The organism is Allobosea sp. OAE752, assembly GCF_050433265.1.
Classification (GTDB): Bacteria; Pseudomonadota; Alphaproteobacteria; order Rhizobiales; family Beijerinckiaceae; genus Allobosea; species Allobosea spartocytisi.
The window spans coordinates 110,043-164,942 of sequence record NZ_JBNPXO010000004.1; the positions used below are offsets into that span (position 1 = coordinate 110,043).

General features: G+C 68.1%; 58 protein-coding genes, 1 tRNA gene and 1 other RNA gene (2 of these 60 running past the window's edge). 25 read left to right on the top strand and 35 right to left on the bottom strand.

What is annotated here, in order from left to right:
* The 5 genes from GGC47_RS12200 to trpA all read right to left on the bottom strand — a co-directional run.
* On the bottom strand, window positions 1-153 hold the 5' end (the start) of the coding sequence (locus GGC47_RS12200; RefSeq protein WP_142022399.1) for an aldo/keto reductase. The gene continues 690 nt to the left of window position 1, outside the view; only the first 153 of its 843 coding nucleotides appear in the window; its start codon is at window positions 151-153; the stop codon falls past the left edge of the window.
* 20 nt (window positions 154-173) lie between these two features.
* Window positions 174-593 carry a hypothetical protein gene (locus tag GGC47_RS12205; RefSeq protein WP_038364859.1) on the bottom strand — a complete coding sequence of 140 codons (420 nt, stop codon included), beginning with the start codon at window positions 591-593 and terminating at the stop codon, window positions 174-176.
* A gap of 48 nt (window positions 594-641) precedes the next feature.
* The gene (locus GGC47_RS12210; RefSeq protein ID WP_038364856.1) at window positions 642-1,964 is read right to left on the bottom strand and encodes a bifunctional folylpolyglutamate synthase/dihydrofolate synthase; all 1,323 of its coding nucleotides are present in this window, start codon (window positions 1,962-1,964) and stop codon (window positions 642-644) included.
* Between the two features lie 28 nt (window positions 1,965-1,992).
* Window positions 1,993-2,901: an acetyl-CoA carboxylase, carboxyltransferase subunit beta gene (gene accD / locus GGC47_RS12215; protein ID WP_113252744.1), complete on the bottom strand. Its 909-nt coding sequence runs from the start codon at window positions 2,899-2,901 to the stop codon at window positions 1,993-1,995.
* Window positions 2,902-2,995: 94 nt separating this feature from the next.
* A complete protein-coding gene (gene trpA / locus GGC47_RS12220; protein WP_112762551.1) occupies window positions 2,996-3,841 on the bottom strand; it encodes a tryptophan synthase subunit alpha in 846 nt (281 codons plus the stop codon).
* 156 nt (window positions 3,842-3,997) lie between these two features.
* On the opposite strand from trpA, the gene GGC47_RS12225 reads away from it, so the two are divergent.
* Together GGC47_RS12225 and hrpB are read left to right on the top strand one after the other, a co-directional pair.
* Window positions 3,998-4,879: an alpha/beta fold hydrolase gene (locus GGC47_RS12225; protein WP_142022398.1), complete on the top strand. Its 882-nt coding sequence runs from the start codon at window positions 3,998-4,000 to the stop codon at window positions 4,877-4,879.
* A 64-nt stretch (window positions 4,880-4,943) separates the two neighbouring features.
* Window positions 4,944-7,448, top strand: coding sequence for an ATP-dependent helicase HrpB (gene hrpB / locus GGC47_RS12230; RefSeq protein ID WP_142022397.1), 2,505 nt, complete (start codon window positions 4,944-4,946; stop codon window positions 7,446-7,448).
* Between the two features lie 9 nt (window positions 7,449-7,457).
* Here the strand turns inward: hrpB and GGC47_RS12235 are convergent, their stop codons facing one another.
* The 3 genes from GGC47_RS12235 to aroA all read right to left on the bottom strand — a co-directional run bounded on the left by GGC47_RS12235 (window position 7,458) and on the right by aroA (window position 10,376).
* On the bottom strand, window positions 7,458-8,264 hold the full coding sequence (locus tag GGC47_RS12235) for a DUF1194 domain-containing protein (RefSeq protein WP_112762552.1): 807 nt from the start codon (window positions 8,262-8,264) through the stop codon (window positions 7,458-7,460).
* A 124-nt stretch (window positions 8,265-8,388) separates the two neighbouring features.
* Complete coding sequence (gene cmk, locus GGC47_RS12240) at window positions 8,389-9,036, bottom strand: (d)CMP kinase (protein ID WP_142022396.1); 648 nt, start codon at window positions 9,034-9,036, stop codon at window positions 8,389-8,391.
* Window positions 9,033-10,376 carry a 3-phosphoshikimate 1-carboxyvinyltransferase gene (gene aroA, locus GGC47_RS12245; protein ID WP_142022395.1) on the bottom strand — a complete coding sequence of 448 codons (1,344 nt, stop codon included), beginning with the start codon at window positions 10,374-10,376 and terminating at the stop codon, window positions 9,033-9,035. The genes cmk and aroA overlap by 4 nt, the downstream gene beginning before the upstream one ends.
* 227 nt (window positions 10,377-10,603) lie before the next feature.
* Between aroA and GGC47_RS12250 the strand changes: the two genes are divergently transcribed.
* From GGC47_RS12250 to GGC47_RS12295, 10 genes are all read left to right on the top strand, one after another.
* Window positions 10,604-11,008, top strand: coding sequence for a TIGR02300 family protein (locus GGC47_RS12250; protein WP_038364845.1), 405 nt, complete (start codon window positions 10,604-10,606; stop codon window positions 11,006-11,008).
* Window positions 11,009-11,175: 167 nt separating this feature from the next.
* Window positions 11,176-11,251: transfer RNA gene (locus tag GGC47_RS12255), tRNA-Ala, on the top strand.
* Window positions 11,252-12,154: 903 nt separating this feature from the next.
* Window positions 12,155-12,244, top strand: a complete 90-nt coding sequence (locus GGC47_RS12260; RefSeq protein WP_038364842.1) for a K(+)-transporting ATPase subunit F — start codon at window positions 12,155-12,157, stop codon at window positions 12,242-12,244.
* A 28-nt stretch (window positions 12,245-12,272) separates the two neighbouring features.
* Window positions 12,273-13,976, top strand: coding sequence for a potassium-transporting ATPase subunit KdpA (kdpA, locus tag GGC47_RS12265; RefSeq protein ID WP_142022394.1), 1,704 nt, complete (start codon window positions 12,273-12,275; stop codon window positions 13,974-13,976).
* Window positions 13,977-13,987: 11 nt separating this feature from the next.
* The gene (locus GGC47_RS12270) at window positions 13,988-14,164 is read left to right on the top strand and encodes a hypothetical protein (RefSeq protein WP_162720006.1); all 177 of its coding nucleotides are present in this window, start codon (window positions 13,988-13,990) and stop codon (window positions 14,162-14,164) included.
* Between the two features lie 30 nt (window positions 14,165-14,194).
* Complete coding sequence (gene kdpB / locus GGC47_RS12275) at window positions 14,195-16,258, top strand: potassium-transporting ATPase subunit KdpB (RefSeq protein ID WP_142022393.1); 2,064 nt, start codon at window positions 14,195-14,197, stop codon at window positions 16,256-16,258.
* Window positions 16,259-16,270: 12 nt separating this feature from the next.
* Entirely contained in the window at window positions 16,271-16,876 is a 606-nt protein-coding gene (locus GGC47_RS12280; RefSeq protein WP_142022392.1) for a K(+)-transporting ATPase subunit C, read from the top strand.
* Window positions 16,877-16,925: 49 nt separating this feature from the next.
* Window positions 16,926-19,631: a DUF4118 domain-containing protein gene (locus GGC47_RS12285; protein ID WP_142022391.1), complete on the top strand. Its 2,706-nt coding sequence runs from the start codon at window positions 16,926-16,928 to the stop codon at window positions 19,629-19,631.
* Window positions 19,628-20,320 carry a response regulator gene (locus GGC47_RS12290; protein WP_112762489.1) on the top strand — a complete coding sequence of 231 codons (693 nt, stop codon included), beginning with the start codon at window positions 19,628-19,630 and terminating at the stop codon, window positions 20,318-20,320. Before GGC47_RS12285 ends, GGC47_RS12290 begins: the two co-directional genes overlap by 4 nt.
* 48 nt (window positions 20,321-20,368) lie before the next feature.
* Window positions 20,369-20,815: a PTS sugar transporter subunit IIA gene (locus tag GGC47_RS12295; RefSeq protein ID WP_142022390.1), complete on the top strand. Its 447-nt coding sequence runs from the start codon at window positions 20,369-20,371 to the stop codon at window positions 20,813-20,815.
* Window positions 20,816-20,836: 21 nt separating this feature from the next.
* Here the strand turns inward: GGC47_RS12295 and GGC47_RS12300 are convergent, their stop codons facing one another.
* Window positions 20,837-21,064, bottom strand: a complete 228-nt coding sequence (locus GGC47_RS12300) for a helix-turn-helix domain-containing protein (RefSeq protein ID WP_142022389.1) — start codon at window positions 21,062-21,064, stop codon at window positions 20,837-20,839.
* Window positions 21,065-21,299: 235 nt separating this feature from the next.
* Between GGC47_RS12300 and GGC47_RS12305 the strand changes: the two genes are divergently transcribed.
* The 3 genes from GGC47_RS12305 to GGC47_RS12315 all read left to right on the top strand — a co-directional run bounded on the left by GGC47_RS12305 (window position 21,300) and on the right by GGC47_RS12315 (window position 23,757).
* Entirely contained in the window at window positions 21,300-21,743 is a 444-nt protein-coding gene (locus tag GGC47_RS12305) for a hypothetical protein (protein WP_156115986.1), read from the top strand.
* A gap of 72 nt (window positions 21,744-21,815) precedes the next feature.
* Entirely contained in the window at window positions 21,816-22,835 is a 1,020-nt protein-coding gene (locus tag GGC47_RS12310) for an MraY family glycosyltransferase (protein WP_370955011.1), read from the top strand.
* Window positions 22,828-23,757, top strand: a complete 930-nt coding sequence (locus GGC47_RS12315; RefSeq protein WP_142022388.1) for an NAD-dependent epimerase/dehydratase family protein — start codon at window positions 22,828-22,830, stop codon at window positions 23,755-23,757. Before GGC47_RS12310 ends, GGC47_RS12315 begins: the two co-directional genes overlap by 8 nt.
* Here the strand turns inward: GGC47_RS12315 and GGC47_RS12320 are convergent.
* From GGC47_RS12320 to GGC47_RS12330, 3 genes are all read right to left on the bottom strand, one after another.
* A complete protein-coding gene (locus GGC47_RS12320) occupies window positions 23,681-25,636 on the bottom strand; it encodes an SDR family NAD(P)-dependent oxidoreductase (RefSeq protein ID WP_038365225.1) in 1,956 nt (651 codons plus the stop codon). The two genes, GGC47_RS12315 and GGC47_RS12320, sit on opposite strands and share 77 nt — an antisense overlap.
* Before the next feature lie 70 nt (window positions 25,637-25,706).
* Entirely contained in the window at window positions 25,707-26,303 is a 597-nt protein-coding gene (locus GGC47_RS12325) for a TetR/AcrR family transcriptional regulator (protein WP_318652225.1), read from the bottom strand.
* Between the two features lie 210 nt (window positions 26,304-26,513).
* Window positions 26,514-27,995, bottom strand: coding sequence for a cobyric acid synthase (locus GGC47_RS12330; RefSeq protein ID WP_370954969.1), 1,482 nt, complete (start codon window positions 27,993-27,995; stop codon window positions 26,514-26,516).
* Window positions 27,996-28,319: 324 nt separating this feature from the next.
* Here GGC47_RS12330 and GGC47_RS12335 point away from each other — a divergent pair, with 324 nt between their 5' ends.
* Window positions 28,320-29,471 (top strand): aminotransferase, encoded by a 1,152-nt coding sequence (locus GGC47_RS12335; RefSeq protein WP_429068211.1) that lies wholly within the window; start codon window positions 28,320-28,322, stop codon window positions 29,469-29,471.
* 7 nt (window positions 29,472-29,478) lie between these two features.
* Here the strand turns inward: GGC47_RS12335 and GGC47_RS12340 are convergent, their stop codons facing one another.
* The 6 genes from GGC47_RS12340 to hisF form a co-directional block, all read right to left on the bottom strand.
* Window positions 29,479-30,852 carry a hypothetical protein gene (locus tag GGC47_RS12340; RefSeq protein ID WP_429068214.1) on the bottom strand — a complete coding sequence of 458 codons (1,374 nt, stop codon included), beginning with the start codon at window positions 30,850-30,852 and terminating at the stop codon, window positions 29,479-29,481.
* A 115-nt stretch (window positions 30,853-30,967) separates the two neighbouring features.
* The gene (locus tag GGC47_RS12345; RefSeq protein WP_038364814.1) at window positions 30,968-31,318 is read right to left on the bottom strand and encodes a RidA family protein; all 351 of its coding nucleotides are present in this window, start codon (window positions 31,316-31,318) and stop codon (window positions 30,968-30,970) included.
* A gap of 120 nt (window positions 31,319-31,438) precedes the next feature.
* The gene (locus tag GGC47_RS12350) at window positions 31,439-31,885 is read right to left on the bottom strand and encodes a YqaA family protein (protein WP_185747987.1); all 447 of its coding nucleotides are present in this window, start codon (window positions 31,883-31,885) and stop codon (window positions 31,439-31,441) included.
* A gap of 56 nt (window positions 31,886-31,941) precedes the next feature.
* Window positions 31,942-32,916: a type I pantothenate kinase gene (gene coaA, locus GGC47_RS12355; RefSeq protein WP_051988265.1), complete on the bottom strand. Its 975-nt coding sequence runs from the start codon at window positions 32,914-32,916 to the stop codon at window positions 31,942-31,944.
* Between the two features lie 67 nt (window positions 32,917-32,983).
* On the bottom strand, window positions 32,984-33,304 hold the full coding sequence (locus GGC47_RS12360) for a phosphoribosyl-ATP diphosphatase (protein ID WP_142022384.1): 321 nt from the start codon (window positions 33,302-33,304) through the stop codon (window positions 32,984-32,986).
* Window position 33,305: 1 nt separating this feature from the next.
* A complete protein-coding gene (gene hisF, locus GGC47_RS12365) occupies window positions 33,306-34,070 on the bottom strand; it encodes an imidazole glycerol phosphate synthase subunit HisF (protein WP_112762498.1) in 765 nt (254 codons plus the stop codon).
* 135 nt (window positions 34,071-34,205) lie between these two features.
* Here hisF and GGC47_RS12370 point away from each other — a divergent pair, with 135 nt between their 5' ends.
* A complete protein-coding gene (locus GGC47_RS12370) occupies window positions 34,206-35,000 on the top strand; it encodes a transporter substrate-binding domain-containing protein (RefSeq protein ID WP_142022383.1) in 795 nt (264 codons plus the stop codon).
* Window positions 35,001-35,178: 178 nt separating this feature from the next.
* Window positions 35,179-35,910 carry a carbonic anhydrase gene (locus GGC47_RS12375; protein ID WP_142022382.1) on the top strand — a complete coding sequence of 244 codons (732 nt, stop codon included), beginning with the start codon at window positions 35,179-35,181 and terminating at the stop codon, window positions 35,908-35,910.
* A 3-nt stretch (window positions 35,911-35,913) separates the two neighbouring features.
* On the opposite strand, the gene hisA is transcribed toward GGC47_RS12375, so the two are convergent.
* The 16 genes from hisA to GGC47_RS12455 form a co-directional block, all read right to left on the bottom strand.
* Window positions 35,914-36,654, bottom strand: a complete 741-nt coding sequence (gene hisA / locus GGC47_RS12380; RefSeq protein WP_142022484.1) for a 1-(5-phosphoribosyl)-5-[(5-phosphoribosylamino)methylideneamino]imidazole-4-carboxamide isomerase — start codon at window positions 36,652-36,654, stop codon at window positions 35,914-35,916.
* A complete protein-coding gene (gene hisH, locus GGC47_RS12385) occupies window positions 36,642-37,298 on the bottom strand; it encodes an imidazole glycerol phosphate synthase subunit HisH (protein ID WP_370954968.1) in 657 nt (218 codons plus the stop codon). The genes hisA and hisH overlap by 13 nt, the downstream gene beginning before the upstream one ends.
* On the bottom strand, window positions 37,295-37,783 hold the full coding sequence (locus GGC47_RS12390) for a DUF2628 domain-containing protein (RefSeq protein WP_370954967.1): 489 nt from the start codon (window positions 37,781-37,783) through the stop codon (window positions 37,295-37,297). The genes hisH and GGC47_RS12390 overlap by 4 nt, the downstream gene beginning before the upstream one ends.
* Window positions 37,784-37,793: 10 nt before the next feature.
* The gene (hisB, locus tag GGC47_RS12395; protein ID WP_112762502.1) at window positions 37,794-38,381 is read right to left on the bottom strand and encodes an imidazoleglycerol-phosphate dehydratase HisB; all 588 of its coding nucleotides are present in this window, start codon (window positions 38,379-38,381) and stop codon (window positions 37,794-37,796) included.
* A gap of 206 nt (window positions 38,382-38,587) precedes the next feature.
* The gene (locus GGC47_RS12400; RefSeq protein ID WP_113253588.1) at window positions 38,588-39,784 is read right to left on the bottom strand and encodes an O-succinylhomoserine sulfhydrylase; all 1,197 of its coding nucleotides are present in this window, start codon (window positions 39,782-39,784) and stop codon (window positions 38,588-38,590) included.
* Window positions 39,785-39,904: 120 nt separating this feature from the next.
* Entirely contained in the window at window positions 39,905-40,645 is a 741-nt protein-coding gene (locus GGC47_RS12405; RefSeq protein WP_429068220.1) for a pyrimidine 5'-nucleotidase, read from the bottom strand.
* Between the two features lie 209 nt (window positions 40,646-40,854).
* Complete coding sequence (gene argB, locus GGC47_RS12410) at window positions 40,855-41,751, bottom strand: acetylglutamate kinase (RefSeq protein ID WP_038364795.1); 897 nt, start codon at window positions 41,749-41,751, stop codon at window positions 40,855-40,857.
* 84 nt (window positions 41,752-41,835) lie between these two features.
* Window positions 41,836-42,204, bottom strand: a complete 369-nt coding sequence (locus GGC47_RS12415) for a DUF423 domain-containing protein (RefSeq protein ID WP_429068224.1) — start codon at window positions 42,202-42,204, stop codon at window positions 41,836-41,838.
* Between the two features lie 114 nt (window positions 42,205-42,318).
* Window positions 42,319-42,594 carry a hypothetical protein gene (locus GGC47_RS12420; RefSeq protein WP_429068226.1) on the bottom strand — a complete coding sequence of 92 codons (276 nt, stop codon included), beginning with the start codon at window positions 42,592-42,594 and terminating at the stop codon, window positions 42,319-42,321.
* Between the two features lie 39 nt (window positions 42,595-42,633).
* Window positions 42,634-43,299, bottom strand: coding sequence for a ribosome biogenesis GTP-binding protein YihA/YsxC (gene yihA, locus GGC47_RS12425; RefSeq protein WP_429068229.1), 666 nt, complete (start codon window positions 43,297-43,299; stop codon window positions 42,634-42,636).
* Window positions 43,300-43,308: 9 nt separating this feature from the next.
* Window positions 43,309-43,941, bottom strand: a complete 633-nt coding sequence (locus GGC47_RS12430; RefSeq protein WP_429068232.1) for a CatB-related O-acetyltransferase — start codon at window positions 43,939-43,941, stop codon at window positions 43,309-43,311.
* A 52-nt stretch (window positions 43,942-43,993) separates the two neighbouring features.
* Window positions 43,994-45,889, bottom strand: a complete 1,896-nt coding sequence (gene yidC / locus GGC47_RS12435; RefSeq protein WP_429068424.1) for a membrane protein insertase YidC — start codon at window positions 45,887-45,889, stop codon at window positions 43,994-43,996.
* Between the two features lie 37 nt (window positions 45,890-45,926).
* A complete protein-coding gene (rnpA, locus tag GGC47_RS12440; protein WP_429068235.1) occupies window positions 45,927-46,358 on the bottom strand; it encodes a ribonuclease P protein component in 432 nt (143 codons plus the stop codon).
* 53 nt (window positions 46,359-46,411) lie between these two features.
* Window positions 46,412-46,546: a 50S ribosomal protein L34 gene (rpmH, locus tag GGC47_RS12445; protein WP_038364779.1), complete on the bottom strand. Its 135-nt coding sequence runs from the start codon at window positions 46,544-46,546 to the stop codon at window positions 46,412-46,414.
* A gap of 194 nt (window positions 46,547-46,740) precedes the next feature.
* Window positions 46,741-46,956, bottom strand: a complete 216-nt coding sequence (locus GGC47_RS12450) for a hypothetical protein (RefSeq protein WP_429068240.1) — start codon at window positions 46,954-46,956, stop codon at window positions 46,741-46,743.
* Window positions 46,953-47,687: a COG4280 domain-containing protein gene (locus tag GGC47_RS12455; RefSeq protein WP_038364775.1), complete on the bottom strand. Its 735-nt coding sequence runs from the start codon at window positions 47,685-47,687 to the stop codon at window positions 46,953-46,955. The genes GGC47_RS12450 and GGC47_RS12455 overlap by 4 nt, the downstream gene beginning before the upstream one ends.
* Before the next feature lie 138 nt (window positions 47,688-47,825).
* Between GGC47_RS12455 and GGC47_RS12460 the strand changes: the two genes are divergently transcribed.
* From GGC47_RS12460 to recR, 5 genes are all read left to right on the top strand, one after another.
* Window positions 47,826-48,392, top strand: coding sequence for a Chromate resistance protein ChrB (locus GGC47_RS12460; protein ID WP_038364773.1), 567 nt, complete (start codon window positions 47,826-47,828; stop codon window positions 48,390-48,392).
* A 60-nt stretch (window positions 48,393-48,452) separates the two neighbouring features.
* An RNA gene (gene ffs / locus GGC47_RS12465) (signal recognition particle sRNA small type) lies at window positions 48,453-48,549 on the top strand.
* Between the two features lie 80 nt (window positions 48,550-48,629).
* Window positions 48,630-50,495, top strand: coding sequence for a DNA polymerase III subunit gamma/tau (locus GGC47_RS12470; RefSeq protein WP_133560425.1), 1,866 nt, complete (start codon window positions 48,630-48,632; stop codon window positions 50,493-50,495).
* A 36-nt stretch (window positions 50,496-50,531) separates the two neighbouring features.
* Complete coding sequence (locus GGC47_RS12475; protein WP_038364769.1) at window positions 50,532-50,852, top strand: YbaB/EbfC family nucleoid-associated protein; 321 nt, start codon at window positions 50,532-50,534, stop codon at window positions 50,850-50,852.
* 132 nt (window positions 50,853-50,984) lie between these two features.
* A complete protein-coding gene (recR, locus tag GGC47_RS12480) occupies window positions 50,985-51,590 on the top strand; it encodes a recombination mediator RecR (protein ID WP_038364767.1) in 606 nt (201 codons plus the stop codon).
* A 136-nt stretch (window positions 51,591-51,726) separates the two neighbouring features.
* Here the strand turns inward: recR and GGC47_RS12485 are convergent, their stop codons facing one another.
* The gene (locus tag GGC47_RS12485; RefSeq protein WP_185747974.1) at window positions 51,727-52,428 is read right to left on the bottom strand and encodes an outer membrane protein; all 702 of its coding nucleotides are present in this window, start codon (window positions 52,426-52,428) and stop codon (window positions 51,727-51,729) included.
* Between the two features lie 238 nt (window positions 52,429-52,666).
* Between GGC47_RS12485 and GGC47_RS12490 the strand changes: the two genes are divergently transcribed.
* Window positions 52,667-53,716: a YihY/virulence factor BrkB family protein gene (locus GGC47_RS12490; protein WP_038364765.1), complete on the top strand. Its 1,050-nt coding sequence runs from the start codon at window positions 52,667-52,669 to the stop codon at window positions 53,714-53,716.
* Between the two features lie 2 nt (window positions 53,717-53,718).
* Window positions 53,719-54,900, top strand: partial view of an NAD(P)/FAD-dependent oxidoreductase gene (locus GGC47_RS12495; RefSeq protein WP_142022370.1) — the 5' portion only. 54 nt of this gene lie beyond the right edge of the window; the window shows 1,182 of its 1,236 coding nt (coding positions 1-1,182); its start codon is at window positions 53,719-53,721; its stop codon lies beyond the right edge, outside the window.

The window sequence follows — 54,900 nt, forward strand, 5'->3', positions numbered from 1 at the left end:
ATACATTTCGGCGGTGTCGATATGGCTCAGCCCGAGATCGAGCCCGCGCCTGAGCGCCGCGATGGCCGCGCGCCGGTCACCCTGCTCGATATACCAGCTTCCCTGGCCAATGGTGGAAACGGCCGGTCCGCCGGCTCCGAAGCTGCGCTGCATGGGGGACCGCCTTTCGCTGTTCAGTAGACCTCGACCTTGAACCGCGCCTGGCGGATCTCGCCGTCATTGTAGCGCACGCGCACGCCGAAGCTGTCCGGGCCGCGATAACCCGGCCGTCCCGTGTACTCGAAGGCGAGCGAGGGGCCGAGCTTGCCGTCGCAGTGCTGATGGTCTCCCGGCCCGTATTCGGCCTTGGCGTTTTTCGTCGCCATCCGGACCTTGCCGTGAACGGGCGGCTCGGTCAGCACGCCGGACGGGCGCTTCACCGGTCGGCAGTGCTCGTCCATCGTCATATAGGTCTGCCGCAGGAAGGTCGGCTTGCCGGCCGCCACGCGTTCGGCGCCTTCCTCGGACGCGGTCGTGCCGCCGGAGGTGACGCAGCCGCCGAGCAGGCCGCAGAGAAATGTCGCGGCCAGGATCGTCAGACCGGGAATGGGCATGGATGTTTCCTCAGCGGCAGTGCAGGGCCGACCTTCCCCTGTGGCGGCTCAAGCCGGCAGCGTGCCATTGGCCGAAAGCACCTCGCCGGCCAGATAGAGCGAGCCGCAGATCAGGATGCGCGGCGGCGCGGGCCAATCGCCGGCGGCGATCGTTCGCAGCGCCTGCTCGACGGAGCTGGCGGTCTCGGCCGGCAGGCCCGCGCCGCGCGCGGCCTCCGCGACTTCCTCGGCCGGGCGGGCGGCGAGCGAGTTCTGGATCGGCACGGCGTAGAGCATCTGGGCCAGGCCCTTGAAATGGCCGAGCGTGGCAGCGGCGTCCTTGGTCGAGAGCAGGCCCGCGATCATCACCAGCGGTGCCGGGTTGCGGTCGGCGAGATCGGCCATGGCCTGCGCCAGCACGCGCCCGCCATCGGGATTGTGCCCGCCATCGAGCCAGAGCTCGGCGCGTTCCGGCACCAGCGCAGCGAGATGTCCCCGTGCCAGCCGCTGCAAGCGCGCCGGCCAGTCGGCGTTGCGCATGCCGTCCTCGAAGGCGCGTGTGGGCAGCCCGCCATAACCGGCGGCGCGCAGGGCCGCGATCGCCGTGCCGGCATTGATGTGCTGGTGGCGCCCGGCGAGACGCGGCAGCGGCAGGTCGAGCAGACCGTCCTGATCCTCGTAGACCAGTCGCCCGCCGGCTTCGTGGACGTTGAAGTCCTGCGCGCCGATCAGGATCTTCGAGGCGCCGGCACGTTCGGCGGCGGCTTCGAGAACCGCGGTCGGCTCGGGCTCCTGCGGCGCGATCACGGCCGGGGCGCCGCGCTTGAAGATGCCGGCCTTCTCGCCGGCGATCTTGGTCACGGTGTCGCCGAGATATTCGGAATGGTCGAGCGAGACCGGCGTCACCACCGTGCAGGCCGGATGGGCGATGACGTTGGTGGCGTCGAAGCGACCGCCGAGCCCGACCTCGAGCAGCAGCACGTCGGCCGGATGCTCGGCGAAGAGCAGCAGCCCCGCGGCCGTCGTCATCTCGAAGAAGGTGATCGGATCGCCGGCATTGACGGCCTCGCAGCGCTCCAGCGCCTCGACCAGCGTGTTCTCTTCCACGAAGCGCCCGCCGCCGGGCGCGCCCAGCCGAATGCGCTCATGGAAGCGCACCAGATGCGGCGAGATGTAGACATGCACCGACAGGCCCGCCGCCTCGAGGATCGCCCGCATGAAGGCGATGGTCGAGCCCTTGCCGTTGGTGCCGGCGACATGGATCACCGGCGGCAGCTTTTTCTGGGGATCGCCCAGCCGCTCCAGCAGGGTGAGGATGCGGCCGAGCGAAAGGTCGATCAGCTTGGGATGCAGCGCCATGAAGCGCGCGAGCAGCGTGTCGGAAGACCCCATGATGCGCGCGCCCTCGGTCGAACGAGCCTCAGACCGCCTCGGCGACCGGCTGCGGCGGCAGAGCCGGTGCGGCTTTGCCGGTTTCGCCCGCGGGCTGCTTCATCAGCAGGCGGCCGAGGCGCGAGAGCGTCTCCGGCAGGTCGCGGCGATGCACGACCATGTCGACCATGCCGTGGTCCTTGAGATATTCCGAGCGCTGGAAGCCGTCCGGCAGCTTTTCGCGGATCGTCTGCTCGATCACGCGCGGCCCGGCGAAGCCGATCAGCGCGCCGGGCTCCGCGATGTGGATATCGCCGAGCATCGCGTAGGAGGCGGTGACGCCGCCGGTGGTCGGATTGGTCAGCACCACGAAATAGGGCAGGCCTGCCGCGCGCAGGCGCCGGATCGCGACGGTGGTGCGCGGCAATTGCATCAGCGAGAGGATGCCTTCCTGCATGCGCGCTCCGCCGGAAGCCGCGAAGACGACATAGGGCGTCTTCTTCTCAAGGGCCGTCTCTGCGCCCTTGATGAAGGCCTCGCCGGCCGCCATACCGAGCGAACCGCCCATGAAGTGGAAATCCTGCGCAGCGATGGTCATCGGCAGGCCCTTGACCCGGCCATAGCCGACCTTGAAGGCGTCCTGTGCGCCGGTCTTGGCGCGGGCATCCTTCAGCCGGTCGACATAGCGCTTCTCGTCGCGGAACTTGAGCGGGTCGATCGCGACCTCGGGCAGCGCGACGTCGAGCCACTTGCCTTCGTCGAAGGTCAGCCGCAGCCGCTCCGGCGCGGTGACGCGCATATGATGCTCGGAGCCGGGGATGACGTAGCCATTGGCCTCGACATCCTTATGGAAGACCATCTGCCCGGAATCCGGGCATTTGATCCAGAGATTTTCCGGCGTCTCGCGCTTGAACAGCGTCTTGATGCGCGGCCGGACGACTTCGGAAATCCAGTTCATCGGATCATCCCTGATGGGCCTTCGGCGGCATGCGCCGTCAGGCGAGAGATGGGGATTGGCTTTTCGCCGGCAAAGGCCCGGCGTGCAAGCCCGTTCACGCGGCCTTCGCCACCGAGCGCACGCCTTGCGCGAGTTCGGCGACCAGCGAGGTGACAGCCGAAACGGTCTTTTCCGTGGCCTTGCCCTCGGCGTCGAGCGAAAGTCGGACGCGCTCCACAAGCGCCGAACCGACGACGACGCCGTCCGCGCTCTTGGCGATGGTGGCGGCGTCAGTCGCGGTCTTCACGCCGAAGCCGACCGCAACCGGCAGGCCGGTGTGGCGCTTGATGCGGGTGACGGCATCGCCCACCGCGCCGTAATCGGCGATGGCGCCGCCGGTCACGCCGGTCATCGAGACGTAGTAGACGAAGCCCGAGGTGTTCTGCAGCACCTTGGGCAGGCGCTTGTCGTCGGTCGTCGGCGTGGCCAAGCGGATGAAGGAGACGCCCGCCTTCAGCGCCGGCAGGCAGAGCTCGGAATCCTCCTCCGGCGGCAGGTCGACCACGATCAGCCCGTCGACACCGACACGGCGCGCCTCGGCCAGGAAGGCCTCGACGCCATAGACCCAGATCGGATTGTAGTAGCCCATCAGCACGATCGGCGTGTCGTGGCCGGCCTTGCGGAAGCTCTCGACCATGGCGAGCGTCTTGCGCAAGGTCTGCCCGGCCTTGAGCGCGCGCTGCCCGGCGAGCTGGACCGGCACGCCGTCCGCCATCGGATCCGTGAAGGGCACGCCGAGCTCGATCACATCGGCGCCGGCCGCGGGGAGGGCGGCGAGAATGGCGCTCGCGGTCTCGAAATCGGGGTCGCCTGCCGTGACGAAGGTCACGAGCGCGGCCCGGCCCTCGCGGGCGCAGGCCTGGAAGCGGTTCTGGATGCGGGTCTGGCCGGTCTCAGTCATGAGGTCAGCGGTTAGCATGACGCGCGCGGGCTGGCGAGTGGCTCTCTCGCCCTCACCTCGCCGCATGCCGGATCCGGCGGCGCAGCCTTGCTTTCGGCTGGCGCTCATGATCGCTTGGGGGAGGGCGCCACAAGGCCGGATCACGTCGTTTCCATCATGCTCGAACATCGCACCATCCGCATCGCGGCGGACTTACGTCTGCATGCGGTTTTCGCCGGGCCCGAGCACGGGGAGACCGTGCTGCTGTTGCATGGTTGGCCGCAGACCTCCCACGCCTGGCGCAAGGTCATTCCCCTGCTTGCGGCAGCGGGGTTTCGCGTCATTGCTCCGGATCTGCGTGGTTTCGGGGACAGCAGCAAGCCGGAAGGCGTTCATTCCAAGCTGGTCGTCGCTCGTGACCTCGTGGCCATGCTCGATCGTCTCGGCATCGCGACGGCCTGGGTCGTCGGTCACGATCTCGGCGGCCAGGTCGCCTATCCGCTCGCGGCCAACTGGCCCCAGCGGACGCGCGGGCTCGTCTTCATCGAATCGGGCCTGCCCGGCTTCGGGCAGGAACGGGCGATGGATGTGGCAAATGGCGGAAGCTGGCATTTTGGTTTCAACCGCGCCGGGGACATTGCCGAGGAACTCGTGCGCGGCCGGGAGCATCTCTTCATCAAGGCGATGATCCGCCGCGAGAACGTGGGCACTTTCGATCCGACGAGCATCACCGAGGAGGATATCGGCCATTATGCCCGCGCGGCGGCCGCGCCGGGTGGCCTTCGGGGAATGTTCGCGCATTACCGCGCCTTGATCCCCCAGGACCGGGACGACAATCTCAGGCTCGGCGCATCGCCCCTGCTCTGTCCGGTGCTGGCCGTGGGTGGCGACCATGGCTATGGCGAGGCAGCCCTGAACACGATGAAACGCGTCGCGACGGAGCCCGAGGGCGCCATCATCAAGGATTGCGGGCATTATGTGCCGGAAGAACGTCCGCGCGAGCTCGTCGAGACCATGGTGAGCTTCTTCGCGCGCCGTCAGGACCGCGCTGCGGATTGATCCTGCGGGCCGGAAGCTGCGATCCGCTTGCGTGCGGGCCGCGGCTGCGCCACATCGGCCGGACATGCGCGCCTTCGACCAAGCCCTGCCCATCGATGCCGTTCTCGACGACCTCGCCGCATCCTTGCGCGAACGGCCGAATGTCGTGCTGGTCGCCCCGCCCGGCGCCGGCAAGACGACGCGCGTGCCGCTTGCCTTGCTCGACGAGCCTTGGACGAAGGGCGGCAAGCTCATCCTGCTCGAACCGCGCCGTCTGGCGGCGCGCGGCGCGGCGAACCGGATGGCGCAGACGCTGGGCGAGCAGGTCGGCGAGACCGTCGGCCTGCGCGTGCGCCTCGGCTCGAAGATCGGCCCGAAGACGCGCATCGAGGTCGTGACCGAAGGCGTCTTTGCCCGGATGATCCTCGACGATCCCGCGCTCGACGGCGTCGCCGCCGTGCTCTTCGACGAATTCCACGAGCGTTCGCTCGACGCCGATTTCGGCCTGGCGCTGGCGCTCGACGCCCAGGGCGGCCTGCGCGAGGATCTGCGCATCCTCGTCATGTCCGCGACGCTCGACGGCGCCCGCGTCGCGAGGCTGCTCGGCGATGCGTCGGTGATCGAGAGCGAGGGCCGCGCCTATCCGGTCGAGACGCGCTATCGCGGCCGCGATCCGCTGAAGCGCATCGAGGATCAGGTCACCGAAACCGTGCTGCTGGCGCTGAACGAGCAACCCGGCTCGCAGCTCGTCTTCCTGCCGGGGCAGGGCGAGATCCGCCGCGTCGAGGAGCGCCTGCGCGAAAGGCTGCGCGATCCGGCTGTCGAGATCGCTCCGCTCTACGGCGCGCTCGACCAGCGCGAGCAGGACCGGGCCGTGCTGCCGGCGCCTGCGGGCAGGCGCAAGGTCGTGCTCGCCACGGCGATCGCCGAGACGTCGCTGACCATCGAAGGCGTACGCGTCGTGATCGATTCCGGCCTCGCCCGCATACCCGTCTACGAGCCCGATATCGGCGTGACCCGGCTGGAGACGCGCCGCGTCAGCCGCGCTGCCGCCGACCAGCGCCGTGGCCGCGCCGGCCGCACCGAGCCGGGAATCTGCTACCGGCTCTGGGAGGAGGCCGCGACGGGGGCGCTCGAACCCTTCGCCCGGCCTGAAATCCTGTCTGCCGATCTGAGCCCGTTGTTGCTCGACTGCGCCGCCTGGGGCGTGACCGACCCGACGACGCTGGCCTTCCTCGATCCGCCGCCCGCGCCCGCCCTCAAGGAAGCGCGCGGTCTTCTGGAGGCGGTCGGCGCGCTCGATGCTGCCGGCCGCATCACGCCGGACGGTCGCGCCTTGCAGGCCCTGCCCTTGCCGCCCCGTCTCGCGCGCATGGTTGTGGCCGCCGCCCGCTTCGGGCAAGCCGGCGCCGCCGCCGATCTCGCCGCCGTGCTGGTCGAGCGCGGCCTCGGCGGCGATGCGATCGATCTGGCCGAGCGGCTGGAGCGCTTGTCCCGCGAGCGCGGCGGCCGGGCCGGCGATATGCGCCGTCTGGCGGAGGGCTGGGCCCGCACCGCCGAACGCCATGCCCGGACGGACAAGGCTCTGGCGGGCGAGCCGCTCTCCCCCAGCCTCCTGCTCGCCTTTGCCTATCCCGACCGGGTCGCCAGGGCGCGTGCGCCGGGCTCTGGCCAGTACCTCCTCGCCAATGGCCGCGGCGGCGCGCTTGAAGCATCGCAGCGCCTGGCGCGCGAATCTTACATCGTCGTCGCGGAGATGACGGGATCGGCGCAGCAGGCCCGGATCATGGCCGCCGCAGCGATCGGCGAAGCGGAAATCGGCATGCTCGTCGGCCATGGCCTCGCGCCCTACGCCATCACCGAGCGCGAGGAGGCGAGCTTCGACCGGGCCGCCCGCGCCTTGCGGGTACGAGCGGTGCGCCGTTACGGCGCGCTCGCTTTGGCGGAACGCCCCTTGCCCGTCGCTGGGACGCTTGAGAATGCTGGGGCGCTGGCGAAAGGCATCGCCGCGCTGGGCATCGGCCTGCTGCCCTGGACGAAGGGGCAGAATCAGTTGCGCGAGCGTGTCGCCTTCCTGCGCAAGGCCGAAGCCGAGCAGGGCTGGCCCGATCTCTCCGACGAAGGGCTCGCGCAGAATCCGGAAGACTGGCTCGCGCCGCATATCCTCGGCCGTGCTTCGCTCGCGGCGATCCAGCCGGCCGATCTCGATTCGGCGCTGGCGGGCCTCGTCCCCTGGGAGCTGAAGCGCCGGCTCGATGCCGAGGCCCCGACGCATTTCACCGCCCCGACCGGCTCCTCTTTCGCCGTGGACTACGCGGCCGAGGCCGGGCCGACGATTTCGGTGCGCGTTCAGGAGCTCTATGGGCTGGCGAGCCATCCGGCGCTGGCCGGCGGGCGCGTGCCGCTGGTTCTCGAATTGCTCTCGCCGGCGCATCGGCCGATCCAGGTGACGCGTGACCTGCCCGGCTTCTGGCGCGGTTCCTGGGCGGCGGTGAAATCGGAGATGAAGGGCCGCTATCCCCGCCATCTCTGGCCCGACGACCCCGCCGCCGCCTTGCCGACGACGCGGGCGAAGCCACGGGGGACCTGAGACCTACCCTCAATTTCCCATCCGGTCGCGCCATTGCCGTTCCCCGGCAAGGCAGGTCGACGGGTCGCCGGCCTGCGCCTTCTGGACCGTTGCATCCGGCGGCACGGCGGCGATCTCGCGCAGGAGCTTCGTCCGCGTCGCCTCGACGAACTGGTGCTTTTCGCGGATCGGGATGACGAAGGCGCCGATGCCGGTGACGACGCAGTCCTTGTAGTAGACGTCGAGGTTGTCGATATCGAAATAGCCCGCCTGCTTCAGCATCACTGGCAGGCCGTTGATGGCGATGCCCTTGGCCCCGGCCTCGTCGCGCGCCGCGGTGACGGGACGCCCGTCATTGTTGGCGCCGTCGCCGGAGATGTCGATGACGCGGCGCATCGCGGTGACGTTGGACTGTTCGAGCAGTTGCACGCCGAGATCGATCGCCCCCGAGATCGAGGTGCGCCGGCCGCGCCGCGTCGGCGCCTCGCCGAGCTCCTCCGCGAAGGCATTGGCGGCGGCCGGGCCGTCGATGATCTTCCAGGGCCGCACGATGTGCTGGAAATTGCCGCCGGCCCATTCGACATAGGTCACGGCGATCTTGCCGATCGCGCCATTGCTGATGGCGTCCTGCAGCGGCTTGGAGCGGAAGGCCTCGATATAGCCGTTGCGCTGCAAGGCGAGCTCGTCGAGATCCATCGAATAGGAGATGTCGACCGCCAGCACGAGCGCGACGTCGACCTCCTCGGGCGGCGCATTTGCCGGCTGCGCATTCGGCGCGGCCTGGCTCCACAGCGCCATCGCAGCCAGACCTGAGAGACCGTACAGCCAGCGCCGCATCGCCACCTCCGCCATCCCGTCGCGGTGGCGAGTGTGCGCCGGCTTCTCGACGAGGCCAAGGCTGAAAAACCGGCTTTCAGGCCTGTTTAGATAGCAATATCGCGAGAACGGGCGGGAAAGCGCGTCAGGTCACGCGTCGGCGCTCGACGATGCCGATGGCGGCCGCGACCACCTCCTCGACGGTCAGCGCCGAGGTGTCGAGAATGACCGCGTCCTCGGCCGCCTTCAGCGGCGCGTCGCTGCGGCCCGAATCGCGCGCATCGCGGCGGCGGATATCGGCGAGGATGCTCTCGAAGGCGACATCCTCGCCCCGGCCGAGGAGCTCCTTGTGGCGCCGCGCCGCGCGCACCTCCGGCGTCGCGGTGACGAAGAGCTTGGCGGGAGCGTCCGGGCAGATCACCGTGCCGATGTCGCGCCCGTCGAGCACGGCTCCGCCCGGCTGCGCGGCGAAGCGCCGCTGCCGGGCGAGCAGCCCCGCCCGCACCGCCGGCATCGCCGCGACGACGGAAGCCGCCTCGCCGATCTCGCCGCCGCGCAGGCGCTCCTCCGGAAAACCGGTCTCGTCGAAGCTGCCGACGAGGTGCTCGGCCGCCGCCGCGTCATGGATGTCGTGCCCGGCATCGAGCATGGCGCGCGCCACCATGCGGTAGAGCAGGCCGGTATCGAGGCAGGGCAGGCCGTAATGGGCGGCGAGCCGCTTCGCCAGCGTGCCCTTGCCCGATGCGGCGGGGCCGTCCACGGCGATGACGAGGTCGCCCGTGGCTGGCTTCATCCGATCCGGCCTCCGAGACCGTTCATCAGAGCGGTGAAGCTCGGGAAGCTCGTCGCGATCATCAAGCCGTCATCGACCACGACGGGATTCTGGGTCGCAAGGCCCATCACCAGGAAGCTCATGGCGATGCGGTGGTCGAGATGGGTCGCGATCGGCCCGCCGCCGCGCACGGGCGCGCCGCCCGAGCCCTCGACGATCAGATCGTCGCCCTCGATCCAGCAGGTCACGCCGGCAGCCTTCAGCCCGGCCTCGACTGCGGCGAGGCGGTCGGATTCCTTCACGCGCAATTCCTGCAGGCCGCGCATCCGCGTCGTGCCGGTGGCGAAGGCGGCCGCGACCGCCAGCACCGGATATTCGTCGATCATCGAAGGCGCGCGTTCCGGCGGCACCGTCACGCCCTTGAGCTGCGAGCCGCGCACGCGTAGATCGGCGACGGTCTCGCCGCCTTCATTGGCCTCGCGCTCGACCGTGATGTCGGCGCCCATCTCGATCAGCGTCGTCAGCAGGCCGGAGCGCAGCGGATTGGTCATCACGCTTTCGAGCAGGATGTCGGAGCCGGGCACGATCAGCCCCGCCACCAGCGGGAAGGCGGCGGAGGAGGGGTCGGCCGGCACGACGATCGGCGCCGCCTGCAATTCGGGCTGGCCCTTCAGTACGATGCGCCTGCCATGCGCGCCTTCCGGCGTCACCGTGATCTCGGCGCCGAAATGGGTCAGCATTTTCTCGGTGTGGTCGCGCGTCGCCTCCGCCTCGATCACCGTGGTCTCGCCGGGCGCGGCAAGCGCCGCGAGCAGCACTGCCGATTTGATCTGCGCCGAGGCGACCGGGGGAGCGTAGACGATCGGGATCGCCTCCTGCGGGCCGCGCAGGGTCAGCGGCACGCGGCCGCCCTCCTGCTGCGAGACTACGACGGTGCCCATCTGCTCGAGCGGGTCGAGGATGCGCCGCATCGGCCGCTTGCGCAGCGAGGCGTCGCCGTCGAAGGTCGTGGTGATCGGATGCGAGCCGCAGACGCCCATCATCAGGCGCGAGCCGGTGCCGGCATTGCCGAAATCGAGGATATCCGCCGGCTGGTGCAGGCCGCCGACGCCGACACCCTGCACGCGCCAGGCGCCCGGCCCGTCATGATGGACGACGGCGCCGAGCGCGCGCGCGGCGGCGGCGGTGCGCATCACATCCTCGCCTTCGAGCAGGCCGCTCACCTTCGTCTCGCCGATGGCCAGGAGGCCGAAGATCATCGCCCGGTGGGAAATCGATTTGTCGCCGGGCACGCGGACGCGGCCCTTGAGCGGGCCCCCAGCGCGGGCGGTGACGGGGACGGGGTCATGGTCGTGGGACACGGGGTCGGAATCTCTGCGCTTTGGGCCAAACGAGCTGCGCGCCCGCCCTAGCATGCCCGTGCGAGCCGCGCCAATGCGCGCGTCCGGGGCGCGCGCAGGGGCTCTGGAAAACGCATTGGACTTGCGCGGGGTGATCACATCGCGCAAATCAGCATTTGACAGCGCCGTCCGCCCCGATTAACGGACGCGCCTGCTTTTCAGAACATGATGGTTGAAGGTCCGACGCAGTGGCGAAACCGGAACTCGGAACGAAGCGCGTTTGCCCGGTCACGGGGCGCAAGTTCTACGATTTGAACAAGGACCCTATCGTCTCCCCCTATACCGGGCAGGCGTATCCGCGCGCGATGTTCGAGCCGCAGGCCAAGGCGGCTGCGGCCGTGGCGGCAAAGCCGGCAGAGGATGAGGACGAGGTCGAGGTCGCCGATGGCGCGGTCGAGCTCGTCTCGCTCGAGGATGCCGACGCCGAGGCGAGCGAGAAGGACGTCGTGGTCACCAGCGAGGACGACATCGAGGTCGAGGACGACATCGTCGCCGACGACGATGACGACACCTTCCTGGAAGAGGACGAGGAAGGCGACGACGATGTTTCCGATCTGATCGACGGCGACATCGAGGGCGACGAGGACAACTGATCCACAGCCTTCAAAAAAGATGACGGCAAGGCGACATTAGGCGCTTGTGTCTTCAGCCCGGGCCGCCTATAGAGCGCTGCGTCGCCGGCAGGCGGCCCGGACGGAACCGCCGAGGCGGTTTGAATAAAGTCCGTTTGACGGCCGATCCCAACTCGGTCGTCTCGTGTGGGGCCATAGCTCAGTTGGGAGAGCGCTTGAATGGCATTCAAGAGGTCGGCGGTTCGATTCCGCCTGGCTCCACCATCTCCTCCTTCACGGAAGACCGCAGATCACCGCAACCGGCCCCGCAAAGGCCGGTTTTTTGCTGTCCTCGTGTCAGGAGCGTCCGCAGGGCGCCATTGGGAGCCAGGACGATCGTCCCTATCCTAGATCGGCCTGAAGAGCGCTCGCGCCAAGCGTGATTCGGCCAAGGCCCGGCTCCGCGGCGGTATCGACCCGTCTGCGCGGTCGCGGCATCATTGCCCCGCGACGGCTTCGCAGGCGCCTCACCTGCAAACGACGCCCTGCCCCCTCATCGTGCAGGACGAGGTCATCTGATTGTCGGCACGGGATGGCTGAAAGTCGTTGGCGCCTTGAGGCGCCTGGGGTTGGCCTCCCCACTCCATCGGAGCGCTCTGCTCCGGGCCGGGGAACACGAACCCTCCGCACCCCGTCAGGAGCAGGCAGCACGCGACTGCGAAAAGCTTCTTCATGTTGCACCGCCTCGCAAGGGACTGTCTGGGATCGTGCGACAGATGGCGCTCATCATACCGCGCGCCTCGCCTTTCGATAGGGATGATGCGGAGGGTCTGCTCCGCGCGGACGATCGTGCCCGGCTTGGGACGTATCGGCTGATGCCGGCGCCCGGCGGGCCTCTCGCGCATGGCGAGCCGCGGAATTCCTATAAGATTCCTATATTGAGACGCGCCCGCCCGTCTCGAACGGCTATGCCGGCCTCACGATAATCCCCTGCACGGTCGATCCGTCTGTCCACGCCCCTTTCCGCTGGAAAGCAGGCGCGGCGGCAGCCGGGGTTCGCCCGCAATGCCTCGGCCAAAGGGACCACGGCAATGGATATCGTCATGATCGGGCTGGGCCTGGCCTTCTTCGCCGCCTCCCTCGCCTATGTCGCCACCTGCGACGCACTTTGAGTCGGGGAACCGCGCCATGATCCTCGACTACCTCCTCGGTGGGGCCGTGACCGCGATTCTGCTGGTCTACCTCACCTATGCGCTGCTCCGCCCCGAGCGGTTCTGACCGCGCTGCGCCACCGGAAGCTTTTGCCATGACTCTCTACGGCTGGATCCAGATCCTCGTCTTCTGCGCGCTCGTCGTCGCGCTGACCAAGCCGCTCGGCGGCTATATGACGCGCGTCTTCAACGGCGAGCGCACTGTCCTCTCGCCGCTGTTCGCGCCGGTCGAGCGCGGGCTTTATGCCTTGGCCGGCACGCATGGGCGCGAGGAGCAGCATTGGAGCGGCTACGCCGTCGCGCTGCTGCTGTTCAACCTCGCCGGCCTGTTGCTGCTCTACGGGCTGCAGCGCGTCCAGGCTGGGTTGCCGCTGAACCCGGACGGCATGGCGACGGTCGCCCCCGATCTCGCCTTCAACACCGCCGTGAGCTTCGTGACCAACACGAACTGGCAGAACTACGGCGGCGAGAGCACGATGTCCTATCTGACGCAGATGCTCGGCCTCACCGTGCAGAACTTCGTTTCGGCGGCGACCGGCATCGCGATCGCGGTGGCGCTGATTCGCGGCTTCGCCCGCGCCTCGGCCAAGACGGTCGGCAGCTTCTGGGTCGATCTGACCCGCGCCATCCTCTACGTCCTCCTGCCGCTCTGCGTGGTGCTGACGCTGGCCTATGTCGCGCTGGGCATGCCTCAGACGCTCGACGCCGCCGTCACGGCGACGACGCTCGAAGGCGCGCAGCAGACGATCGCGCGCGGCCCCGTCGCCTCGCAGGTCGCGATCAAGATGCTCGGCACCAATGGCGGCGGCTTCTTCAACGCCAATGCCGCCCATCCCTTCGAGAATCCCGACGCCATCTCGAACATGCTCCAGATGGTCTCGATCTTCGCGATCGGCGCGGCCCTCACCAATGTCTTCGGCCGCATGGTCGGCAATGAGCGTCAGGGCTGGGCGATCCTCGCCGCGATGGGCACGCTGTTCATCGCCGGCGTCATCGTCTGCTACTGGGCCGAGGCCGCCGGCAACCCGCTCGTCCAGGCGCTCGGCCTGCAGGGCGGCAATCTCGAGGGCAAGGAGATGCGCTTCGGCATCCCGCTCTCGGCGCTCTTCGCGGTCGTCACCACCGCGGCCTCCTGCGGCGCGGTCAATGCCATGCACGGCAGCTTCACCGCGCTCGGCGGCCTGATCCCGCTGATCAACATGGAGCTCGGCGAGGTCATCGTCGGCGGCGTAGGCGCCGGCTTCTACGGCATCGTGCTCTTCGTCGTGCTGGCGATCTTCGTCGCCGGGCTGATGGTCGGCCGCACGCCGGAATATCTCGGCAAGAAGATCGAGGCCAAGGAGGTCAAGATGGCGATGCTCGCCGTGCTGTGCCTGCCGGCCGGCATGCTGACCTTCACCGCCATCTCCGCGGTGCTGCCGGGCGCCGTCGCCAGCGTCGGCAATAGCGGGCCGCACGGCTTCTCCGAGATCCTCTACGCCTACACCTCGGCGGCGGCGAATAACGGCTCGGCCTTCGCCAGCCTCTCGGCCAACACGCTCTGGTACAACCTCACCCTGGGCATCACCATGCTGGTCGGGCGCTTCCTGGTCATCGTCCCGGCGCTCGCCATCGCCGGCTCGCTCGCCGCGAAGAAGTCGGTGCCCGCCTCCGCCGGCACCTTCCCGACGGACGGCCCGCTCTTCGTCGGGCTCCTCGTCGGCGTCATCGTGATCGTCGGCGGCCTGACCTTCTTCCCGGCGCTGGCGGTCGGCCCGATCGTCGAGCATCTGGCGATGCTCGCCGGGCAGAGCTTCTGAGGAGGCCGCCCATGTCGAGCTGTCTTCGCAATCTGCGCCGCGATGCCCTGCCGCCCCACCGTGCCGACGGCGCGGGAGCCGGCAAGGCCGGCCTACGTCCCTCCACCCTCATCCTCGCCGCCACGGCCGGGCTCGCGCTCTTCGTGCTGGTCGCCCGGGCGCTGGCCGCGCTGCTTGCCGGCGCCTGACCGGCAGCCCCTTCTTCGCTGGAGTCTCTCATGAGCCAGTCCAAATCCGCGAGCCTGATCGACGCCCGCATCCTCGTGCCGGCGCTGGGCGACGCCCTCCGCAAGCTCGATCCGCGCAGCCTCGCCCGCAATCCGGTGATGTTCGTCGTCGCCGTGGTGTCGCTGCTCACCACCATTCTCTTCCTCCGGGACCTCGTCACCGGCGGCAGCCATCTCGGCTTTTCCTTCCAGATCGTGATCTGGCTGTGGTTTACCGTGCTCTTCGCCAATTTCGCGGAAGCGGTCGCGGAAGGGCGAGGCAAGGCGCAGGCGGATTCGCTGCGCAAGACCCGCGCGGAAACGCAGGCCAAGTTGCTTTCGGGCGAGGATCGCAGCCAGTTCCGGCTCGTGCCCGGCACCTCGCTCAAGGTCGGCGATGTCGTGCTGGTCGAGGCCGGCGACATCATCCCCTCGGATGGCGAGGTCATCGAGGGCGTCGCCTCGGTGAACGAGGCCGCGATCACCGGCGAATCCGCGCCCGTCATCCGCGAATCCGGCGGCGACCGCTCGGCCGTGACCGGCGGCACGCAGGTGCTCTCGGACTGGATCCGCGTGCGCATCACCGCGGCCGCTGGCTCGACCTTCATCGATCGCATGATCGCGCTGGTCGAGGGCGCAGAGCGCCAGAAGACGCCCAACGAGATCGCGCTCAACATCCTGCTCGCCGGCATGACGCTGATCTTCGTGCTCGCCACCGCGACGATCCCGAGCTTCGCCGCCTATGCCGGGGGCTATATCCCGGTCGTGGTGCTGGTCGCGCTGTTCGTGACGCTGATCCCGACCACCATCGGGGCGCTGCTCTCGGCCATCGGCATCGCCGGCATGGACCGGCTGGTGCGCTTCAACGTGCTCGCCATGTCCGGCCGCGCCGTCGAGGCCGCCGGCGACGTCGATACGCTCCTGCTCGACAAGACCGGCACGATCACGCTCGGCAACCGCCAGGCGACGGAGTTCAAGCCGGTCTCCGGCGTCAGCGAGCAGGAGCTTGCGGACGCTGCCCAGATCGCCTCGCTCGCCGACGAGACGCCGGAGGGCCGCTCGATCGTCGTGCTCGCCAAGGAGAAATACGGCATCCGCGCCCGTGACATGGGCGCCCTCCATGCCAGCTTCGTGCCCTTCACCGCGCAGAGCCGGATGAGCGGCGTCGATCTCGAAGGCTCGCAGATCCGCAAGGGCGCCGTCGATGCCGTGCTGAACCATGTCGAGGCCGGCGCCATCGGGTCACGCCCGGCGGCCGGCGTGGTGCGCGAGGTCCAGGCCAGCGCCGCCGAGATCGCCAAGGCCGGCGGCACCCCGCTCGCCGTGGCGAAGGATGGGCGCCTGCTCGGCGTCATCCACCTCAAGGACATCGTCAAGGGCGGCGTCCGCGAGCGCTTCGCGGAACTGCGCCGCATGGGCATCCGCACCGTGATGATCACCGGCGACAACCCGATGACCGCCGCCGCCATCGCGGCCGAGGCTGGCGTCGACGACTTCCTCGCCCAGGCGACGCCGGAGAACAAGCTCACTTTGATCCGCGAGGAGCAGGCCAAGGGCAAGCTCGTCGCCATGTGCGGCGACGGCACCAACGACGCGCCGGCTCTCGCCCAGGCCGATGTCGGCGTCGCCATGAACACGGGCACGGTCGCAGCGCGCGAGGCCGGCAACATGGTCGATCTCGACTCGGACCCGACCAAGCTCATCGAGATCGTCGAGATCGGCAAGCAGCTCCTGATGACGCGCGGCGCCTTGACAACCTTCTCGATCGCCAACGACGTCGCCAAGTACTTCGCCATCATCCCGGCGATGTTCCTGGCCTTCTACCCGCAGCTCGGCGCGCTCAACATCATGGGGCTGCAGACGCCCCAGAGCGCCATCCTGTCGGCCATCATCTTCAACGCGCTGATCATCGTCGCGCTGATCCCGCTCGCGCTGAAGGGCGTGAAGTACCGGGCCGTCGGCGCCGGCGCTTTGCTCAGCCGCAACCTGCTCGTCTACGGGCTCGGCGGGCTCGTCGTGCCCTTCATCGGCATCAAGGCCATCGACATGGCCGTGACCGCGCTGCACCTCGTCTAAGGAGCCGCCACCATGCTCAAGCAGATCCGCCCCGCTCTGGTGATGATCCTCGCCCTCACGGCGATCACCGGCCTCGTCTACCCGCTGGCGATGACCGGCATCGCCCAGATCGTCTTCCCACGCCAGGCCAATGGCAGCCTGATCGAGAAGGGCGGCAAGATCATCGGCTCCAGCCTGATCGGCCAGAATTTCACCGGCGAGCGCTATTTCCACGGCCGCCCCTCGGCGACGGTCGCGACCGATCCGAACGACAGCACGAAGACCATCGACGCGCCCTACAACGCCGCAAGCTCCGGCGGTTCCAATCTCGGCCCGACCAGCCAGAAGCTGGTCGAGCGCATCAAGGCCGATGCCGAGAAGCTCAAGGCCGAGAATCCCGGCGCGCCGGTGCCGATGGATCTGGTGACGACCTCGGGCAGCGGGCTCGACCCGCATATCTCGCCGCAGGCCGCCTATTTCCAGGTCGCCCGCGTCGCCAAGGCGCGCAATGCCGACCCTGCGGGCATCAAGGCGCTGGTCGACGCCCATGTCGAACCGCGCAAGCTCGGCTTCCTCGGCGAGCCCGTCGTCAACGTGCTCGCGCTCAACCTCGCCCTCGACGGCGCCGCTTCGCGCTGACACAAAGGCAATGGCGGCTCCCGATCCGCCATTGCCCCGCGATACCGACATGCCAACCGCCGAGAATCATCGCGAGATCAGGGCCAGGCCCTCGCCCGAGGCGCTGCTCGAAAGCGCCCGGCGGGAGGGGCGCGGCCGCCTGAAGATCTTCCTCGGCGCGGCGCCGGGCGTCGGCAAGACCTATGAGATGCTGACCTCCGGCAGGGCCCGAAAGGCCGAGGGCATCGATGTCGTCATCGGTATCGTCGAAACCCATGGCCGCAAGGAGACGCAAGGGCTGGTCGACGGCTTCGAGATCGTCCCGCGCCGGAGCGTCGACTACAAGGACCGCGAGCTCGAGGAGATGGATCTCGATGCCATCCTGGCCCGGCGGCCGGCGCTCGTGCTGGTCGACGAGCTCGCACACACCAATGTCCCCGGCAGCCGCCATCCGAAGCGCCATCTCGATGTCGAGGAACTGCTCTCGCAAGGCATCGACGTCTACACCACGCTGAACATCCAGCATGTCGAGAGCCTGAACGACGTGGTCGCGCAGATCACCCGCATCCGGGTGCGCGAAACCGTGCCGGATTCGGTTCTCGACCGCGCCGACGACATCGAGGTCATCGACCTGACCCCGGCCGACCTGATCAGGCGGCTCCAGGAGGGCAAGGTCTATCTCGGCAATACGGCCCGGCGCGCCATCGAGAACTACTTCTCGCCCGGCAACCTGACGGCCCTGCGCGAATTGGCGTTGCGCCGCACGGCGCAACGGGTCGACGAGCAACTGCTCAGCCATATGCAGAGGCACGCGATCCCCGGGCCCTGGGCGGCGGGGGACCGCATCCTCGTCTGCATCGATGATGGTGCCGGCTCCGCCGCCCTGGTCCGCCTCGCCAAGCGCCAGGCCGACCGGCTGCGCGCACCCTGGAGCGCGCTCTATGTCGAGACGCCGCGCGCCGCCGCACTGACGGAGGCGGCCAAGACGCGTGTGGCCGGCGCGTTGCGGCTCGCCGAGCAGCTCGGCGGCGAGGCGGTCACCCTGCCCGGCCAGGACGTCGCCGGCGAGATCATTCGCCATGCGGCGGCGAACAACGTCACGCAGATCGTCGTCGGCAAGCCGGCCAAGCCGCGCTGGCGCGAGCTGTTCAGCGGCTCGGTCTCGCATGACCTGATCCGCCGCGCCGGCGACATCAGCGTGCATGTCGTCTCGGTCGCGGAAGGCGAGAAGGATGCCCGCCCGCTCGCAGCCGACGGCCCGCGCCCGTTCAGCCTGCGGCCCTATCTCGGCGTGGTCGTCTCGGTTGCGATCGCGCTCGGCGTCGCCGAACTGCTCAGCCAGGTCATGGACCTTCGCAATATCGCGCTGGTCTTCTTGATGAGCGTGCTGATCTCGGCCGTCACCGGCGGCTTCTGGCCGGCGCTCCTCGCTTCGGTCCTGAGCGCGCTGGCGCTGAATTTCTTCTTCATCCCCCCGCTCTACACCCTGACGATCAACGACCCGGAGAACGCGGTCGCGCTGGCCTTCTTCCTGCTCGTCGCGGTGATTGCGAGCAACCTCACCGCGCGCGTCCAGCGCCAGGCCGATGCCGCCCGCCAGCGCGCCCGCACCACGGAGGATCTCTATCTCTTCTCCAAGAAGCTCGCCGGCACGGGCACGCTCGACGACGTGCTCTGGGCGAGCGCCTTCCAGATCGCCTCGATGCTGCGGGTGCGCGTCGTGATCCTCATGCCCGAGGAGGGCTCTCTCGCGGTCCGCGCCGGCTATCCGCCCGACGACACGCTGGTCGATGCCGATATCGCCGCGGCGCGCTGGGCCTGGGAGCATAACCGTCCGGCCGGGCGCGGCGCCGATACGCTGCCCGGCGCGAAGCGCTTCTATCTGCCGTTGCGCACGGGGCGGACCGCTGTCGGCGTGATCGGCCTCGACGACGACCGGGAAGGCCCGCTGCTGACGCCCGAGCAGCAGCGCCTGCTCGATGCGCTGGCCGATCAGGCAGCCGTCGCCATCGAGCGCATCCAGCTCGTTGCCGATGTCGACCGGGCCAGGCTCGCAGCCGAGGCCGACCGCCTGCGCTCGGCGCTGTTGACCTCGATCTCGCACGATCTCAAGACGCCGCTGGCCTCGATCATGGGCGCCGCCGGCACCTTGCGCGACTATCGCAACGCCTTGCCGGAGGACGACCGCGCGGCCCTGCTCGCGACCGTGATCGACGAATCCGAACGTCTCAACCGCTTCATCGCCAATCTGCTCGACATGACCAAGATCGAATCCGGCGCGATGGAGCCGAATGCGGCGCCGGTGGATGTGGCCGAGGTGGTCGGCAGCGCGCTGCGCCGCGCCGCGAAGATCACCGCCGGCCATCGCGTCGAGACCGGGCTTCCCGAAGATTTGCCGATGCTCAGGCTCGATCCCGTGCTGTTCGAGCAGGTGCTGTTCAACCTCGTCGACAACGCCGCCAAATACGCGCCGGCCGGCAGTACGATCGCGATCAGCGCCCGGCTGGATGACGGCGCGGTCGCCATCGAGGTCGCCGATGAGGGCCCGGGCCTGCCGCCCTCCGACCTGGAGCGCGTCTTCGACAGCTTCTACCGGGTCAGGAAGGGCGACCAGGTTCGCGCCGGCACCGGGCTCGGCCTCTCCATCTGCCGCGGTTTCGTCGAGGCGATGGGTGGCACGATCAAGGCCGGCAACCGGCAGGACCGCATGGGCGCGGTCTTCACGATCCGGATGCCCAGCGAGGCGCGGCAGGACAGGTTGGAGCCGCTGACATGACGACATCGGATATCGAGGTTCTGGTCGTCGACGACGAGCCGGCGATCCGCCGCCTGCTGCGCGTCGGCCTCTCGACCGAGGGCTATGCCATCCGCGAGGCCGCCACGGCGCGCGAGGCGATCGAGCGGATCGCGGAGCAATTGCCCGATCTCGTCATCCTCGATCTCGGCCTGCCGGACATGCCCGGCCAGGAGCTGCTGCGGAAATGGCGGGAGGAGGCGCTGGCGCTGCCGATCGTGATCCTGTCGAGTCGTACCGACGAGGCCGGCATCGTCGAGGCGCTCGAGAACGGCGCCGACGACTACGTCACCAAGCCTTTCGGCATGAAGGAGCTCGCGGCGCGGCTGCGGGTCGCGCTGCGTCACAAGCTGCAGCAGCAGGGCGAGAAGCCGATCTTCCAGACCGGCGAGCTCTCGGTCGATCTGGTCAAGCGCATCGTCAGGCTGGGCGACAGGGAGGTGAAGCTCTCGCCGAAGGAATACGATATCCTGCGCATCCTCGTGCAGCATGCCGGCAAGGTGCTGACCCACCAATATCTGATGAAGCAGGTCTGGGGCGCTTCGGCCGACGTGCAGTATCTGCGGGTCTATGTCCGGCAGCTCAGACAGAAGATCGAGCGCGTCCCCGACCAGCCGCAATACATCACCACCGAAACCGGCGTCGGCTATCGCCTGCGCGAGGCGGAGTGAGCCGGCCTCCGGCACTCAGCCCCGCCCGAACGTGACGAAGACCAAAGCATGACCCCGTCCGACATCATCCTCCCACGCTCCATCATCGCGCTTTCGGCGCGCTCGAAGGGCGCGCTGCTGCAGGCGCTCGCGCGAACGGCCGCCGAACAGCTCGCGCTGCCGCAGGCCGCCATTCTCGATGCGCTGATCCGGCGCGAGGCTCTCGGATCGACCGGGGTCGGCGGCGGGGTCGCCATGCCGCATGCGCCCGTTCCCGGGCTGGAGAAGCCTTTCGGCCTGCTGGCGCGTCTCGAACGGCCGGTTGCCTATGAGGCGATCGACGGCAGGCCGGTCGATCTCGTCTGCCTCGTGCTGACGCCCGAGAACGGGGGCAAGGGGCGGATCGACGCGCTCGCCTGCATCGCGCGGCGGCTGCGCGCGCCGGAGGCTTGCGATCGGATTCGCGGCGCCGCGAGCAGCGAAGACATCTATGCCATGCTGCTGGAGGGAAGCTGACGGAAAGGCGCGGCGGCGCCGTTACGAGGCCGCGCTCTGCGGCGGTTCCGGCACGTCGTAGCCTTCGGCGGCGTAGAGGTTGATCTTGTTGCGCAAGGTGCGAATGGCGATGCCGAGCAGATTCGCGGCATGGGTCCTGTTCCCATCCGTCTCCCGCAGTGTCGCCAGAATCAGATCCCTTTCCACCTCCGCAACCGGCAAGCCGACAAGTTGGTCCATGACGGCCTGCTCATGTTCGAGGTCGTGCATTTGATCGTCCTTTCCGAGCCCCCAGAAGCCCCGCCGGACAGGTCAAGGGGAGGACGACGTGGTTAAGAAACCGTAAATCCATGCCGCGACGGGGCCTCAGCCCCGATGGCGCCGTGCCCTCCGGGGCTCCGCGGATGGGGTCTCCACGCATCGATTTGTCGGCATGGGATCGAAATGCCCACTCGCGCGTTGAGTCGTCGGCGCTGCTACCGGCGCGCGGAATAGGACGATGACGATGATCAGACAGACAGCAGTTTCCTTGGCCGCCATGATGATGCTGGCCACGCCGGCACTGGCGCAGCAGCGCAATCTCGGTCCCTCGACCGGCACGGTGCGGATCGAGCAGGTGCAGGCCGGCTTCATCGCCGGCGGCGAGGCCGGTGGCGGCACGCTGCGCTATCATGGCCGCTCCTATCCGATCACGGTCGGCGGCCTCGGCGTCGGCACGGTCGGTGCCTCCAAGACGACCGCCTCGGGCACCGTCTACGGGCTGCAGCGGGTCGGCGACTTCGCCGGGGCCTATGTCCAGCTCAAGGAGGGGTGGGCCGTCGGCGACCAGGGCCGTGGCACCGTCTGGCTGCGCAACGACAAGGGCGTGACCCTGCGCCTCGCCACGCGTCGGCAGGGCTTGCAGCTCTCGCTCGGCGCCGACGGCGTCCTGATCGGCTTCAAGCAGTAGCGAATACGGGTTCGATGTTCGATAGCCTCTAGGCTTTTGGGCCGCCTCGATTATGGTGCGGCCACCTTGGCTATCGTGCTCGTCCCCTTCGCGATCTCTGTCGCCGCCGCGTTCGCGGCGGCGCTGCTCTGCGTGCTGCTGCGTCCGCTGCTGCAACGCTACGCGCTGGCGCGCCCCAACGCCCGCTCGAGCCACACGGTGCCGACACCGCAGGGCGGCGGCATTGCCGTGCTCGCCGGCGCGTTCCTGGCCATCGCGCTGGCCTTCGGCCTGAGTCCCGTCGAGGCCGAAGCCGGGCGTGCGCTGCTCGTCGTCGCAACGGGAGCGACAGTGCTTGCCCTAGTCGGCGCCTGGGACGATATCCGGCCTCTGCCGGCGAGCCTGCGATTGGCGCTGCAGGCGGCCTGCGTCGGATTCGTGCTGTTTCGGGCCGCGCCGGAATTGCGGTTGTTTCCGGAGTTCCTTCCGCTTGCCGCCGAGCGGGCCTTGGCGCTCGTCGCCGGCATCTGGTTCGTCAATCTCGTCAACTTCATGGATGGGCTCGACTGGATCACCGTCGCCGGCATCGTGCCGCTTGCGGCGGCCCTCGCCTTGGCCGGCAATGCGGGCGTGATCGATCCGGCGACGGGCTGGCTGGCGGCGGCCCTCTGCGGTGGGCTCATCGGCTTCGCGCCCTTCAACCGGCCGGTGGCGAAGCTCTTTCTCGGGGATGTCGGCTCCCTGCCGATCGGGCTCCTGACCGCTTATCTGCTCTATCGGCTGGCCGGGACGGGCGCCTTCGCGGCGGCGCTCATCCTGCCGCTCTATCATGTCGCCGATTCCACCATCACGCTGCTGCGTCGCCTCGCCCGCGGCGAGAAGGTGTGGGAAGCGCATCGCTCGCATTTCTACCAGCAGGCCACCGTCAACGGCTTCAGCGTCCGCGGCGTCGTCGGACGGGTCGCGGTGCTGAACATCGTCCTGGCGGCGTTGGCGGGATTTTCGATCGCTTGGCCGGGTCTCTGGGTTCAAGGCGCCTGCCTGGCATTGGCGGCCGTGCTGACGGGTCTGCTGTTACGTGCCTTCGCGACGCCACGGGCTGGCCATGGCTGAGGGAACCGTCCTCCTCACCGGTGCCAGCGGCTTTGTCGGGCCGCATGTCGTGGCGGCGCTGACGGGTGCGGGCTGGCGCCTGCGGCTCGCATTGCGGCGGCCGGTCCCGGTGCCTGCCGGCGTCGAGACGGTTCCGATCGGCGATCTCGCGCAAAAGGTGGATTGGAGCGAGGCGCTGCGCGGCGTCGACCATGTCGTGCATATGGCGGGTCTCGCCCATGCAGGGCCGGGGCTCGACGAGGCGCTCTACCAGCGCATCAACACCCAGGCGACGCTGGAGCTGGCACAGGCGGCGGTTACGGCGGGGGTGCGCCGCTTCGTCTATCTCTCGTCGATCAAGGCGCTGTCGGGTGCCTTCGACGGGCCTCCGCTGACCGAGGATGCGGCGCCCGCTCCCGACGATGCCTATGGCCGCTCCAAGCTGGCTGCGGAGCAGGGCCTCGCGGCGCTCGCTCTCGACTGGGTCGCCTTGCGCCCGGTGCTGATCTACGGGCCGGGCGTCAAGGCCAATATGGCGGCCCTGCTGAAGCTGGCGAAGCTGCCGCTGCCCCTGCCGCTCGGCGGGCTTCAGGCGCCGCGCTCGCTGCTCGCCGTCGAGAACCTCGCCGAGGCCATCCGCTTCGCCCTGACACCGGCTTGCCCGCCCCGGCGGAGCTACATCGTCGCCGATCCGGAGCCGGTCAGCGTCGCCGGGATGCTCACGGCCTTGCGCAGCGGCCTCGGCCGTGGATCCGGCTTGCTGCCGGTGCCGGAAGGCTGGCTGCGGCTGGCGGCGCGGCTGGCGGGGCGGGAGGAGACCTTCCTCAAGCTCGCGGGCAGCCTCGTGGCGCGCCCCGAGGGCCTGCTCAGCGCTGGATGGCGGCCGCCGGTAGAGACCGGGGCGGCGCTGGCGCGGCTGGCGGGCTCTGCTCGCGCCGGCTGAAATCCGGGATCGCCTCGTCGAGCACGGCGTTGGCGGCGGCGCGGTCATTCGCCTTGATGGCTTCGTCCAGTTGCGCGAGCCAGCTCTGGATCTTCGCCCGCCCGGCGAAGCTGGGCTTGGCGGCCATCACCCCGTCGAGGCCGGTCTCGGCCATGGGCTCGTCGCGGGCGAAGAGGATCTCGTTGAGCCGCTCGCCCGGCCGCACGCCGCTGACGACGATCTCGATATCCTCGCCGGGCTCGTAGCCGGCCAGCCGGATCATCCGCTCGGCCAGGTCCATGATCCGCACGGGCTGGCCCATCTTGAGCACATACACGGCGGCCCGCTCGGAATCGGTATCCTCGGCCCCGGTATGGGACGCTGCCGTCAGCACGAGATCGCAGGCTTCGCGGATCGTCATGAAATAGCGGATCATGTCGGGGCTGGTGACCGTGACGGGCCCGCCGCGCGCGATCTGCGCCTTGAACTTCGGCACGACCGAGCCGGCCGATCCCAGCACATTGCCGAAGCGCACCGCGACCAGGCGCACGCCCGAGGCGGCCGCGACGAACTCGGCATCGCGCGACTGCGCATACATCTCGGCGAAGCGCTTGGTCGCCCCCAGCATCGAGACGGGCTCGATCGCCTTGTCGGTCGAGATCATCACGAAGGTCTTCGCCCCGGCGGCGATCGCCGCGTCGGCGACGTTCACCGAGCCGAAGATATTGGTCTTGATGCCCTCGCTCCAGTCGGCCTCGAGATAGGGCACATGCTTCAGCGCGGCGGCATGGACGACGATGTCGGGTTGGAAACCGGCGAAGAGCGGCATGATGCGCTCGCGGTCGCGGACATCGGCGAGCACGCCGGAGACGACCGTGTCGCGCTCCTGCACGGCGAGCAGCTCGGTGATCTGGAACAGGGCGGGCTCGGAACTCTCGACCACCAGCAGCTCGGCCGCGCCGAAGGCGGCGCAGCGCAGGCAGATCTCGGAGCCGATCGAGCCGCCGCCGCCGGTGACGATGACGCGCTTGCCTTTCAGGAAGGCGCCGAGACGCCCACGGTCGATGGTGACGGTCGAGCGCACCAGCAGATCCTCGATCTCCAGCGGCGCGACGTCGGTGTCGCGCGTGCCTTCGCCGGAGGCGTCGATCCGGGAGATCGGCACGGCGAGCCGGCGCGTCTGGCTGAGCCATTTCTCCGGATGGGCCTCGGGCACCAATGCGGAGGGCGTCGCGACGATGCGGCGATAGCCCTCGCCACGGTCCGCCGCCTCGCCTGCGACCGTCCCGATCTCCGAGAGCAGGCCGAGCACCGGCACGCCACGGATCGACTGGCCGAGATCGTCGTGACGAGGCGAGAGGATGCCGGCGGGGCGCAGCCGGCGCATCGTCCCGGCTTCCATGGCCCGGATCACCATCTCGACCTCGACGCCGCGGCCGAGCAGCAGGGCCGGCAGCACCGCCTCGCGCTCGGCATTGGTCCGGCCGCGGGCATATTTGAAGTAGCGATAGGCCAGGCGCGGGCCGCCGAGCAGGGCGATCTGGACCAGCCAGTAGAGCGCGATCGAGATCTTGCCGAAATAGAAGGCGCCGTAGAAATCCGGGGCGACGAGGAGATAATCGACCGCAAGCAGCGTCACCGTCAGGACCGAGACGGCCTTCACGATGTTGGAGAGGTCCGGCAGCGAGGCGAAGCGCCATTTCGAGCGGTAGAGCGAGAAGAACCAGTAGACCAGCCCGGCATAGGCGACGAAGAAGGGCAGGAAGCGCGGCAGATAGCGCAGATGCTCGGTGAGCTGGCGGCCCTCGAAGCGCACGACGAAGACGAGCCAGATCGCCAGCGCCGTCATCACCAGATCGTGCAGGACGATGGCGGACTTCTTCAGGTTCTGTTTGGGCAGGATGGCCATGTCAGCGGGGGTATCCCGCTCCCTCGGCGGCTTGTCAACGCGCGAGCCGGTCTAAAACGGGTCAGGCTCGTGGCGGTCGGGCTTCGAGCCCGCTCAAGACGAAGGAGATCATCTCGTCGGCCGAGGGGCCCGGCAGACATTCGAACTGGTTGATGAGCAGCGGGTGCATGAAGCGGGTCATCGCCGTGCGGATGCAGCCGGTCGCCTGGACCGGGTCGATGTCGCGGAACTCACCGTTGGCGATGCCATCCACCACCACGCGGCGCAGCACGGCATCGAAGCGCTCGATATGGGCGATGATCGCGTCCCAGCTTTCCTCCATCGCGGCGCAGACCATCTCCTGCATTCGCACATGGCCGGCGAAGCGAGCGACATTGAGCCGGAACGAGGTCTCCAAGATATCGCGCAACCTGTCAGCGGCCGGCCGGTCCTGACCGGCGATGACGATCATCGCCTCTTCCTGCTCGCGCTTGTAGCGCTCCAGCACCGCCTCGTTGATCGACTTCTTGGAGTCGAAGAAGCGGTAGACATTGGCAGGACTCATCCGCAGGGACTTGGCGATGTCCGCAACGGTCGTCTTCTGGTAGCCGATGTCGCGAAAGAAGCGCTCGGCGGTGTCGACGATGGTCTGCCTGGTATCGCGTTCGGCGTGGGTCACGGCGCGGCCGCTTTGTTTGCTTTCTAGTGTAGGCGGTGAGTATTGATCGCTATGACGAATTTCGTCATTCGTCAACGCTATGGCGAATAAAAGTTTTTCTCCCATGTGGCAACAATCGCGCGCGGCTCGATAAGTTCCGCGCGGCACGCGGGACGTACGATTTCGGCGGGATGGATGCTTCTCCTCAACGGGCAGGAACGGGATCCTCGCTCAAATCGCAGCGTCCCGGTGCCGGCGCGCGATCTCCAGCAAGGCTTCGACATCGAGATGCCCCGCGAGATGGGCGGCGAGATCGTCGAGGGTCTGCTCGATGAGCACGTCGAACCGGACATCCGAGCCTTGCGTGCCGCCGCCGATCGCGCCGAGCCAGGCCGCCCGCATCGCATCCGACGCGAAGGCGCCATGAAGATAGGTGCCGGCGACGCGGCCGTCCGGGCTGGTCGCGCCCTCGGCCCGGCCATCGACTGCGAAGGGCGCGCGCCGGGTGTCGGGGCCTTCGGTCCGGCCGAGATGGATCTCGTAGGCGCGTCCCTGCGCCGCGCTGGCCGCATGGGTGAAGCGGGTCTCGCGCACCGTCTTGTCGGCGTCGAGCACCGTCTCGACATCGAGCAACCCGAGGCCGGGCGCCTCTCCGGCCGGCCCCTCGATGCCCGACGGGTCGCGGACGACGCGCCCCAGCATCTGGTAGCCGCCGCAGAGCCCGAGCACATGCCCGCCGCGACGGTGATGCGCGAGGATGTCGATGTCCCACCCTTCGGCGCGCAGCGCGGCGAGGTCCCGCAGCGTCGTCTTGGAACCGGGCAGGATCACCACATCGGCGATCGGCAGGGGCTGTCCCGGTGGCACCAGCACCAGATCGACCTCCGCTTCGAGCTTGAGCGGATCGAGATCGTCGAAATTGGCGATGCCGGGCAGGATGGGCACGGCGATGCGGATGCGGGCACCGGGCTTGCGCTCGGAACGCAGATCGAGGCCATCCTCGGCCGGCAGCCGGTGCGCCGCCGCGAACCAGGGCACCACGCCGAGGCAGGGCCAGCCGGTGGCTGTGGCGATGGTCTCGACGCCCGGCCGGAACAATTCGACCGCGCCGCGGAAACGATTGACGGCGAAGCCGCGGATCATCGCCCGGTCGGCGGGGTCGAGCACCGCATGGCTGCCGACGAGGCTGGCGATCACGCCGCCGCGGTCGATGTCCCCGATCAGGATGGCAGGCACGTCCGCGGCGCGGGCGAAGCCCAGATTGGCGATGTCGCGGGCGCGCAGATTGGTTTCCGCGGCAGAGCCGGCGCCCTCGACGATGACGAGATCGGCGTCGGCGCAGAGCCGCTCGTAGCTTTGCAGGACCTGCGGCAGGAAATCGCCGCGCCGGGCGAAGTCGCGCGAGGCGAGGCGGCCGGCGACGCGGCCCTGCAGGATGATCTGGCTGCCCTGCTCGCCCTCGGGCTTCAGCAGGACCGGGTTCATGTCGGGATGCGGCGCGACCCGCGCGGCCCGCGCCTGCAGCGCCTGCGCCCGGCCGATCTCGCCTTCGGCGGTGGCGGCGGCATTGTTGGACATGTTCTGCGGCTTGAACGGGCGCACCCGCAGCCCGCGATCGGCGAAGAGCCGGCACAAGCCGGCGACGATCAGCGACTTGCCGACATTCGAGCCGGTGCCGAGAATCATGATGGCGGGCGTGCGGGCGCGGTCCATGCGCCTGCTTAGATCATCTGCGAGGGAAAGGGAGAGGCTTTGCGAACAAAGCAGGGCGTTTGCGCCGACGGGCCAGATGTCGCGAGGCCCCTGACATAATTCGCCGGCCTACTGCGGCATCCTGCTGCGCCAAAGGGGCGAAGTCGCAACGGGCGTCCGCCGTAGACCGGCTGAAAGTGAATAGACACTGACCGGTGATGAATGTCAACATTCATCATTCGATATTTTCAGGCGCCGGAACGACGGCCCCAAACGGGGATGCACACGTTCCCACGGCATGGTAGAGCCGGGCCCAGCAAAAGCCTGCCGGACGCCGAAATCGCGATGAATCCGATCTTTTCCGCCCTTCAGACCAGTGTCTTCGAGGTCATGTCCCAGCTCGCGCGCGAGACCGGCGCGGTGAATCTCGGGCAGGGCTTTCCGGACGATCCCGGGCCGGAGGATGTCCGGCGCAAGGCGGCTGAGGCGGTGATCGATGGCTGGAATCAGTATCCGCCGATGATGGGCTTGCCGGAACTGCGGCAGGCGGTCGCGACCCACTACAAGCATTGGCAGGGGCTCGATCTCGATCCCGACAGCGAGATCATGGTGACCTCCGGCGCGACCGAGGCCATCGCCGGGGCGCTGATGGCGCTGGTGACGCCGGGCGACGAGGTCGTGCTGTTCGAGCCGATGTACGACGCCTATGTGCCGCTGGTGCGCCGGGCCGGCGGCATCCCGAAATTCGTGACGCTGACGCCGCCTCATTTCGGCCTGACCGAGGAGGCGCTGGCGAAAGCCTTCTCGCCGAAGACGCGCGTCGTGCTGTTCAACAACCCGCTCAACCCGACGGCGACGATCTTCAGCGAGGCCGATCTCGACCTGCTCGCCGCCTTCTGCAACCGCTATGATGCGATCGCGGTCTGCGACGAGGTCTGGGAGCATGTCGTCTTCGACGGCCACCGCCATGCGCCGGTGCTGGGGCGGCCCGACATGCGCGAGCGCACCGTCAAGATCTCGTCGGCCGGCAAGATCTTCTCGTTGACGGGCTGGAAGGTCGGGCTGGTCATGGCGGCGCCCGCGATCATGCGGGTGCTGGCCAAGGCGCATCAATACATCACCTTCACCACCCCGCCGAACCTGCAGGCCGCGGTCGCCTACGGGCTTGGCAAGGAAGACGGCTATTTCGAAGGGATGCGGGCCGATTTCCAGCGCTCGCGCGACCGCTTCGCCACGGGCCTTCGCGACCTGGGATTCCAGGTGCTGCCGAGCGCGGGCACCTATTTCCTCAATCTCGATATCGCGCCGCTCGGCGAAAGCGACGATGTCGATTTCTGCCGCCGTCTCGTCACGGAGAACGGCGTCGCCGCCATCCCCGTCAGCGCCTTCTATGCGGAAGGCGCGGTGAAGAACGTGGTCCGTTTCTGCTTCGCCAAGCGCGATGCGACGCTCGACGCGGCGCTGGAGCGGCTGGGGGAGCGGCGCCCGCGCGGCTGATTCGGGACTATTCCGAGAGCAGGCGCGTCGCCAGCTCTCCGGCCGCGGCCAGGCGTTGCTGGAGACCCGCGGCGGCGCCGGGGTCGGCCTTGCGCGCGGTTTCCACGGCCTCGACCAGCTGCGCCAGAGCTTTTTGGGCGAGGTCCTTGTCCTTGCCGCGGCGTGCGAGCTGCAGCATGGCCTCGGCCTGGGCCGCGCGCGTCTGGGCCCAGAGCAGCGGCACGGTCTCGCGTCGGCGCTCTTCCAGCGCGGCCGCAAATGTCGCAATGGCCTCTTCGATCACCACCGGTTCGGTGTAGCGTTCGGCCATGGCGCCGAGAACGCTGCCCATCTGGTCTTGAAGTTCGGCCCAGCGCAGCGGCTCCTTTTCGCGGTCGACGGCCGCGGCGACCCGGGTGAGGCTGTTGAAGGCGCGCTCCAGCAGGGCCAGATCGTTGCGGCGGCTGCCGAGCACCGCGCGTGCGCGCGCGATCATGTGCTCGGCCTCGAGCCAACGGGTCTCGTCGCTGCTGCGGTCCCAGGCGGCGAGCACGGTCGCGAAGGCGGAAATCGCCTCTTCCAGCAGGGCCTCGTCCTGTTGTCTCTTGCCGAGAATGAGCGCGAGCCGGCCGAAGCGGAGCTTCAGCGCGCGCCAGAGCAGCGGAGCTTCGTCGCGCTGGAGATGCTCCAGCGCGCGCCGGCAATGCGCCAGGGCCTCGCTGCGAAGCGACTTGTCATCCGTGACCTGCGCAAGCCCTTCGAGGGCGCCGGCCAGCGCTTCCTCGGCTTCGGCGAAGGCGGTGGTATCTTCCAGGCTGTCCAGCCCTTCGAGCTGGCGACGCAGCACTGCCGCGGCGGCGTCATAGCCCTCGCGGCCGCCGAAATCCTCGCTGATGCGGACGAGCGCGCTGGCTTGGTCGAGCGCGGCCCGGCGGCTGTGTTCGATATCGACGAGCCCGATCAGCGCTGAAGCCTCGCCATAGCGCGCCGCTGCTTCGCGGTAGCTTTCCGGCGCGGCGCGCAGGAAGCTGAGTGCTGCGCGGTCAGCCCGGTTTTCGCCGATCCGCACCCGGCTTCCCGCCGACAGGGCGGTGAGGTCGGTGACTTTTCCGATCAGATGGAGCTCGGCCTTCGCCAGCGCCTTGTCGGCCTCGGCGAGCCGGCCGGCGGCGATGGCGGCCGCCGCTTCGGCGCGCAGCCGCCGGATCTCCGCATCGTCAAGCGGCGATGTCAGGCGACGGGCCAAGGCAAGAAAGTCCTGGGCCTTGCGGTCGAGCAGCGTCTCGTTCGGCAAGGCCTTGCCGGCATCGGTGAGCCAGTCGCCGACCATCGCGGCCAGCGCGACCGGCGGCAATCCGTGGCGTCCGGCGACTCGGGCCAGAAGCGGTGTGATCTCGTCCAAACGGCCGATAGCCGCCTCCCGCCAGGGCTACCGCCATGCTCCCGCTGGGCTCATGGCGGCGATGCATGTCCCCGGGGCGGAAGCGGCTTCCGCTGCCGGCCCGAGGCGTCCAATCTCACTTCGCGGCGATGACCGCGATCTCGACCGTGAACTGCGGCGCGGCGAGCTTGGCCTCGACCGTGGCGCGGCCCGGCGTGGCGCCCGCGACGACCCACTTGTCCCAGACGGCGTTCATCTCGGCGAAGGTCGACATGTCGGCGAGCCAGATATTGACCATCAGCAGCTTCGACTTGTCCGTGCCGGCCTCGGCCAGCAGGCCGTCGATGATGCCGAGGATGTCGGCCGTCTGCTCCGCCACGCTCTTGCCCGCTGCGGCGCCAGCGACCTGGCCGGCCAGATAAACGGTATCGCCGTGCACGACGGCCTTGGACATGCGGGGACCGGGCTGGATACGCTGGATGCTCATCGTGTAATCTCCTTGAACGGATAGCTTCGCTGGTAGCCCGGCCGGCCCGGTTGCGCAATTGCCAAGGATGCAGGAGCGCTTTCTTCGCGCGAACCGGCATCCGCCTCGCGCCAAAACGCTTCAGGCGAGGCTCGTCCAGCCTGCCCAGAGCGCTGCATAGCGCGCCGCCTTGCCGATCAGCACCAGCAGGATGAAGCGCCCGAGCGGGAAGTTCAGCGTACCGGCGACGAAGGTCAGCGGGTCGCCGACGACCGGCAGCCAGGCGAAGAGCAGCGAGGGCCAGCCGAAGCGCCCGAACCAGCCCTGTGCCTTGGCGAGGCGGGCCGGGTCGGGCCGCAGCCGCACCGGCAGCGCCTCGACGCCGCGCTGTGCGATGAGCCGGCCGAGCCACCAGTTGAGAAGCGAGCCGGCGGTATTCGCCAGGCTCGCCGTCAGGAACAAGGCGAGCGGATCGACGCTCTTCGCCGCCAGCAGCCCGACGAAGACGGCTTCCGACTGCGCCGGCAGCAGGGTCGCGGCAATGAAGGCCGCGCTCGCCATGCCGGCGAGCGACCAGAAGGCTTCCATCAAGATGCGGAGCCGGAGAGGGCGGGCCGGGGCGGGAACGACATCGCGGCTGGATTCTACAGCCGCCGCAGGGCGACCTGCTGGATGCGGTGGCTCGCGCCTTTGGTCAGGATCAGGCTGGCGCGCTGGCGCGTCGGCAGGATGTTCTCCTGCAGGTTCGGCAGGTTGATGCCGGTCCAGAGCTTCTCGGCGATGGAGAGGGCTTCCTCCTCCGCGATCTCGGCATATTTGCGGAAGAACGAGCGCGGATCGCGGAAGGCGGTGTGGCGCAGCGTCATGAAGCGGTTAACGTACCAGCGGTGCAGATCGTTCTCGTCGGCGTCGAGATAGACCGAGAAGTCGAAATAATCCGAGACGAAGGGGATCACCGTGCCGTCCTTCGGCATGCGGCTCGGCTGCAGCACGTTCAGCCCCTCGAGGATCAGGATGTCCGGCCGCTCGACCGTCACCGTCTCGCCCGGCACGACGTCGTAGACGAGGTGCGAATAGACCGGCGCCGACACTTGCGGCTTGCCCGCCTTCACATCGGAGAGGAAGCGCAGGATCGCCTGGCCGTCATAGCTTTCGGGGAAGCCCTTGCGCTGCATCAGCCCGCGCCGTTCCAGCTCGGCGTTGGGAAGCAGGAAGCCGTCGGTGGTGACGAGCTCGACCTTCGGCGTATTGGGCCAGCGCGAGAGCAGGGCCTTGAGCACGCGCGCCGTGGTCGACTTGCCGACTGCGACCGAGCCGGCGACCCCGATAATATAGGGCACCTTGGGCTCGGATTCGGCCAGAAGGAAGCGCTGCGTCGCCTTGAACAGCCCCTGCGTCGCCGCGACATAGAGCGAGAGCATGCGCGACAGCGGCAGGTAGATCGCGACAATCTCGTCGAGCGAGATCGGATCGTTGAGCGATTGCAGCTTGGTCAGGTCGTCGACCGAGAGCGTCAGCGGCTGATCGGCGCGCAGATGCGCCCACTCGTCGCGCGAGAAGATGCGATAGGGCGAGACGAGGTCGCGTTCCGGCGGGGTCGAGATGAGGCGCTGGTCCATGACGCGACCCGCAATCCAGGATTCGAGGTTCAAAGGGGGATCATCCTCGCCGGGTCTTCGACGCTACTCAACCGGATCTGGCCGCCTTCTCCGCCAGTCCGGACCGGGCCGTACGGGCTTCAAGCTGGCTCAAGACGTCTTGCAATGCAATATCGCGGCTCTTGAGCACGACCAAAAGATGATACAGCACGTCGGCGCTTTCGGCGATCAGCTCTGCGCGGTCGCCCTTCACGGCCGCGATGACGGCCTCGACCGCCTCCTCTCCGAACTTCTTGGCGGCACGCTCGGGACCGGCGGCGATGAGCTTCGCCGTCCAGGATTCCTCGGGCGAGGCGCTGGCGCGTTCGGCGATGCGGGCTTCGAGATCGGTCAGGGTAAAACCGGCCATGTCAATCGAGCCTCATCCTGAGGCCCGCTTCCGCCATATGGGCCTTGGCCTGACCGATCGTGTAGGTGCCGAAATGGAAGATCGAGGCGGCGAGCACGGCTGAGGCATGGCCTTCGCTGACGCCGGCGACGAGATCGTCGAGGTCGCCGACACCGCCCGAGGCGATCACCGGAACCGAGACCGCATCCGCGATGGCGCGCGTCAGGCCGAGATCATAGCCGGACTTGGTGCCGTCCTTGTCCATCGAGGTCACCAGCAATTCGCCCGCACCCAGCGAGACGACCTCGCGCGCGAAGGCGACGGCCTCGATGCCGGTGGCGTTGCGCCCGCCATGGGTGAAGATCTCCCAGCGGCCGGGCGAGACCTGCTTGGCGTCGATCGCGACCGTGATGCACTGGGCGCCGAATTTCTCCGCCGCTTCCTTGACGAAGAGCCGGTTGGTGACGGCGGCGGTGTTGATCGAGACCTTGTCGGCGCCGGCCAGCAGCAGCGCGCGGATATCTTCGACCTTGCGCACCCCGCCGCCGACGGTGAGCGGCATGAAGCAGGCTTCAGCCGTGCGCGTCACCACGTCGAACAGGATGCCGCGATCCTCATGGCTTGCGGTGATGTCGAGGAAGCAGAGCTCGTCCGCGCCGGCCGCGTCATAGGCCTTGGCGGCCTCGACGGGATCGCCGGCATCGACGAGGTCGACGAACTTGACGCCCTTGACGACGCGGCCGTCCTTGACGTCGAGGCAGGGAATGATGCGCGTCTTCAAGGTCATCGTCGACAGGGCCCAGGCCGTTGGAAAAAGCCGCCGGAAACCGGCTCCTCTAAACCATTGCGGCGCCGGTTGACAGTCCGTCGCGCACGTTCCTTGCTTGGCCTGCGGTTTCGACAGCTCCGAGGTCATCCGATCATGCGCCTGTTCTCCCTGCTCCGCCCCGGCCTGCTGCTGCCGGCCTTGTCCTTCGGCCTGACCCTGGCCGGCGCCGTCCACGCGCAGACGCCCGCGAGCCTGCTCGACACCGTGCAGAGCCGAGGCAGCCTGCAAATCTGCACCACCGGCGACTACAAGCCCTTCACGCTGGCCAAGGACGGCAGCTTCGAGGGCATCGACATCGAGCTGGCGAAATCGCTCGCCAAGGCGCTCGGCGTCGAGGCCAAGTTCGTCCAGACGAAATGGGCCGATCTGCTGACCGACATGGGCTCGGGCAAATGCGACGTCGCGATGGGCGGCATCTCGGTGACGCTCGACCGGCAGAAGAAGGTGTTCTTCTCCGCGCCCTATCTCGTCAACGGCAAGGCGCCGATCGTGCGCTGCGCCGACAAGGACAAGTTCCAGACGGTCGCGGCCATCGACAAGCCGGAGACCCGCGTCATCGTCAATCCCGGCGGCACCAACGAGCGTTTCGTGCGCGCCAATTTCAAGCAGGCCAAGATCGAGGTCTTCCCCGACAACGTCACGATCTTCGACCAGATCCTCGCCGGCAAGGCCGACCTGATGATCGCCGAGTCGATCGAGGTGAAGGTGCAGGAGAAGGCCAAGCCCGGCCTCTGCGCCGTCAATCCGGACGAGCCGCTGCAATATGGCGAGATGGGCTACATGCTCCCGCGCGGCGACGCGACCTTCAAGGCCTTCGTCGACCAGTGGCTGCATCTCGCCAAGGCGACGGGCGAGTTCGCCAAGATCTACGACCAGTTCGTGCGCTGAGGATGTTCGTCGCGCTGCCGGGGCTGGAACCGGCGGCGCGGTGACGGCGCGACCCGGTCGGAGCTGATCGGCGGGGGCGGGCTCGATGTCCGCCCCGATAGTCATTCTTCATCACTTGTCGATACGGTGGCGGCGCAAGGCGGAAGGCTCCGCCGGCTTTCCGGGGGGAAACGCTGCCATGTGCGAGAATTGCGTCGCTCGTCATCCGTTGCCGCGCCCGTCGCGTCGCTCCCTCCTCGGCCTGGGCGCCGCGCTTGCGCTCGCGGGCGGGATGGCCGGCGGCGTCTCGATGGCCTCCGCGCAGACCGCGAGCCCGGTGGATGTGCCGACCGGGGAAGAGGCGTTGAAGCGGCTGATGGCGGGCAATGCCCGCTACGTGGCCAACAAGCCCCGGCATCGGGATTTCTCGGCTGGACGGGCGGCCCGCGCCAGTTCGCAGCATCCCTTCGCCTCGATCGTCGGCTGTGCCGATTCGCGCCTTGCTCCCGAGCTGACCTTCGACCAGAGCGCCGGCGATCTCTTCGTCGTCCGGGTTGCGGGGAATTTCGTCAACGAGGATGGGCTGGCGAGCCTCGAATTCGGCGCGGCCGTCCTGCAGTCGCCCTTGATCCTGGTGCTCGGGCATACGCGCTGCGGCGCGATTTCCGCGACCATCGATGCAGTGAAGAACGGGACGCAATTGCCCGGCCACCTGCCTGCCTTGGTCAATGCGATCCGGCCTGCCGTCGTCGAGGCGCAGAAAGCCGGCGCCGCCGATATGCTGGAAGCGGCGACGGAGGCGAATGTCCGGCTCAATGTCGAGCGGCTGAAGACGGCGGCTCCGATCCTCGCCCAGCGCGTCGCCGAGAAGAAGCTGACGGTCGTCGGCGGCGTCTACGACCTCGCCACCGGCAAGGTGAAGCTGATCTGAGGCTCAGGCGGCCCGGGCCAGCCGGTCGAGTGCTGCCGTCGGATCGATCCGACCGTCATAGAGGGCCCTGCCCGTGATCGCGCCTTCGAGGATCGAGGCGTCATCAGCGCAAAGGCGCTCGATATCGGCCATGGAGGCCAGGCCGCCCGAGGCGATCACCGGGATCGAAACCGCCTTCGCCAGCGCGATCGTGCCGTCCCAGTTGATGCCCTGGAGCATGCCGTCGCGGGCGATGTCGGTGTAGACGATCGCGGCCACGCCGGCATCCTCGAAGCGCTTGCCGAGATCGGCCGCCGCCAATGTCGAGGTCTCGGCCCAGCCTTCCACGGCCACGAAGCCGTCGCGCGCGTCGATGCCGACCGCGACCTTGCCCGGAAACGCCTTTGCCGCCTCGCGCACGAAACCGGGATCGCGCACCGCCGCCGTGCCGATGATGACTCGGGCGATGCCCTTGTCGAGCCAGCCGGCGACCGTCTTCATGTCACGGATGCCGCCGCCGAGCTGCACGGGAAAGGCGACGCGCTTCAGGATGGCTTCGACCGCCGCCGCGTTCATCGGCTTGCCAGCGAAGGCGCCGTCGAGATCGACGACATGCAGCCACTGGAAGCCCTGGGCCTCGAAGGTCGCAGCCTGCGCGGCCGGGTCGTCGTTGAAGATCGTGGCCTGCGCCATGTCGCCCTGCTTCAGGCGGACGCAGCGGCCTTCCTTGAGATCGATCGCGGGAAAGAGGATCACGGCTTCCAGCTCAGGAAATTGGCGATGAGCTTGAGGCCGAGCGCCTGGCTCTTCTCGGGGTGGAACTGCGTGCCCGCGACGTTGCCATGCGCAACCATTGCGGTCACCGGGCCGCCATGGTCGGTCAGTGCGACCACGTCCTGCGCCCGTTCCGGCGTCAGCGCATAGGAATGGACGAAATAGGCGTGCAGTCCCTGCGGGCCGGTCTCGATGCCGGCGAGCAGCGGGTGCTCGTTCTGCCGGTGCAGCGTGTTCCAGCCCATATGCGGGATCTTGAGGCTCTCGTCGCGCGGCTTGATCAGGGCGACATCGCCCGGAATCCAGCCGAGCCCCTCGGTTATCGTGTATTCGAGCCCGCGCGAGGCGAGGAGCTGCATGCCGACGCAGATGCCGAGGAAGGGTCGGCCCTTGCCCCGCACCACCTCTTCCAGCGTCTCGACCATGCCGGGAACGGCGTCGAGCCCGCGCCGGCAATCGGCGAAGGCTCCGACGCCCGGCAGCACGATACGGTCGGCCGCACGCACGACATCGGTGTTGCTGGTGACATGAATGGTCGAAGGAATGCCGGCCTCGGCCGCCGCCCGCTCGAACGCCTTGGCGGCCGAGTGCAGGTTGCCCGAGCCGTAGTCGATGATCGCGACGGATTGGCTCATCGCCCCTGCGCCTCCGGGAAGAGGCCGATGATCGGCAGAGCGCCGCTCGGTCGTGCTGCCGCGGCGGGCGTTGCGGTTGCGATCCGCGGCGCGACGGGCTCATCGGCGAGCGCGCGTTCGAAATAACGGCGCTCGGCCTCGGCCAGCGAGCGCGCCTCGACGACATCCGCCAGGCGCCAGCCCTTGCGGGTGAGCTTGCGGATGACGAGATTGCGCCCCTCGACGCCGAGGAAGAACGCGATCGTCCAGTAGATCAGCCCGAGCGCGGTCGGGTGGAAGCCGAAGCGCGTCTGGAGAAAGAAGATCGCACCCCAGGCCAGCACGAACAGCAGCGTCGCCAGCCAGAGCCGTTGGCCGAGCAGCCAGAGCCCGTGAAGCAGGAACGCGCCCCAGGAGAAGCTGTCGGGAACGAGGCGTGCCCGCTCGACCGCTTCGCGCTCGCCGCCTTCGGCAGAGGGCGGCGTCATCACCGTGTAGAATGCCATCCTCGCCTCCTCAGAGCGCGCCCTTGGTCGAGGGCACGCGGCCGCCTTCGCGCGGATCGACCTCGAGCGCCTGCCTCAGCGCCCGCGCCAGCCCCTTGAAGCAGCTCTCGGCGATATGGTGGGCATTGTCGCCATAGAGCGTCTCGACATGCAGCGTGATGCCGGCATTCATCGCGAAGGCCTGGAAGAACTCACGCACCAGCTCGGTGTCGAAGGTTCCGATCTTCTGCGCCTTGAACTCGGTGCGGAACACCAGGAACGGCCGGCCGGAGACATCGAGCGCGACGCGCGTCAGCGTCTCGTCCATCGGCAGGTGGACGTCGGCATAGCGGCGGATGCCCTTCTTGTCGCCGAGCGCCTGCCTGAGAGCCTCGCCGAGCGCGATGCCGGCATCCTCGACAGAGTGGTGGTCGTCGATATGGGTGTCGCCCTTCACCTTGACCGTGAGGTCGATCAGCGAATGGCGGGCGAACAGGTCGAGCATATGGTCGAAGAAGCCGACGCCGGTGGCGATCTCGGCCTTGCCGGTACCGTCGATGGTGAGCGAGACCGCGATATCGGTCTCGTTGGTGCGACGCTTCACTTCGCCCGAACGCATGCTGGCCTCTCAGGGCAGGCTGGAAAACGGCTTCGCTTTAGCAGGGGCAAGCGGGGATGGCCACAGGCGCGGTGCCCCGGCTGTCACACGCGTCATGCTCGGGCCCTGACCCGAGCATCTCGTGACGGATGAGGCTCCTGCGCTGCGTCCTTCCAGAGATTCTCGGGTCTGCGCTGCGCTTCGCCCGAGAATGACGGCCGAAAGCCTCAAACCTTCGCCAGCGCCTGCTCCAGATCGGCGATCAGGTCGTCGGCGTGCTCCAGCCCGATCGAGAGACGGATCATGCCGTCGGTGACGCCCATATCGGCCCGGACTTCCGGGCTGAAGCGCTGGTGCGTCGTCGTCGCGGGATGGACGATCAGGCTCTTGGCGTCACCGAGATTGTTCGAGATGCGGATCAGCTTGCAGGCGTTGAGCAGGCGGTAGGCGGCGTCCTTGCCGCCGGGCACCTCAAAGGCGATCAGCGTCGAGGGGCCGCTCATCTGGCGTGCGATGATCGCGGCCTGCGGATGGCTGTCATGGCCGCAGAAGATGACCTTTGAGGGCTTCGCGTGAGCGGCGAGCCAATCCGCGACCTTGGTCGCATTCTCCGCCTGCTTGGCAACGCGCAGCGGCAGCGTCTCCAGCGCCTTCAGCATCACCCAGGCGTTGAAAGGCGAGATCGCCGGGCCGGTCTGGCGCAGGAAGGTCTGGATATCGCCTTCGATCAGCGCCTTCGAGCCGACGATCAGGCCGCCGAGGCAGCGCCCCTGCCCGTCGATATGCTTGGTGGCGGAATAGACGACGAGATCGGCGCCGAGCTCGAGCGGGCGCTGGAAGAGCGGCGTGGCGAAGACGTTGTCGACGACGAGCGTCGCGCCCGCTGCCTTCGCGATCTCGGCGACGGCGGCGATGTCGATGATCTCCAGCGTCGGGTTCGAAGGGCTTTCGAGGAAGAGGACTTTGGTGTTCGGCCGGATCGCCTTGCGCCAGGCCTCGAGATCGGTGCCGTCAACCAGCGTCGACGCGACGCCGTAGCGCGGCAGATGGTCCTCGACGACGTAGCGACAGGAGCCGAAGAGCGCGCGCGCCGCCACGACATGGTCGCCGGCGCGCACCTGCGCCATCACGGCGGCGGTGACCGCGGCCATGCCGGTCGCGGTGGCGCGGCAGGCCTCGGCGCCCTCGAAGGCCGCCATGCGGCCTTCCAGCATCGCGACGGTGGGATTGGAGAAGCGGGCATATTGGAAGCCCGGATCCTTGTTCAGGAAGCGCGCCTCGCATTGCTCGGCGCTGTCATAGACATGGCCCTGCGTCAGGAACAGCGCCTCGGAGGTCTCGCCGAACTGCGAGCGCATGGTGCCGGCATGGACCAGACGCGTCTCGGGATGCAGCTTCGCTGCGGCGTTGTCCGATGTCGACATGATCAGCCTCAATCCGTTCTTTATAACGGACAGAGCCAGTAGCAGCTTCCCTTCTGTTCGTAAAGAAGAACAGAAATTCCTTTTCGGGAAACGCGCGGCGCGGCAATCCTTCCGCCGGGTTCAGCTCTTGCGTTCGGCAGGCCGTCCGAGCGGCTTGAGGAAGCCGGCGAGATCCGTCGTGACATGGTGGACATGGCCGGCCTCGACCGCGACCTGCTCCCAGGCCTCGCGGAAGGGGTCGGGCGTCCGCGGCACGATCAGCACGGTCTTCATGCCGAGCGCGCTCGGGACGACGAGATTCTTCTCGATGTCCTCGAACATCGCCGCCCGCCCGGGATCGACCGAGTGCTTGGCCAGGAAATTCTCATAGGTCGCGCGTTCGGGCTTGGGCAGGAAGCCGGCCTGCACGATGTCGAAGATATCCTCGAAATGGTGGAGGATGCCGAGCTTGCCGGCGACGTTCTCGGCATGGCCGCGCGAGCCATTGGTCAGGATCAGCTTGCGGCCGGGCAGAGCGGCGATGGCCTCGCCCAGTTCCGGGTTGGGGTCGAGCAGCGACAGGTCGATCTGGTGGGCGAAGTCGAGGAAGTCGTCGGGGTCGACGCCATGCTCCTCCATCAGCCCCTTCAGCGTCGTGCCGTAGCGCTGGTAGTAGTATTTCTGCAGGGCCCGTGACGAAAGGCCGTCGAGGCCGAACAGCTCCGCCAGGAACAGGGTGATGCGCTCGTCGACCTGCGGCCAGACCTTGGCCTCGTGCGAATAGAGCGTGTTGTCGAGGTCGAAGACCCAGTGATCGACATGCGCGAAGCCTTCCGCCGTCAGGGGCGGGGTCGCGACCGGGATGTCAGGAAGTGTTTTCATCGGACTCCGAGATGTGGCGAGCCGGAGTCTGCGCTGCAAGTCCTTGGCCAAGGCTTAATCGCGGGCGCGCTCGACACCCTCCACCCCGTCATTCCGGACAAGCCGCGGTAGCGGTGCTGATCCGGAATCCATCATAAGGCTCGGTGCTCTACGATGGATTCCGGGTCACCGCTGCGCTCCGCCCGGAATGACGGGCTGGAGACGTGACGTCACCGCCGGATGATCGTGCCGGCGCCGGTGTCGGTGAAGAGCTCGATCAGTGCCGCATGCGGCACCTTGCCGTCGAGGATGACCACGGCCTCGACGCCCTTCTCCAGCGCGTAGATGCAGGTCTCGATCTTCGGGATCATGCCGCCCGAGATCGTGCCGTCCGCGATCAGGTGGCGGCATTCCTCGACCGTCAGCTCCGGGATGAGCTGCTTGTCCTTGTTGAGGACGCCCGGCACGTCGGTGAGCAGCAGCAGGCGCTTGGCGTTGAGCGCCCCCGCAATGGCGCCGGCGAAGGTGTCGGCGTTGACATTGTAGGTCTGCCCGTCGGCGGCGGCGCAGACCGGCGCCAGAACCGGGATCAGCTCGGCCTTCAGCACGGCGTCGAGCACGGTCGTGTTGACCTTCTCGGGCTCGCCGACGAAGCCGAGGTCGAGCACCTCCTCGATCTTGGAATCGGGATCGACGATGGTGCGGGTCACCTTGCGGGCGGTGACCATGTTGCCGTCCTTGCCGCAGAGCCCGATGGCGCGCCCGCCCTCACGGGTGATGTAGCCGACGATCTCCTTGTTGACCGAGCCGGCGAGGACCATCTCGACGACCTCGACCGTGGCCTCGTCGGTGACGCGCAGGCCCTGCCTGAACTCGGACTGGATGCCGAGCTTCTTCAGCATCGCCGCGATCTGCGGCCCGCCGCCATGGCAGACGACGGGCTTCAGGCCGGACTGCTCGAGCAGCACGATGTCCTCGGCGAAATCCTCGGCGGTGGCGGCGTCGCCCATGGCGTTGCCGCCATACTTGATGACGATGACCTCCTGGTCGTAGCGCTGCATATGCGGCAGCGCCTGCACGAGCAGCTCGGCGGATTGCGACGGCGTCAGAAGGGGGTGGTCGGTCATTCGGCAGGCTCCGCACGGCCGCGAGGAAGGTGCGGCGCGCTTCTACCCGAAGTTTCCCGGCGGCGGAAGGATGCTTGACGTCGTTCAGTCGCGCTTCGCCATCACGGTCGCGACGGCAAGCCCGAGCCAGCCGCCCAGCATGAACCAGCCGCCGATCGGCGCGGCGCGCGGGAACAGCGCCTCGTTGGCGAAGCCGCGGCGCGCCAGATCGGCCGCAAAGAGGGCGGCGCCCAGGATCAAGGCCGAGAGCGCGATCCGGGCGGGCGCGTCATGGAGATAGCCGCCCTTGCGGGCAACCGTCGCTCCGAACACGATGGGAGCGTGGAACAGCAGGATCTGCCCGGCGGTCTGGACATTGGCCGTGCCGGTGATGTGCGCGGCGGCGGCGAGCAGCGCCACGCCGGCGACCCCCATCAGGGCGGCGAGGAAGAGGTGAATGCGCGTGGCGGTCATCGGGACTCGCTGTCGTCGGTTCGCTCGGTTGCTGTCATGGCGCATCGGCCGGCAGCGATCCATCGGCTTTGGCTCCGATGCCGCGCGACATGGTGAAGCGCTGCGACCCGTCCGTCAGCTCTGCGCGCGCAAGGTCCTGATGAATTCCGCCAGCGGGTGGATGCCCGGCGTTTCCGGCAGCAGGGGCTCGAGCGCATCGGCAATGGCCGGATAATCCTCCGGCGAGAGTGTCCGCAAGCTGGAGGAGACTTTGTTGTAGCTTGCCGAGCCGCGGCTCGCGATCGAGCGATTGATGACGAAGGTCTCCACCGCCCCGTCCAGCCGTTCGACGAAAAGGGCGAGCGAGCCGCCATCGGCGGCTGCGGCGCTGTCCGAAACGGATGTGAACATCGACCCTCCGACGGCTTCTTCGGCGGAGCTCGACCCGGCCTATGTCCGCTCGGACAGCACGCGCGCGATGGTGGCGCGCAATTCGGGAATGCCGAGCCCCTTTTCGCTCGAGGTCAGCAGCACCTCGGGATAGGCGGCGGGGCGGCGCTTGATCTCGTCATAGGTCGCTTCCGCCATGAACTGCTGCTCGGCGGGCTTCAGCGCATCGCCCTTGGTCAGCACGACCTGATAGGACACGGCGGCCTTGTCGAGCGTCTCAAGCACGGCGCCGTCGACATCCTTGATGCCGTGGCGGGCGTCGATCAGCACATAGACGCGCGTTAGGTTCGAGCGTCCGCGCAGATAGTCGTGGATCAGCCGGGTCCAGGCCGCGACCTTCTCCTTGCCGACGGCGGCATAGCCATAGCCGGGCATGTCGACGATGGTCAGCCTTTCGTCATGGCCGACCTGGCGGAAGAAGTTGAGCTGCTGCGTCCGGCCAGGCGTATGCGAGGTGCGCGCCAGCGCGTTGCGCCGCGTCAGCGCGTTGATCAGGCTGGACTTACCGACATTGGAACGTCCGGCGAAGGCGATCTCCTGCCCCACCATCGGCGGCAGGTCGTCGATCTTGGTCGAGGCCCAGACGAAGTCCCACGGCCCCTCGAAGAGCTTGCGGGCGGATTCGATCTCGTCCTCGGTGAACGGCTTGGTCGTGCTCGATGTCATGGCCCCTGCCTACACGGCCGCGCGCAGCGCGTCGATGTCCGCACCCTGGATCGCGTCGACGTTGCGGCCGATCTTCGCCGCATCCCAGTCCCACCAGCGGATCGCCAGGAGTTCCGCGACGATCTCGGGCGGAAAGCGCATCTTGACGATTGCTGCGGGATTGCCGGCGACGACCGCATAATCAGGCACGTCCTTCGTCACCTGCGCCCGCGTGCCGATGATCGCGCCGTCGCCGATCGTCACGCCCGGCATGAGCACGGCCTCGCGACCGATCCAGACATCGTTGCCGATCACCATGTCGCCGCGACTGTTGGGGCCGGGACGCTTCAGCGCCGCGGGATCGCCGAGGCCGAACATCTGGAAGGGGAAGGTCGAGAAGCCGCCGAGCGGATGGTTGGCGCCGTTCATGATGAACTGCGCGGCCTGGGCGATCGCCACGAATTTCCCGATGATCAGCCGGTCGCCGATGAAGTCGAAATGGTAGCGCACGCAGCGCGCGACGAAATGCTCCGGCCCGCGCGAGTCGTCATAATAGCTGTAGTCGCCGACCGCGATCAGCGGATGGTCGACGATCGCCTTCAGGAAGGCCGTGCCCTTCCAGCCGGGGATGGGATGGCGCGTGGTCGGATCGGGCAAAGGCATCGCGCGGGCTCGCCGAAAAAGGCGAAGGGCGGGAAACCCGCCCTTCGCTGTCTCACTTCTTGTTGCCGTTGGCAGGCTTTGGCGGTGCGGGCACGGCGGGTGTGGTCGCCGGCTTCTTGCCGAACATGCCCTTGAGGTTGTCGAATAACTCGATCTTCACCCCGTTCTTGCGCATGATGAAGCCCTGCTGGGTCACCGAGAGCAGGTTGTTCCAGCTCCAGTAGATCACCAGGCCGGCCGGGAACGAGCCGAGCAGGAAGGTGAAGAACACCGGCATCCAGGTGAACATCATCTTCTGCACCGGGTCCGGCGGCTCCGGGTTCATCTTCATCTGGATGAACATCGTGATGCCCATGATGATCGGCCACAGGCCGAGATGCAGCATGGCGGGCGGCGTGAACGGCAGGGCGCCGAACAGGTTGAACAGGTTGGTCGGGTCCGGCGCCGCGAGGTCGTGGATCCAGCCGAAGAACGGCGCGTGCCGCATCTCGATGGTGATGAACAGGATCTTGTAGAGCGCGAAGAACACCGGGATCTGCAGCAGCACCGGCCAGCAGCCGGCGACCGGGTTGATCTTCTGCGTCTTGTAGAGCTCCATCAGAGCCTGCTGCTGCTTCATCTTGTCGTCCGCGTAGCGTTCGCGGATCGCCGTCATCTCCGGCTGCATCGCCTTCATCTTCGCCATCGAGGCGTAGGACTTGTTGGCGAGCGGGAAGAACAGCGTCTTGAGCAGCACCGTGACGATCAGGATCGCCACGCCGAAATTGCCGACATGCTTGTAGATCCAGTCGAGCACGACGAAGAGCGGCTTGGTGAAGAAATAGAACCAGCCCCAGTCGATCAGCAGGTCGAAGCGCTTGATCTGCTGGCTTTCCTCATAGCCGTTGATCGCCGCGACCTCCTTGGCGCCGGCGAAGAGTCGGGACTGCGAGGCGGTCGAGGCGCCGGGGGCGACAGTGACGCCTTCGCCGAGGAAATCGGCCTGATAGGTCCGTTCCGTGCCGGTCTGGACCGAGGAGAAGCGGCCTTCATATTTGCGCTGCTGGTCCGGGATGACGGTCGCGGCCCAGTACTTGTCGGTGATGCCGACCCAGCCGCCGACAGCATCCTTCCAGGTCCGGCCGACGGTGCCGGGCGCCAGCGCCGGCTCCTTGTCGAGCTTGTCGTAGGTCCATTCCTGCAGGCCGTTCTGCTCGCCGAGATAGCCGACGAGGCCCTCATGCAGCACGTAATAGCCGAGTGTGTGCGGCTTGCCCTGCCGGACGACCTGTCCGTAGGGAAAGAGGGTGGCTGCCGCCGAACCCTTGTTCTCGACCTCGTCGCGGATCGTGAAAATGGCGTTGTCGTCGACGCTGAGGATGCGCTTGAACGTAAGGCCCTGGCCGTTGTCCCAGGAGAGCGTCACCGGCTTGGACGGGGTCAGCGTCTGGTTGTCGGCCGTCCAGACGGTCTTGGCATTCGGGACCGTGACATTGCTGCCGGGCGCCGCGACCCAGCCGAAATCCGAATAATAGGCTTCCGGCCCGCCGGCCGGCGAGAGCAGGACGATGATCGGGCTCTTGGGGTCGACCGTCTCGTGATAGGCCTTGAGCGAAACGTCGTCGATGCGTCCGCCCGCGAGCGAAATCGAACCGGCGATCTTCGGCGTGTCGATCTTGATGCGCGGGCTCGCGGCCAGGGCCTGCTCGCGCGTGCCGGCGATCTGCGTTCCGGCGGCGCCGGGCACCGTGCCGGGAGCGGCCGAGCTTCCGGCCGAACCGGGTGGGGCAGCGGTCGCGGCGGGATTGACGGCCCCGGCCGGAGCGGACTGGCTCTGCGCCTGCTGGTTCTGCCGGGCGATCTCCTGCTGCCTGTCCATCTGCGGCTTGGCATAGAAGAACTGCCAGCCAAGCAGAATGACCACGGACAGGACGATCGCGAGAAGCAGATTGCGGTTGTCTTCTTTCATCATGATCGGAAACGGGTCTCGCTCGGGTCCGGCTGGTTCAGGCGGAAGAAACGGAAGACGAAGGCGGCGTGCCGCGCGCAGTGCCTGCACGGCGCCGGTCGGCCTGCGGCTTTTGCGGCCTTGCCCTGTCGATGGCAATAGAAAGATCGGCGACCAGATGCCCGAAATCGGCGCCGAGCACCTCGGCGCGGGCGATAATCACGACGTCGCAGGGGCGGTCGGTCTGCGCGGCGAGCGCTTTTGCCGCAGCTGCGCGCAGGCGGCGGCGGATCCGGTTGCGCTTCACGGCATTGCCGGTCTTGCGCGAGGCGGTGAGGCCGAGGCGCAGGCCGCGGGCCGCTTTGCCGTCCCGTCCCTCCTCAGCCGTGGCGTCGCGCACCTGCACGGTGAAGACGGACGAACGAAAACGGCGGCCGTGCTCGGCCGCCGCGAGAAATTCCTTGCGTTGCGTCAGACGGGCGAGGCGCATGGCGGTTGGCCAGTCTTCCGGAACGGGCGCGTGATCGTCACGCGCCGCTGTCGTCAGGCCGACAGGCGCTTGCGGCCATGCGCGCGGCGGGCGGCGATGACCTTGCGGCCACCCTTGGTCGCCATGCGGGCGCGATAGCCGTGGCGGCGCTTGCGAACCAGCTTGCTGGGTTGATAGGTTCTCTTCACGGTCCGTCTCCGGGGGCCTTGGTCAGCGCGACGACTGCGGCTTTCCGGGGAAAGCGTGGCCGATCGAGCCTGTCATGCAATAGGGTTCGGCGCCGCCCTGAGGCTGCGCAGGTCGCGGGCTTATGACGGATGGGCGACACCGAGTCAATGCCGAATGATCCGTGAAACGGCTGTCTGCGAGCTTCGCGGATCATTCAATGGGGTTTGCGCCTCGCGCCCTGCCGGACGCTGAACGCCAGGATCACGATCGAGCCCGCCGTCAGCACCGCGGCGATCCCGGACGCGGGGCCGTGCAGGCCGAACGCCAGCACGGTGCAGAACGCGACCAGCGCGAGAATGGCGAGCGCAAGCCGCCCGTCATCGACGAACAGCGCGGCAATTTCGCGCAGGATCATGGCGATGGTTTTCATGCCGTCATCTCCACGGAGCGCTTGCGAAAGGCCGCGACGAGGGTGAGCGCGCTGGCAAGCAGCAGCGCCGCCAGCGCGAGGATTGCCAGATCGGCGCCGGGCCAGCTCACGCCGAGGCCCTCGCCCGTCCAATAGATGCCGAAGGCCGAGATCATCACGCCAACCGCGAATTTCAGGGTGTTCTCGGGAACGCGGGCGAGCGGCTTGCGCAGGATGAGGCCGAGCGCCAGCACGAGTGCGCAGGCCGCCAGGGCTCCGAGGCTGGCGGGCCAGAGCAGACCCCGGCCGGCGCCGACGGCCAAGACGATGAAGACGACCTCAATGCCTTCGAGCATCACCGCCTTGAAGGCGGTGAGCCCGGCCAGCCAGTCGCGGCGGCTCGCCGTTCCGCTGTCGCCGGCTTGCAAGGCCCCGGTTTCCTTGGCGAAAGCCGCCTCCTCGTCATGGAGCGCGATGAAGCCGGCGGCCCGCAGGATGGCCTTTCTGAGCCAGCGCAGGCCGAACATCATCAGCAGCACGCCGATGACGAGCTGCAGGGCTTGCAGCGGGATCAGCGTCAGGGCCGGGCCGAGCAGCAATACCAGCAGGGCGAGGGCCCCGAGCGCGCAGCCCGTGCCGATCAGCGCCGGCCGCCAGCCGCGCACGGTGCCGACGGCGAGAACGATGGTGAAAGCCTCGACGACCTCGACCAGCGAGGCGAGGAAGGCGGCGGAGAGAGCCGGGGCAGCCATGGTCCAGGTCACGGGAAACCTCGCGTGAACGATCGAGCTTGCAGGCGACAGCGACAGCTTTTGCTGTCACGATGGCAGCAGCATCAAACGACTTTGATGCTAGCATATTTGTAACGATGGTAACATTCAAGGAGTTCCATGGCGTCGCTCGAATGGTTGCTGCTGACCTACAAGGTTCCGGCCGAGCCGGCGCGCAAGCGCGTCTCGATCTGGCGCAAGCTCAAGGGGATGGGAGCGGTCTATCTGCAGGGCGGCGTCTGCCTGCTGCCCAAGACGGACGACCATCTGCGGCGGCTCAAGATGCTCGAGAACGAGATCGCCGAGGCCGAGGGCGAGGCGCTGCTGCTGGCGACGGTCGGCCTCGACCAGAAGCAGCAGGAGAAAGTCGTCGCGCGCTTCAATGCGGACCGTGACGACGAGTATAAGGAATTCATCGAGAAATGCCTCGCCTTCGAGGCCGAGATCGACGACGAGACGCGCAACGCGCATTTCACCTTCGCCGAGCTCGAGGAGAACGAGCAGGAGCTGATGAAATTCCGCAACTGGATCGAGAAGATCCGCAAGCTCGATTTCTACGGCGCCCCCCGTGCCGGGGAGGCGGCCGAGCGCCTTCAACGCTCGGAAGCGATTCTCGACGCCTATGCGCATAACGTCTTCGCGGCGCAGGAGGAAAACCGCCCGCCCGAGGCGGCGAAGCGGTCCTGAGGTCGCGGATCTCTCGCCGGCAGGCTTGCGCTTCGCACGGACATCCCCGATATAGCGCCCGGGAGGTTGGCGAGGGACGTCTCACTCGCCAACCGGGTCAGGTCCGGAAGGAAGCAGCCCTAACGAGACCGAACGGGTCTTCGTCCAGCCTCCCACCTCATGCGAGTCGCGTGTAACCGGGCCTTCTGGCCCGCGGCGGCATTGACCCTCGCCTTCCGATTGGCGAAACCAGTTTCCATGACCGACGAGATCGACGCCGCCACAGCAGACGAGCCGGGCTTCGCCGGCTTCGACCCCGCGCCTGTGCCGGCCGTCGCGGCGCCGACGCCCTATCGCGTGCTGGCCCGCAAATACCGCCCGGCCCATTTCGGCGATTTGATCGGCCAGGATGCGATGGTGCGCACCCTGACCAATGCCTTCGCGGCGGGGCGCATTCCGCAGGCCTGGATGCTGACCGGCGTCCGCGGCGTCGGCAAGACCACGACCGCCCGCATCCTCGCCCGCGCCCTCAACTTCCAGACGGCCGATGGCGGCGGCGCGCCGACCACCGATCTGCGCGAGTTCGGCATCCATTGCCGCGACATCATCGAGGGCCGGCACATCGACGTGATGGAGCTCGATGCCGCCTCGAACAACGGCGTCGAGAATGTCCGCCAGCTCATCGAGGGCATCCAGTACGCGCCGGTCTCCGGCCGCTACAAGGTCTACATCATCGACGAAGTCCATATGATGTCGACGGCCGCCTTCAACGCGCTCCTCAAGACGCTGGAGGAGCCGCCGGCCCACGCGAAATTCATCTTCGCGACCACCGAGATCCGCAAGGTGCCGATCACCGTGCTGTCGCGCTGCCAGCGCTTCGATCTGCGCCGTGTCGAATCCGACGTGCTGGTGAACCATCTCTCCGGCATCTGCCGCACCGAGAGCGTCGAGGCCGAGGATGAGGCACTTGCCGCCGTCGCCCGCGCCGCCGAGGGCTCGGTGCGCGATTCGCTCTCGATCCTCGACCAGGCCATCGCCCATGCCGCCGGACGAATCACGCTCGACGACATCCGCTCCATGCTCGGCCTCGCCGACCGGGCGCGCGTCATCGACCTGTTCGAGTCGGTGATGAAGGGCGACATCGCCGCTGCGCTCGGCGAATTGCGCGCGCAATACGATGCCGGCGCCGATCCGGTCGTGGTGTTGAACGACCTCGCCGAATTCACCCATCTCGTCACCCGCCTCAAGCTCGTGCCGGACGCCGTCAAGGACGCGACGCTCGCCCAGGCCGAGCGCGTGCGCGGCGGCGACTTCGCCCAGCGCCTCTCGCTGCGCGTGCTCGCCCGCACCTGGCAGATGCTGCTCAAGGGCATTGCCGAGGTGAAGCAGGCCGACCGGCCGGTAATGGCAGCGGAAATGGTCCTGGTGCGCCTCGCCCATGCCGCCGACCTGCCGACGCCGGACGAAGCCTTGAAGATGCTGCGCGACGGCGCGGGCGCCATCCCCGGCGGCAATGGCCAAGGAAACGGCCATGGTGGCGGCGCGCCGCGTCCGCCCTCCGGCGGCGGCAACACCGCGCTGGCCGCGCGCCCGATCCTCGCCAGCGCCAATCCGGCGCCTGTCGCCGCACCGCGCGCCGTTGCGGCCCCGCAGGCGATCGTCGCCTCGATCGAGGATGTGGTGGCGCTGGCCTCCCAGCATCGCGAGATCACCCTGAAGATCGCGCTCGAGCGCGATATCCGCCCGGTGCGGTTCGAGCCCGGCCGCATCGAGTTCTCGCTGGTCGAGGGCGCCTCGCGCACGCTGGCGCAGGATCTCTCGCGCAAGCTCAAGGAGTGGACCGGCCAGACCTGGATGGTCGCGGTCGTCAACGCCGAGGGCGGCGCGACGATGCGCGAGCAGGCCATCGCCGCCAAGGATCAGCGCGAGAGCGATGCCGCCGCCCACCCCTCCGTCAAGGCGGTGCTGGAGCGCTTTCCCGGCGCGCGCATCGTCGATGTCCGCGATCCGCGCGCCGTCGAGGCGGCCGAGAATGCCGCAGCGCCGGCCGGCGACGAATACCTGCCCGATGCCGAACCGCTCTTCGACGATGCCGAGCCGGATTTCGACGGCATCGATTTCTGATCACGATCGTTTGCAGTTTCCCGAGGAGGATTTCCGATGCGCGACATGATGGGTCTGATGAAGCAGGCTCAGCAGATGCAGCAGAAGATGGCCGACATGCAGGCCGAGCTCGAGACCATCGAGGTCGAGGGCGCTGCGGGTGGCGGCATGGTCACGGTGACGATGACGGCCAAGGGCGCGCTCAGGAGCGTGAAGATCGACCCCAGCCTGATGGTGCCGGACGAGCGCGAGATCCTGGAGGATTTGATCGTCGCGGCAGCCGGCGATGCCCGCGGCCGCGCCGAGCGCGTCATGCAGGAGCGCATGGCCGAGGTCACCAAGGGCCTGCCGATCCCGCCGGGCATGAAGCTGTTCTGATTTCATATCCGCACGGGTCATCCCGGCCGAAGCGAACGCAGAGCCGGGATCCATGTCTGAACCGTTCCGGCATGGATCCCGGGTCTCCCTGCGGTCGCCCGGGATGACGCCTCCCATCTTCTGAGAAGCAGCATGTCCCGCGCCATTGCCGGTCCCGAGATCGAAAGGCTGATCCAGCTTCTGGCCAAGCTGCCGGGGCTCGGGCCGCGTTCGGCCCGGCGCGCGGCGCTGCATCTGGTCAAGAAGCGCGAGCAATTGCTCGGCCCGCTCTCCGAGGCGATGGCGGTGGCGCGCGAACGCATCGTCGTCTGCTCGACCTGCGGCAATGTCGATACCAGGGACCCTTGCGGGCTCTGCAGCGATCCGCGCCGCGACGACAGCCTGATCGTCGTCGTCGCCGATATCTCGGATCTCTGGGCGCTGGAGCGTTCGGGCGCGGTCTCCGGCCGCTACCATGTGCTGGGCGGCGTGCTTTCGGCGCTGGACGGGGTGCGGCCGGAGCATCTCTCGCTCGACGCGCTGGTGGCGCGGGCCTCCGATCCGGCGGTGAAGGAGGTCATCCTCGCGCTCAACGCCACGGTCGACGGCCAGACCACGGCGCATTTCATCACCGATCTCATGGCGCATCTGCCGGTCAAGGTGACGAAGCTCGCCCATGGCGTGCCGGTCGGCGGCGAGCTCGACTATCTCGACGACGGCACATTGGCCGCCGCCATCCGCCAGCGCACGGGGTTTTGAGGAAGCGCTTGCGCCTTCCGGTCATTCTCGGGCGGAGCGTAGCACAGGCCTGAGAATCTCAGGCCGAAAGAGGCGCACGAGCCTCCATGTCGCGAGCTGCTCGGGTCGAGCCTGAGCATGGCGGCGCAGGCAAGCCTCAGAACTTGTAGGCGATGCTGGCGCGGGCGCTGTGCGTGGTCAGCTCCTGCTCGCCGCTCAGGCCGGGCAGGGCGCCCGAGGTCGCGAAGCGGTTCTTGCCGAAATCGGTGTAGCGGTATTCGGCGCCGAGGATCAAGTTGTCGGTGAAGGCGAAGTTCACGCCGGCGCCCACATTCCAGCCGGTCCGCGTGGTGCTCAGCCGCTCCCCGAAGCCAGCCGGGTCGAAGACTCGGCGTTCGAATTCGCTGAAGGAGGCGCCGCCGGTGGCGTAGATCATCAGCCGGTCGAAGGCATAGCCGATGCGGGCCCGCGCCGAGCCCTGCCAGTTCTGGTCGATGCGCGCGGCGATGCCGACGCCGTCGAAGCGGCTGCGGCTGTTGAGCGCCTCGATGTCGCCCTCGATGCCGAGCACGACGCTGCCGAACTGGTAGTTGAAGCCGGCATGGGCGCCGCCGAAGGCGGAATCATCGTCGGCCCGGAAGCTCGTCGGCGCGAAGGGGCCGACGGGCCCGCCGATGCGGACGCGGTTGCTGCCCCAGGAATAGCCGCCCTGCAGGCCGGCATAGAGGCCGGTCCAGGAATAGAAGGCCGGCAGCTCCGGCGCCGGCGGCAGCGCGACGCCACGCAGATCGGCCGCGCTGGCCGCTCCCGAGAGCAGGATCGCGAGGCTCGTCAGGCCGGCTTTGAGCAGCTTCGTCATCGGGCTTCCGTTGAATCGCAAGCGCCGGCCCATCGAGGGCGGCGCCGGCCGATAACGAAGCATTAAGGTTAACAATCGGCTAAGGCGGCCTTCTCGCCCGCCCTTCAGGGAACAATTGCGGGCCGGACCTGTTGCCCGCAAGCTGGGCCCGGAGCATTTTCGGCGAAGCGGACGCCGGTTCGCGTGAAGACGATGCGGCAGGACAGAAGACTCTTCGTAACGGAGACCGGACCCCGAGATGGCTTTCCTGAAGCGGATCACCGGCGCGGCGGGCATCGGCGTCGCGCTCGGCTATCTCTCGGGGGTCGTCTCCAGCCGTCGCGTCCGCCGCAGGCGGGAGGCGGCGCGCGGCCGGCTGGCGCGGACGCCGCTGCAGATGACCTGGCTCGGCTGGAAGGATGTGCTGCTGCGCTTCGTCGGCAATGTCGGCGACAACCGGCTGACCTCGCTGGCCGGCGCCGTCGCCTTCTTCACCCTGCTCTCGCTGGTGCCGGCGCTCTCGCTGCTGGTCACGATCTATCGCTATTTCACCGACCCGGCGACGATCGCCGGCCAGCTCGACGCGATCACGGCCATGTTTCCGCAAGCCGCGCGCGAGCTCATTCACGAGCAGGCGATGCGGCTTTCGGGCCAGTCCGGCTTTTCGCTCTCGCTGACCTTCGTGATCAGCTTTCTGGTCGCGACCTGGTCGGCAAATGCGGCGGTGAAGGCAATCTTCGACGCGCTCAACATCATCTATCGCGAGCAGGAGAAGCGCAGCTTCCTCAAGCTCAACGCCGTCTCGCTTTTCACCACGGTGAGCGGCATCGTCCTGCTCGCCTCGGTGCTGGTCATCATCGCGAGCTTGCCGGTGGTCACCGCGCTCTTCCCGTTCCATTCCGAGCTGGAGCGGCTGATCCGGCTGGTGCGCTGGCCTATCTTCCTCGTCGTTGCGATTCTCTCGATCGCTTGCCTGTACTGGATCGGTCCGAGCCGCGAGCGCATGCGCTTCGTCTGGGTGATGCCGGGCGCCGTCGCTGCCGCGCTGCTCTGGGCCGCGGCCTCCTATGCCTTCTCCTGGTATGTCAGCACGCTCGGCAACTACACGGCGGCCTATGGTTCGCTCGCGACCGTCGTTGTCTTCATGACCTGGCTCTGGCTCTCGGCGACGATCGTGCTGGCCGGCGCCGAGCTCAACGCCGAGCTGGAACACCAGACCGCGCATGACACCACCGCAGGTCGGGCGAAGCCGCTCGGCGAGCGCGGCGCGACGATGGCCGACCGGGTCGGCCCGCCACGGGCCGGCTGAGGATGCTCGATCCGGAAACGACCCGCCATGAGGATCTGCGCAGTGGCACCGGCCCCTGGCGCCCGGCCTTGCAGCGCCCGCAGGGGCGCCCGCTCGAGCGTGACATGCGCTGCGACGTCGCCATCGTCGGTGCCGGTATCACCGGCGCTTTCCTCGCCGAGCATCTCACCGCGATCGGGCTCGATGTCGCGGTGATCGACCGGGAACGCGGAGGCTTCGGCAGCACGGCGGCGTCGACGGCGATGCTGCAATGGGAAATCGATCTGTCCCTGCGCGAGCTCGCCGCGCTCTATGGCTTCGAGCGGGCGGCCGAGATCTATCAGCTGAGCTTCAGGGCCGTCGCGGGACTGGGGGCCCTCGTCGAGAAGCTGGCCCTGCCCTGCAGCTTCGCCCGGCGCGATTCGATCTATCTGGCGGCAGGCGATGTCGGGCCGCGCGAGCTGCGCGATGAAGCCACTCTGCGCGAGAGGGCCGGGTTGCCGGGCAGCTTCGTCGAGCATGCCGCGCTGCTGAACGCGTTCGGTTTCGACCGCGCCGCCGCGATCGTATCGCCCGGTTCGGCCGAGGCCGACCCGCTTTGCCTCTGCCATGGTCTGCTCGCGGCGGCGGCGCGGGCCGGTGCGCGCATGATCCGCGACGAGGCCGTTGCTTACGACGATGCCGGCCGGTCGGTGGCGATCTCGCTCTCCGGCGGCGTCACCGTGGAGGCCGGCCATGTCGTGCTCGCGACGGGTTACGTCATGCCCGATTGCGTGAACGACGATCTGCACAGCACCGCCTCGAGCTGGGCGATCGCAACGGTTCCGCAGTCGCCGCAGGCGCTCTGGCCGGGGCCGGCTCTCGTCTGGGAGGCTTCGGAAGATTATTCCTACTGCCGCACGACCCTGGAGGGACGCATCGTCTTCGGCGGAGAGGATGAGGACTTCGCCGATCCGGACCGCCGCGAAAAGCTCGGCCCGGCCAAGACCGAGGCCCTTCGCGCCCGCCTTCATGCCTTGCTGCCGCAGGCGCGGCTCGATGTGGACTTTGCCTGGTCCGGCGCCTTCGGGCAGACGGCGGACGGCTTGCCGCTGATCGGGCGCGTGCCCGGCCGGCCCCGCCTGTTCGCCGCCTATGGCTATGGCGGCAACGGCATCACCTTCAGCTTCCTCGCTTCGAGGCTGCTCGGCGGATTGCTGCGCGGC

Bases quoted from the DNA above. Each gene is read 5' to 3' on its own strand.
- GGC47_RS12205 (WP_038364859.1), bottom strand. From the start codon at position 593: ATGCCCATTCCCGGTCTGACGATCCTGGCCGCGACATTTCTCTGCGGC.
- GGC47_RS12210 (WP_038364856.1), bottom strand. From the start codon at position 1,964: ATGGGGTCTTCCGACACGCTGCTCGCGCGCTTCATGGCGCTGCATCCC.
- accD (WP_113252744.1), bottom strand. From the start codon at position 2,901: ATGAACTGGATTTCCGAAGTCGTCCGGCCGCGCATCAAGACGCTGTTC.
- trpA (WP_112762551.1), bottom strand. From the start codon at position 3,841: ATGACTGAGACCGGCCAGACCCGCATCCAGAACCGCTTCCAGGCCTGC.
- GGC47_RS12225 (WP_142022398.1), top strand. From the start codon at position 3,998: ATGCTCGAACATCGCACCATCCGCATCGCGGCGGACTTACGTCTGCAT.
- hrpB (WP_142022397.1), top strand. From the start codon at position 4,944: ATGCGCGCCTTCGACCAAGCCCTGCCCATCGATGCCGTTCTCGACGAC.
- GGC47_RS12235 (WP_112762552.1), bottom strand. From the start codon at position 8,264: ATGCGGCGCTGGCTGTACGGTCTCTCAGGTCTGGCTGCGATGGCGCTG.
- cmk (WP_142022396.1), bottom strand. From the start codon at position 9,036: ATGAAGCCAGCCACGGGCGACCTCGTCATCGCCGTGGACGGCCCCGCC.
- GGC47_RS12260 (WP_038364842.1), top strand. From the start codon at position 12,155: ATGATCCTCGACTACCTCCTCGGTGGGGCCGTGACCGCGATTCTGCTG.
- kdpA (WP_142022394.1), top strand. From the start codon at position 12,273: ATGACTCTCTACGGCTGGATCCAGATCCTCGTCTTCTGCGCGCTCGTC.
- GGC47_RS12270 (WP_162720006.1), top strand. From the start codon at position 13,988: ATGTCGAGCTGTCTTCGCAATCTGCGCCGCGATGCCCTGCCGCCCCAC.
- kdpB (WP_142022393.1), top strand. From the start codon at position 14,195: ATGAGCCAGTCCAAATCCGCGAGCCTGATCGACGCCCGCATCCTCGTG.
- GGC47_RS12280 (WP_142022392.1), top strand. From the start codon at position 16,271: ATGCTCAAGCAGATCCGCCCCGCTCTGGTGATGATCCTCGCCCTCACG.
- GGC47_RS12285 (WP_142022391.1), top strand. From the start codon at position 16,926: ATGCCAACCGCCGAGAATCATCGCGAGATCAGGGCCAGGCCCTCGCCC.
- GGC47_RS12290 (WP_112762489.1), top strand. From the start codon at position 19,628: ATGACGACATCGGATATCGAGGTTCTGGTCGTCGACGACGAGCCGGCG.
- GGC47_RS12295 (WP_142022390.1), top strand. From the start codon at position 20,369: ATGACCCCGTCCGACATCATCCTCCCACGCTCCATCATCGCGCTTTCG.
- GGC47_RS12300 (WP_142022389.1), bottom strand. From the start codon at position 21,064: ATGCACGACCTCGAACATGAGCAGGCCGTCATGGACCAACTTGTCGGC.
- GGC47_RS12305 (WP_156115986.1), top strand. From the start codon at position 21,300: ATGATCAGACAGACAGCAGTTTCCTTGGCCGCCATGATGATGCTGGCC.
- GGC47_RS12315 (WP_142022388.1), top strand. From the start codon at position 22,828: ATGGCTGAGGGAACCGTCCTCCTCACCGGTGCCAGCGGCTTTGTCGGG.
- GGC47_RS12330 (WP_370954969.1), bottom strand. From the start codon at position 27,995: ATGGACCGCGCCCGCACGCCCGCCATCATGATTCTCGGCACCGGCTCG.
- GGC47_RS12335 (WP_429068211.1), top strand. From the start codon at position 28,320: ATGAATCCGATCTTTTCCGCCCTTCAGACCAGTGTCTTCGAGGTCATG.
- GGC47_RS12345 (WP_038364814.1), bottom strand. From the start codon at position 31,318: ATGAGCATCCAGCGTATCCAGCCCGGTCCCCGCATGTCCAAGGCCGTC.
- GGC47_RS12350 (WP_185747987.1), bottom strand. From the start codon at position 31,885: ATGGAAGCCTTCTGGTCGCTCGCCGGCATGGCGAGCGCGGCCTTCATT.
- coaA (WP_051988265.1), bottom strand. From the start codon at position 32,916: ATGGACCAGCGCCTCATCTCGACCCCGCCGGAACGCGACCTCGTCTCG.
- GGC47_RS12360 (WP_142022384.1), bottom strand. From the start codon at position 33,304: ATGGCCGGTTTTACCCTGACCGATCTCGAAGCCCGCATCGCCGAACGC.
- hisF (WP_112762498.1), bottom strand. From the start codon at position 34,070: ATGACCTTGAAGACGCGCATCATTCCCTGCCTCGACGTCAAGGACGGC.
- GGC47_RS12370 (WP_142022383.1), top strand. From the start codon at position 34,206: ATGCGCCTGTTCTCCCTGCTCCGCCCCGGCCTGCTGCTGCCGGCCTTG.
- GGC47_RS12375 (WP_142022382.1), top strand. From the start codon at position 35,179: ATGTGCGAGAATTGCGTCGCTCGTCATCCGTTGCCGCGCCCGTCGCGT.
- hisH (WP_370954968.1), bottom strand. From the start codon at position 37,298: ATGAGCCAATCCGTCGCGATCATCGACTACGGCTCGGGCAACCTGCAC.
- GGC47_RS12390 (WP_370954967.1), bottom strand. From the start codon at position 37,783: ATGGCATTCTACACGGTGATGACGCCGCCCTCTGCCGAAGGCGGCGAG.
- hisB (WP_112762502.1), bottom strand. From the start codon at position 38,381: ATGCGTTCGGGCGAAGTGAAGCGTCGCACCAACGAGACCGATATCGCG.
- GGC47_RS12400 (WP_113253588.1), bottom strand. From the start codon at position 39,784: ATGTCGACATCGGACAACGCCGCAGCGAAGCTGCATCCCGAGACGCGT.
- GGC47_RS12405 (WP_429068220.1), bottom strand. From the start codon at position 40,645: ATGAAAACACTTCCTGACATCCCGGTCGCGACCCCGCCCCTGACGGCG.
- argB (WP_038364795.1), bottom strand. From the start codon at position 41,751: ATGACCGACCACCCCCTTCTGACGCCGTCGCAATCCGCCGAGCTGCTC.
- GGC47_RS12415 (WP_429068224.1), bottom strand. From the start codon at position 42,204: ATGACCGCCACGCGCATTCACCTCTTCCTCGCCGCCCTGATGGGGGTC.
- GGC47_RS12420 (WP_429068226.1), bottom strand. From the start codon at position 42,594: ATGTTCACATCCGTTTCGGACAGCGCCGCAGCCGCCGATGGCGGCTCG.
- yihA (WP_429068229.1), bottom strand. From the start codon at position 43,299: ATGACATCGAGCACGACCAAGCCGTTCACCGAGGACGAGATCGAATCC.
- GGC47_RS12430 (WP_429068232.1), bottom strand. From the start codon at position 43,941: ATGCCTTTGCCCGATCCGACCACGCGCCATCCCATCCCCGGCTGGAAG.
- yidC (WP_429068424.1), bottom strand. From the start codon at position 45,889: ATGAAAGAAGACAACCGCAATCTGCTTCTCGCGATCGTCCTGTCCGTG.
- rnpA (WP_429068235.1), bottom strand. From the start codon at position 46,358: ATGCGCCTCGCCCGTCTGACGCAACGCAAGGAATTTCTCGCGGCGGCC.
- GGC47_RS12450 (WP_429068240.1), bottom strand. From the start codon at position 46,956: ATGAAAACCATCGCCATGATCCTGCGCGAAATTGCCGCGCTGTTCGTC.
- GGC47_RS12455 (WP_038364775.1), bottom strand. From the start codon at position 47,687: ATGGCTGCCCCGGCTCTCTCCGCCGCCTTCCTCGCCTCGCTGGTCGAG.
- GGC47_RS12460 (WP_038364773.1), top strand. From the start codon at position 47,826: ATGGCGTCGCTCGAATGGTTGCTGCTGACCTACAAGGTTCCGGCCGAG.
- GGC47_RS12470 (WP_133560425.1), top strand. From the start codon at position 48,630: ATGACCGACGAGATCGACGCCGCCACAGCAGACGAGCCGGGCTTCGCC.
- GGC47_RS12475 (WP_038364769.1), top strand. From the start codon at position 50,532: ATGCGCGACATGATGGGTCTGATGAAGCAGGCTCAGCAGATGCAGCAG.
- recR (WP_038364767.1), top strand. From the start codon at position 50,985: ATGTCCCGCGCCATTGCCGGTCCCGAGATCGAAAGGCTGATCCAGCTT.
- GGC47_RS12485 (WP_185747974.1), bottom strand. From the start codon at position 52,428: ATGACGAAGCTGCTCAAAGCCGGCCTGACGAGCCTCGCGATCCTGCTC.
- GGC47_RS12490 (WP_038364765.1), top strand. From the start codon at position 52,667: ATGGCTTTCCTGAAGCGGATCACCGGCGCGGCGGGCATCGGCGTCGCG.